Consider the following 55,390-nt stretch of genomic DNA (forward strand, 5'->3'; position numbering starts at 1 on the left):
GCAAGATCCGTTCCCGGCGCGGGCGCGAGGTGCAATGCGGCGCGCTCGGCTGTCGGAGTGCGACGCGGGTCGATGACGATCAGTTCCGCGCTGTCGAGGTGCTGCATGAAGGGCGGCATCGTCTCGGCCGGGTTCGCTCCGGCGAGCAGGACGACGTCCGCGCCCGCAAGATCGGTGACAGGGAAAGGAAGTCCGCGGTCTACGCCGAACGCGCGGATCCCGGCTGCGGCGGCGGAGGACATGCAGAATCGGCCGTTGTAGTCGATTTGCGACGTTCCGAGCGCAATTCGGGCGAATTTCCCGAGCAGGTAAGCCTTTTCGTTGGTGAGGCCGCCTCCGCCGAACACTGCGACCGAGTCCGCGCCGTGGATCTGTCGCGAGGATCGCAGGCGAGCCGCGACGAAATCCAGTGCCTCGTCCCAGGAAACCGGCTGCAGTTCGCCGTCTCGGCGGAGCAGCGGCGAGGTCAGTCGGGCACCGGATTCCAGCAGCGAACCGGCGGTCCAGCCTTTCTGACACAGGCCGCCCGCGTTGACCGGGAAATCCCTTGGGGTGACCCGGGTCTCAGCCAGGCGCATCCCGCACTGCAAGGCGCAGTACGGGCAATGTGTGTCGACGTGCGGCACAGGCGCTCCTCGGGTCGGCGATGACCCGACGGTAAGGACGCCGTGTTACCCCGATGTGCCGGAATGTTTCGGGGAGTTGACATTGCCCGCCGTCACGGCGGGGGCGCGCAGTGAGTCAGAGGATCGCGCTGACCTCGCGGGCGGCTGCGCGCAGGCCGTCCAGGGCGGCGTTGGTGGAGCGGGGGTCCAGTGCGTGCGAGGCCAGGCGGAAGAGCATGGCGCGCAGGAGGAGCTGAGGCCATTCGGGGAGGTGTGCCCAGCGTTCGAGCAGGGCTCCGGTGGCTCCGCCCCAGATCAAGGAGTCGACTGCTGCGATCGCCGCGCCCCATTCGCCTGGGCGGTAGTACGGGACGAAGTCGACCACTCCGGGGGCCGCGTCGCCGTCGAAGAGGAGGCCGGCGAGGAGTTCGCCGTGGGCTACCTGGTGCGGGAGTTTGATCGGGCGGCGGGCCGGGGCGAGGATTTCGAACCAGCGGCCGCCTTTTTCCTCGGGGAGGGGACGGTCTTGTTCTTCCCAGGCGATTCGGTCGGCGATGGCGTCCCGGTCGTCGCGGGAGGAGAGGAAGTCCGGGCGGGGGAGGTCTGCGGTGGCTCGGTGCAGTTTGACTGCGGCCAGGATGGATTCTTCGCAGCGGTGTTCGGTGGTGCCTGGGAGGTATCGCCAGGCTGACCAGTCGCCGACTATCCAGCGGCCGTCTCTCGAGCGGACTGGTTTCGCGATCCGTAGGCCCGGGTCGTCGGCGAAGTCGAGGGCTCGGGCGGTCCAGAGGGCTTGGGAGCGGTCTTGGACGCGTTTGAAGACCACGTCGGCGCATTGCCAGGATTCGGAATCCGGGAGGAGGGTGATGGCGTCGGCGTCGCTGCCGAACGCGGAGCAGACGCGTTCGGAGGGACGTTCGAGGGTTGACCGCACAAAGGGGGAGGTTACCCCGGTGTCCGTGCGGATCCTGGGGAGACTCGCTGGTCGTGGGGGCTTCTTGGTTCGGCTCGTCGCCTGGCGGCGACATTGCGGCCGAGTGGGGGCCACCACCCCGAAGCTTGATTGTCCTGACGGTTCGGGGGTGCTTGTCAAGGCGGGAAAGATGCCTTGACAAGCACCCCCGAACCGCAGAGAAGGCTTCGTATCGGGGTTGGGGGCGGGGTGGGTGGCTCCAGCGGTGGGTGCAGCGGCTGCGGTTCGTAGGTCGTGAGGGGAACCCTGAGGGACTCAGAGTCCGTGAAGGTGGCCCTCACGGACAATCGTCGCGCGCTCGAAAGCCGTGAAGGGCTCCTTGAGGGAATTAGATTCCCTCAAGGAGCCCTTCACGGACTCGTCTTTGCTCAGTAAGTCGGCAGGCTTGGGTCGATCTGTCGTGCCCAGGCCAGGACGCCGCCGCCTAGGTGGGTGGCGTCCTTGAAACCGGCTGCGTGCAGGGCGGCCAGGGCCTCTGCCGAGCGGGCGCCGGACTTGCAGTGCAGGACGATGGGCTTGTCCTGCGGCAGTTCCGCCAAGGCCTCGCCGGAAAGGATGCGGTCCTTCGGGATCAGCGTGGCGCCCTTGATGTTCACGATCTCGTACTCGTGCGGCTCGCGGACGTCGATCAGGGCGAAGTCCTCGCCCGCGTCGAACTTGGCCTTGAGTTCCGCGGGAGTCAGGGTGCTGCCGGAGGCGGCCGAGGCGGCCTCGTCCGACACGACGCCGCAGAAGGCTTCGTAGTCGATCAGTTCGGTGATCTTCGGGGTCTCCGGGTCCTTGCGGATCTTGACCTCGCGGTACTTCATCTCCAGCGCGTCATAGGAGATCAAGCGCCCGAGCAGGGGCTCTCCGATGCCGGTGATGAGCTTGATCGCCTCGGTCACCATGATCGAGCCGATCGACGCGCACAGCACGCCCAGCACGCCGCCTTCGGCGCACGACGGGACCATGCCGGGGGGCGGCGGCTCGGGGTAGAGATCCCGGTAGTTGAGACCCTTGCCGTTCGGGGCGTCCTCCCAGAAGACGCTCACCTGGCCTTCGAACCGGAAGATCGAACCCCACACGTACGGCTTGCCGAGCAGCACCGCCGCGTCGTTGACCAGGTAGCGGGTGGCGAAGTTGTCGGTGCCGTCGAGGATCAGGTCGTACTGCTCGAAGATCTCCAGCGCGTTCGCCGATTCGAGACGCTCCGTGTGCAGGTGCACCTTGACCAGCGGGTTGATCTCGGCGATCGACTCCTGCGCCGACGCGGCCTTGAGCTTGCCGACGTCGGACTGGCCGTGGATCACCTGGCGCTGCAGGTTGGATTCGTCGACGACGTCGAAGTCGATGATGCCGAGCGTGCCCACGCCGGCGGCCGCCAGGTACAGCAGCGCCGGGCTTCCGAGGCCGCCCGCACCGATGACCAGGACCTTCGCGTTCTTCAACCGCTTCTGCCCGACCACCCCGACGTCCGGGATGATCAGGTGACGGCTGTACCGGGCCACCTCTTCCTTGGTGAGCTCGGCTGCCGGCTCGACGAGCGGCGGCAGTGCCGTGTCTGACATCGGGTCCTCCATACTCGCGCGGGTCGCGTAGTCGATCCCAGTATCCCCAACGCGCGCTGGCAAGAGGGACTTCCCCGCTCCCAGATGGTGAGACTCTGTTACTGGCCCGGCGGGGTCGGGTTCGGCCACGCGTTCGGCTTGCACACGTGATGGTCCGCGGCGACCTTGCCCCGGTCGCCGCCGGGGATGTTGTTGAGCATCGCGACGTAGTCGTCGGCGACGCCGAACGACTGCTGCATCATCACCGGCGCGGGCTGGTCGTTTCCCGGACAGCCCACGTGGTTGTTGCCCAGCGCGTGCCCGACCTCGTGGTTGATGGCGTACTGCCGGTACCCCGTCATGTCCGAGCCGTAGACCTTCGCGCCGCGCACCCAACGGGACAGGTTGATCAGCACCCGGCCCATGGTGCGCCGGTAACACGAGGCCTCGAATTTGATCTGAAACCCGCACGCGTCCGCCCGGTGCGTCGTCTCCGGCGTGGTGAGGCTCACCCGGAAACTCGGGTTCGGATAGCTCGCGTCGACCCGCTGCAACCGGATCTCGCCGTTCCACGTCCAGCTGCGCGGATCGGACAAAATGCCCTGCACCGCGGTGCCGAAGCCGTCGTCTCCGGCGTAGCTCGCCGGATCGATGCCGTCCTCGACCTCGACCGTGTAGGTGTAGAGCTTCCCGGACTTGCCCACGACGTCGCCGGAGCCCTGCACGACGTGCCAGGTGCCCTTGCCTGCCTGCGTGAAATTGCCGCCGTTGGGCAGGTCAGCGGTGGGCACGTTGAGGTTCACCGGCTGCGCGGGGTTCTCCGGGATGCCGCCGCCACCGTCGATCGAGCCCGAGGAGGAATCGCCGGACGCGACCTCGCCGCTGCTGCCCGCCGTGCCGGCGTCGGACGGGCCGGAGGCGGTGTTGACCGCGACCAGCACGGTGATCACGGCCAGAATCGGCAGCGCGTACACGCGCCAGCCGTAGGTCTTCACGAACCGGCCGAACGGCGACCGCTGCTTCTTCTTCGGAGCCGGGCGCTTCTCCGCGTCGTCCTTGGGCTTCCAGGCGGCCGCGAGCGGCTCCGCGCTGGTCCGCCGTCCGCCCGGCCGGTATCGGTCCTCGCCCACGCGCTGGGCGGGCTTGCGCGCGGGCCGGTACTGGCCGACGCGCGGAGAGTCGGACTCCGGATCGCTCGAACCGGAAGACCCGGATGACACCGAAGACCCTGAACGCCGGGCCGACCCGGCGGTCGGGCCCCGCCGGTCTTTCGCTCGCGCGTCCTGCTTCAGCCGGTCCACCGATCCAGGGTGCCACACGGCGGCGACGTTCCCGGCAGCGACTGGCGGGCTCCCCGGCGATCCGCGGTCCCCCGTTCGAGCTACCAGGAGCCCCGGTCCGCGCCCTCCCACAGACCGAGCACGGCCCGCGCGACCACCTGCGGACGTTCCATCTGCGCAACGTGTCCGGTGCGCGGGAGCACCAGCATCCGGGCGTGCGGAATCGTCTGCGCGGTCCGCAGCGCGCGCTTGACCGAGATCACCCGGTCGTGGAGTCCCCAGACCACCAGCGTCGGCGCCTCGACCTGTTTGGCGACCGACCACAGCGACGCGGAGCCGAGCGCGGTCCAGCGCCGGAAGATGCCGAACGTGCTCCGCTCCATCGCGGCCAGCGCCCACGGGAAGCCGGCGCGCGCGGCGTGCTCCTCGACCAGTTCGTCCAGCCGGGCGTCCGGGAAGCGCGACGGATCGTGGAAACACAGCTTGATGACCTGCGCGGCGCGTTCGCGGGCGGTCATCCCGGCCATCCGGCGGCGCACCCGGGCGCCGACCACCGGGAGGTAGGCCAGCGCCATCAGCGGATCCGACAGCCGGCGCGGGTCCGGGCGGCGGTCCGGCATCGCCGGGGAGATCAGGGTGAGAGTTCTCACCAGCTCCGGGCGCCGCGCCGCGAGCAGCAGCGCGATCGCGCCGCCCATCGAGTTGCCGAGCAAGTGGACCGGCTTTCCGATCTGCTCCAGCCGGCCCGCGATGACCTCGGCGTGGTCGTCGAGGCCGTACGCGAATCCTTCCGCCGGTTCCGAATAGCCGAATCCGGGCAGGTCAACGGCCTGTCCGGGAGCGGTCGGGGCGAGCAGCGCGGCGAGGTCGGTCCAGTTCGTGGACGATCCGCCGAGCCCGTGCACGTACACCGCGGGCGTGCCGTCCGGGCCGGGCGTGTGCCGGATGTGCAGGCCGTCCTCGACCGTTCCCGGCCAGGCAGGCAGCGCCCCGTCGAGCGGCGGAAGGGGCGTAGTCGACAATGGCACCTGGGTCACCGGCGGGCGGACCGCCGCCGCGGCCGTGGGGCGGGAGGTCGTGGTCGTCACGAGTCCAGGATGCCTGACCCTTGGCATTTCGGGCGTACCCACGAGTAATGTCAGGTTCACTTCACGCGGTGGTGAACCCGCCCGGCGAAGGCTGCGGACGGAGGAAGAATGACGGAGATGGCGCGACTGCAACGAGGCGTCCGGTTGCCGAGGACTGAGCGCCGGGCCCAGTTGCTGACGGCCGCGCAGCGCGTCTTCGCCGAGCACGGCTACCACGCGGCGGCGATGGACGAGATCGCCGAGGAGGCCGGTGTCAGCAAGCCGGTGCTCTACCAGCACTTCCCCGGCAAGCTCGACCTGTACATCGCGCTGCTCGAAAGCCACGTCGACGACCTCGTCGGCCGCGTGCAGGGCGCGCTGAACTCCACCAGCGACAACCGCCAGCGCGTCCCGGCCACGGTCGGCGCGTTCTTCGACTTCGTGAACAACGACGCCGGCGCGTTCCGCATGGTCTTCGAGTCCGACCTGCGTGGCGAGCCCGCCGTGCAGGAAGCGGTGGACCGCGCGACGTCGGCCAGCGTCGAGGCCATCACCGAGACGATCACCTCCGACGCCGGTCTGGACGAGGAGAAGGCCCGGCTGCTGGCCGTCGGACTGGTCGGGATGAGCCAGGTCAGCGCGCGCTACTGGCTGCAGCACAACCAGTCGATGAGCCGCGAGGACGCCGTGGCGCTCACCGCGAACCTCGCGTGGCGCGGCATCGGCGGCGGGTTCCCGCTCAAGGACAACTGAGTCCGTGCCCGTCGTGGCGGTGCCGGGCACGCTCTGCAGCCCGCGAATCTACGCGCCGCTGGCGGCCGCCCTGTCCGACGAACTGGACGCGGTCGACTGGATGACCGCGCCAGGTCCGTGGCGGATCGAGGACATCGCGGCGCGGATCGCTTCCCGAATCGAGCAGCACGACGGCGGCCCGGTCACGCTGATCGGCCACTCGACCGGCGGCTGTATCGCGACGGTCGTCGCGGCCACCCGGCCGGATCTGGTGTCCGGGCTGCTGCTCGCGAACACCGGCGCGCACATGCGCGGCCACGGCGACGTCGACCGGATCCTCGCCGCGATCGCCTCCGCCTGGGGTCCTGACTTGCACGCGGGCGTGCTCGACCGGTCCTTCGCCGTCCCCTTGCCGCCGGATCTGCGGGCCGAACTGCTCGGCTACGCCGCCCGGATCCCGGCCGAGGCCGCGCTGGAAGTCCTGACGAGCCAACGGGATCTGGACCTCACGCCGCGGCTGGCGTCGATCCGCTGCCCGGTGACGGTGCTGCACGGAATCCACGACCGGGCCCGCACTCTCGCCGACGCCCAGCACCTCGTCGACCACCTGCCGGACAGCGAACTCGTCACCGTCGAGACCGGGCACTCCCCGATCTGGGAAGACGTCCCGGCCACCGTCGCCGCCCTCGAACGGCTCCGCTAGCTCACTCGCGCGGTTTTCGCTGCCGTGGCACCGATCTGGCCGCTCCGGGCAGTTCCACCAGCAACTGCTCGAGATGATCCGGCAGCGCGCCGCACGGATCGATCAGCCAGGCGTCGGATTTGCTTCGCCGGGACGGTTGTTCTCCGTCGGACAACAAAGCGACGTAACAGCCGTAGTCGATGGCGAACCCGTCGTAGAGCGTTCCCGGCCGCTTCCGGCTGACGATGCCGCGCCGCACCAGGTGCACGAGCCGGGCGTCGTACAGATCGCGCATCGCCGAATCGTGCGCGCCACCGGTGTGTTCGAGCAGGAAAGTGCGGGAACGCCGACGGCCCACCACCTCGTCGACGAGCCAGCGGAGCAGCGTCGACGCCGGTTCGTTCCCGGCGATGGCGGCGTATTTGTCGCGCAAGTACCAATCTTGCGCGGCCTGCCGGACGTGCCGGATCCCGATGGTCGCGGTGTTCGCGTGCTGTGCGGCCAGCGCGGCGATGTTGATCGCGTCCCGGGGCACGCCTTCGGCCGCGCGCACGAGTTCGGGAAAAGCGGTGCGGCTGAACGCGGTGGCCACGAATTCCGCGGGATCGTCGGTCACCGGCATCCGCGGTCGGACGTGATTGAGGAAGAGCTCGGCGAAAAACTGTCTCGACTGGCTTCGGCCGTGGTCGAAGAGGAGCACGTCGTCGAAGCTGACCGCGGAGGCAGCGTCCGCGCCGACCTCGATGCCGACGTAATCGCCTTCGCGGCCTGGTTCGCGGAACCGGGAGCGGCGTTCCATCGCTGCGATCTTGACTGTCGCCCCGCGGGTCGGCAGCACGCTGCGGCGCAGCAAATCCGCCAGCAATGGTTGCAGCTCAAGGGGAATCGAACTCCACTCGTCCAACAGCAGCCACAGCCGCGCCGGCGCCAACGCGGCCGTGATCCGCGCCAGCGCCCGGCTGAGCGGCCCGAAGATGACCTGATGATGCTCGATCCCGGTGCGCCGCAACCGATCCGACGCCGTAACCGAATGACGGCTGCTGCCCGACATCGTCACCTGACCGCGCGGACCGCCCGGCCCCCAGGACGCGGAAGCGCCCGCGCCGGTCGACTTCTCCGCAGCACCGCCGACGGTCGTCTCCCGCTCGACATTGCCGACGACCTCGACCGTCGTCGCCGCCTCGGTCAGCTCGTCCAAGCCCTGCAACAGGTCTTCCTGGTCGGAAACCCGGGTCTCGATCGCCGTGGTCAGCAGCTGTTCGTGCACCGCTTCCAGCGTGTCGACCAGCAGCTGAGTACCCCGCAGCGGCACCGGAAGCTGCTGATTCGCGTACAGGCCGCTAGTGGAACCGATCGTGCGCAAATCCAGGTATACGGCGACATCGTGGGTCTCTTCGACCAGATCGGCCAGGTACAGCAGGGCGTGCGTCTTGCCGGTGCCGCGGCGGCCGTACAGGATTTGGTGGTCTGCCGAATGCAGCATCGCCGAAAACGACCCGGCCACCACGTAGGTTTTGGCCAGCGTATGCCGGTCCACGCTCTCCGCTCGCCGGGAAATAGCCATCAGGCTCCGGTTGACGTGCGCGCTCAGCGGCTGGCCCATGCCCGTCCTGTTCTGTCGGCGACATCCCAGCCACCCAGCGTGACATCGCCGGGCGGCCGGGAACAGCCGACAGTCAGGTACGAGCGCGAAAGAGGCGAACGCGCACGGTTACGAATGTGTGGCTCTCGTGAGTGTTTATGCCGGTTCTAACCGGCGTAAACACTCACGAGACGCGCAGCAACGCCCCGATTCGCGTCGCGACCTCGCCCGCCCGCTCCTGCGGCAGCATGTGCCCCGCCCCGGGGAACCGGACAAACTCCGCGTCCGGCAGCTCGTCCGCGATCACTTTCGCGTGCGGAAGCGGACAAAGCCGGTCTTTCTCCCCTGCCAGCACTACGGACGGGGTACCCCGCAAGGTCGCGAGCGCGACCCGGCAGTCATGCGTCGAAATCGCGTCCTGGAACGCGCCGAGGCTCGCCGGATGCGCGCACAACAGCTGGTCCGCCACGAGCCGAAGGTCCGCGCGGCGCGGGTGGTCGCCGAAAACGAGGAACCGCGCGCCCGAACGCACCATCGCCGGGCTCAGCGGCAGCCGCTCGCCCTTGCGGTGCGACAACGCTTTCGCCAGCCGGCGCTCGAACCGCGCGGAGAACTGGCCCGCCATTCCGGGCAGCCCCAACGTGATCCGGTCCATCTGCCCGGACGACGTCGCCACGAACGCCGTCCCGACGACCCGGTCGCGGACCAGTTCGGGATGCCGCTCGGCCAGCGCCATGATGGTCATGCCGCCCATCGAATGCCCGGCGAGCACCAGCGGACCCGACGGCACGCGAGCGGTGATCAGCTCGGCCAGATCGTCGGCCAGCCGCGGAATCGTCCCGGTTTCCTTGGTCGCGGGCGCGGAACCGCCGTGCCCGCGCAGGTCGTAGCGCAGCGTCCGGACGCCCGGGCCGAGGTGGTCCATGACGCCGTCCCACGTGCGGTGGTCCTGCGTCCAGCCGTGCACCAGCACCAGAGTCACCGCGGCATCGGCCGGACCGCTCGCTTCGACGTGCAGCGCACAGCCGTCGCTGGTCACAAACCGATGCTCCCGCGCCGGATTGCGGAGCCGCTCAACGGTAGTCATTTGCCCTCCGGCAACAGAAAAGACTTGCGCCAGAACGGTTTCCCTGGCAACCCGACCAGACCGGACTCCTGCAGGAACGGCATGATCTTCTCCCCCGCCCACGCGATCGTCGCGCGCCAGTGCGGGTTGTTCAACGCCGTCTCGACGCCCTCGCGCGGCCGGATCCCGACCGCCTTGTAGACGTTCGGGTTGATGAACGCCCGAGTCACGAAGTACGAGATCAACGCGATGCTGAACTGCTGGTAGGCGACCTCCGCGCGACCCAGCTTCGCCATCCCGCGAGTGACTTCCTCCCGCGCGAAAGTGACGTGCCGCGCCTCCTCCAGCACGTGGATCCGGTTCACCATCCGGACCAGCGGCTGGATCTCCTCGTCGTTCATCTGCTCGCGCTGCAGCCGGTCGAGCACCTCCTCGGCGACCAGGATCGCGCCGTAGCGCGCCGGGCCGTAGGAAATGGTCGGCATCAGCTTCGCGAACTGCCGCAGCACCGGCACCGGACCGTAGGTCGGGCAGCCGATCCGCGCGGACATCCTCGCGAACATCGTGGAGTGCCGGCATTCGTCGGCGATCTCGGTGAGCGCGAACTGCGCGTGCGCCGTCGTCGGGTCCTGTTCGTAGACCTCCTTGAGCAGCATCTGCATCAAGAGGATTTCGAACCACAGCCCGGTGGTCGCGATGCTGGCCATCTCGTGTTTGCCCAGCTCGATCCGCTGCTCCGGGCTCAGCCGGTCCCACAGCGGAGTGCCGTAAAGCGACGAGCGCTCCGGCAGGATGTACCGCTTGCCCTCGACCAGCGGCGCGTCCCAGTCGATGTCGACGTCCGGGTCGTAGAACTTGTTCGCCGCCGACTTCAGCAACCGCTGTGCCGTCGCCTCCCGGTCGGTCACCTTGAGCGTCCGCGTCATCATCAGCCCCTTCCAGCGCCTGACTCGCCGTTGAATCGAGAAGCCGCGTCCCGCCTGTCGCCGCAGAACATGTAACCTGCGGTAACAGTTACCTCTGGTAGCATGACCTTCGTGATCGAACGTGTCAAGCGCTCCAGCAAGCAGTCCGGCAAGCAGGCAGCCGACACCGAACCGAGCACCGGCAGTACTGGTGATGCCCGCCGCGATCGCTGGCGCAAGCACCGCATCGCCCGCCGCGCGGAGTTCGTCGAAGCGGCTCTGCGCGCGCTCGACGCGCACGGTCCAGACCTCGGCATGGAGGACGTCGCCGCGGAAGCAGGCGTCACGAAACCCGTGCTGTACCGGCATTTCGAGGACAAGGCCGACCTGTACGTCGCACTCGGCCAGCGCGGCACGGAGATCCTTTTCGAACGGCTGATCCCGGCGATCAACGCGGAACTCGCGCCGGTGCCGCGGATCCGGATGGCGCTCGACTCGTTCTTCGGCGTCATCGAGGAACACCCGAACCTGTACCGCTTGCTGGCACACGGCGGACTGCCGGGCAAAACCACCGATTCGGACGTCGTCGCGGAGGACAAGGAGGTCATCGCGACCGCGCTGACCGCGCTGCTCGGCGACTACATGCGGATGTTCAACATGGACTCCGGCGCGGCCGAACCGTGGGCGCACGGGATCGTCGGCATGGTCCAGAGCACCGGCGAATGGTGGCTGGACCGGCGCTCGATGGGCCGCGATTCGGTGGTCGAGTACCTCACCCAGATCATCTGGGCGGCGATCGACGGGCTCACCCGCCAGCAGGGCGTGGTGATCGACCCGAACCTGCCGCTCGAGGAGAACAAGGTCGTCCAGCTCGGACGCACCGAAGAAGACGCGGACACCGACGCAGGCTGACGAGAGGACCCCGGATGAGCGACGAAGACGGTTACACGGGCGCGGCGACCCTGGTCGTCGACGGCACGGAGATCACCGCGGACGTCGATCTGCGCGGCTATTTCCAGCCGATCGACGGGTATTACCACTGGTACGGCCGCGTCGCCGCGGACCCGAAGCTGGCCGAGACGGTCGGCGGGCGCAAGAAGGCGTGCGAGGTGCGGATCGGCGAGCACACCGCCGAGGGCGAGCTGTCCGATCCGGACCCGTGGGGCCGCTACCGGCTCACCGGCACGTCCACGCCGCCGTTCGCGGTCCCGAAGACGCTGGCCGAGGTCGAGGAAGCCACCGCCTGACCGGTCCCCGAAAAGCCGTGAAGGGCCCCTTGAGGGAATCAGATTCCCTCAAGGGCCCTTCACGGACCGTTGAAGCTCGGCTGGCTCAGTCGCCGACGCCGAAGCCGACCTTGCGGACGTCGGACGGGGCGATCTCGACGTACGCGATGCGGTCGGACGGGACCAGGTACTTGCGGCCCTTCTCGTCGTTGAGGCGGAAGAGCCCGTCACCGGCCGTCAGGGCCTCGGCGACCAGCTTCTCCACCTCTTCGGGAGTCTGGCCACTGGACACCACCAGCTCGCGCGGCGTGTCCTTGATGCCGATCTTGACCTCCACGTGGGACCTCCGCTGAAAACTCGTTGTGACTACGCCCGGCAAGGCTAACCGAAGCGGGCCGCCCCGGTGGCGTGCGACCAGCAGGTGATTCGCGACCACTCGCTCAGCCCAGCCCCAGCGCCTGCATGCGCTTGGTGTGCCCCTGCTGCAACCGGCGGAACAGCGCGCCGATTCCCGCGAGATCGCCGGAGCCCGCGACGATCAGTTCGGCCAGGCCATCGCGCTCGGCCACCACGTATTGCGCCTGGGTGAGCGCCTCGCCGAGCAGCCGCCGCCCCCACAGCGCGAGCTTGTCGCGGGCCTTCGGATCGGCCTTGATGCCGGCCGCGACTTCGCGTTCGGCGAACGCCGAATGCCCGGTGTCGGCGAGCACGGTCAGCACCAGGTCTTTGGTCTCCGGGTCGAGCCAGCTCGCGATCTCGCGGTAGAGATCGGCCGCGAGCCCGTCCCCGACGTACGCCTTGACCAGCGATTCCAGCCACGACTTCGGCCGGGTGGAGCCGTGCCACGCGTCCACTTGCGACACGAACGGCGCCATCGCGTCCTCGACCGCGACGCCGTTCGCGGCCAGATGCTTCGTCAGCAGATCGAGGTGCCCGATCTCGGCGGCGGCCATCGAGGCGAGCGCGGCGCGGCCGGCGAGCGTCGGCGCGCTGCGGGCGTCCTCGGCCATCCGGTCGAACGCGGACAGCTCCAGGTAGGCGATCACGCCGAGCAGGTCGACGACGCCTTCGCTGATCGCAGATGAAGAAGAGGCGGGCGCTGGGGTTTCTGCAGGCCTGGCTTCAGCGGGGTCGGTCACGGCGACGAGGGTATCGCCGAACCGCAGGCCCGCGCCGCGAAGAGACCGATCCCACGCCGCGCCGCCGCTCCCGGTATTCCCCGGAAAACAGCTGACCAGGTACACTGCGGACGGATAAACAGAGCTTCGCCGCGCCGGACCGCGTTTTTCCCAGCGGTCCCGGGAGCGGCGGGAACCAGGCGAACGGCTGGCGCCACCAGAGCGACCGGAGTTCACCGCAAGTGTGCGTGCACGCCTCCTAGCGGCATTCCCGGGAGGGCGGCTCCGGCACCACTGGCCTCCAGCAGACGAGGCCGCAGGTGCGAGTCAGGCCCCCGGTCGAGTGTCGAGTGACAACCGGCCTGTGCGCGCTGGTCACGAGAGAGGCGATCACCCTGACCGCAGAACAGTCCACAACCGAACAGACCGAAACCGCGCAGGCCACCGCCGCTGTCGCCCTCGAGCACAGCGAAAACGGACCGGCCGCGCTGGACACGTCGCACCCGCTGCAGGCCGGTGCCCCGGTGACCGAGGAGTCGCCGACGTTCGCGTCGTTCGGTGTGAAACCCGAAATTGTCAAAGCGCTCGGCGAAGCCGGCATCGAGCGCACCTTCGCCATCCAGGCGCTGACCCTGCCGCTCGCGATGGCGGGCGACGACCTCATCGGCCAGGCCCGCACCGGCATGGGCAAGACGCTGGGCTTCGGCGTCCCGCTGCTGCACCGCGTCGAGGTGCCCGGCGACGGCACCCCGCAGGTGCTGGTCGTGGTGCCCACGCGCGAGCTGTGCATCCAGGTCGCGAACGACCTGAAGGGCGCCGGGAAGCACCTCGGCATCCGCACGCTGGCGATTTACGGCGGACGGCCGTACGAGCCGCAGATCGAGGCGCTGCGCAAGGGCGTCGACGTCGTCATCGGCACGCCCGGCCGGCTCCTGGACCTCGCCGAACAGCAGCACCTGGTGCTCGGCAAGATCCGCGGGCTCGTCCTCGACGAGGCCGACGAGATGCTGGACCTCGGCTTCCTGCCGGACATCGAGCGGATCCTCCGGATGGTCCCGGACGAGCGGCAGACCATGCTGTTCTCCGCCACGATGCCGGGCCCGATCATCACGCTCGCGCGCACGTTCCTGAACCAGCCCACGCACATCCGGGCCGAGGAGAACGACGCCGGGGCGATCCACGAGCGCACCTCGCAGTTCGTCTACCGGGCGCACTCGATGGACAAGACGGAGCTGATCGCGCGGGCGCTGCAGGCCGAGGGCCGCGGGCTCACGATGATCTTCAGCCGCACCAAGCGCACCGCCCAGAAGGTGGCCGACGACCTGGTCGAACGCGGTTTCGCCGCGGCCGCCGTGCACGGCGACCTCGGCCAGGGCGCGCGCGAGCAGGCGCTGCGCGCGTTCCGCTCGGGCAAGGTGGACGTCCTGGTGGCGACGGACGTCGCGGCGCGAGGCATCGACATCGACGACGTCACGCACGTGATCAACTACCAGTGCCCCGAGGACGAGAAGACCTACGTGCACCGCATCGGCCGGACCGGCCGCGCGGGCCGCACGGGCGTCGCGGTCACTCTTGTCGACTGGGACGAGGAAGCGCGCTGGAAGCTGATCTCGGACACGCTGAGCCTGGACCTGGCGGAGCCGGTGGAGACGTACTCGTCGTCGCCGCACCTGTTCAGCGACCTGGGCATCCCCGAGGGCACGAAGGGCCGCTTGCCGCTGTCGAAGCGCACGCGAGCCGGCCTGTCCGCGGAGAAGGAAGAGGACCTGGGCGGCAAGCGCCGAGGCCGTCGTGGGTCTTCCGGGCCTGCTTCGCCTTCTGCTTCGGAGGACGAGGCTCCGCGCAAGCGCAACCGTGCCCCGCGCAAGCGGACCCGCGGTGGCGCCCGCTCGGCCGCGGCTATCGAAGCCGCGGACGCCGCCGCTCCCGCCTCGTCGGGTTCGTCGGGTCCGGACCAGCAGGAAGACCGCCCCCGGACCCCGCGCCGCCGCACCCGCTCGGGAGCGGACGCGACCGGCCCGGCGACGTCCACCGGCAACGCCACCCCCGCGACGACGTCCGACTCCGGCGAAACCGGAGACCGCCCGGCACGCCGACGCCGTCGCCGCCGTCCGTCCGCATCTGATACACCTGCGTCGGCAGACTGAGCGACACACCGGGGAGTCAGTTACGTGAACGACCACGGGAACGGCGAAACACCCCCCGAACCTGGATCGAACGTAGCGGGCACTCCCGCGAATCCCGACGAACGCCCCCGGCCGGACCTTCCGGCCGGGGCGCACGTCTCGGATGAGGATGCTGGTTCGGGTGCTGGGGCGGGTTCGGACGAGTCGGCCTCTGCTGCTCCGTCGGCTGGGGACACCGGTCTGCAGGCTTCCAGCGGCACGGGCGAGAAGGCTTCCGCCGAACTGACTTCACCGGGCGCCAATCCGGCCTCGGCAGCCTCGGGTAGCCGCTCTGACGCGACCTCCTCCGAACCAACCGAGGCCGCTGCAGGCTCCGCCGCGCCAGCCTTGGCCGAACCCCCTGCTCCAGCAGCTGTTCCCGGCTCGCACGCAACGGGCCCAGTCACGCCAGGCACCGAAAAGGCCTCTGGCGAACCAGACGATGCCGCGGCAAGCTCCACCACACCAGCCTCGGCCGAACCCGCTGCCCCAGCCGTTCCCGGCTCCCACGCAACGGACCCAGTCACGCCGGCCGACGCCGCTGCAAGCTCCGCCGCGCCAGTCTCCGGCGACGCTGCCGGAAACACCTCCGCGCCCGGCTCGCAGGTCGCAGGCCCCGTCGCGCCAACTGTCGAAGATGCTTCCGCCGAACCGCCCACGTCGGCTCCCCGGCACGCAGCTGCCCACGCGGCGATCCCGCCGGTCACCCCCGAGGAACAAACCGGCCCGATCGCGCGCGTCACCGACGCCGGGGTCACCAGCACCCCCGCCTACGGTTCCGAAAACCTCCTCCCCCGATCATCCGCCGCGGATCCCGTTGCGCCGCCGGGGAAAGCCCGCCGCTCGCCGTGGAACCGAGGCCGGGACCGGGTGATCGCGGGGGCGATCGTCGTCGTGGTCGCGGTGGTCGCCGCGATCGTCGCCGGCACCAGCGACAACCTGCACACCAGCCGCGCCCTGGCCGATCCGCCGCACGCCCTCCCCTCGCCGCCGACGGCGGTCCCCGGGTCGATGACGCAGCTGTGGCAGGCCCCGAGCTCGGCGACGCCCATCCCGATCGGACAGTCCGACACCGTCACCACCGCGGACGGCAGCGAGGTCGCCGGACGCGATCCGCTCACCGGGCAGGTCCGCTGGCACTACACCCGCGAAAACCTGCAACTGTGCACTGTGGACGCCGCCTGGGGCCGGGTGAACGCCGTGTACCACAAGGCAATGGGCTGCAGCGAGGTCACTCAGCTCGACCCCGCCACCGGCCGCATCACCGCCCAGCGCAACGGCGACGCCGAACTGGGCACCCGCCTCGTCAGCGACGGCAGCCACGTCACGACCACCGGCAAACATCTCCTCGACACGTGGCGCGACGATCTCGTGAAGAGCATGGAGTACGGCAAAGTCCCGTTCCTGCAAAATGCGAACAAGCAACCGCGCCCCAACTGCACCTACGGAACTGTAGCAATGGCCGCCGACAAAATCGGCGTCATCGAACGCTGCCCCGGCGACCGCACGGATCGCCTGACGATTTACAAGGCGACCGCCGAGCACGAGGACGAACCGAAGGTCACCTACACCGCCCTGCTGGCCGGCAAGCGGGCCCGAGTGATCGCGATGTCGGGCGACCTCACCGGTGTCCTGCTGCCGGATCAGAAGCTGTACGTCGTCTACGGCGCGGACGGTTCGCAAAAAGCCGCGTACCCCATGGATCTCCCCGCCTCGGACGTAGCGAACGACCCGGTCGGCGGCACCGAAGCGACGACCCGTACCGCGGCCGGGATTTACTGGTACACCGGCTCAAAAACCGTCGCGCTGTCCCGAGACGACCTTTCGCCCCGCTGGACCCTGGACGGCACGCTCGGCCCAGGAATCACCTTCGCGACCCAGTTGGTAGTCCCGATCCGCGGCGGCCTGGCCGTACTGAACGAAACGAACGGCGCAACGCTACGCACAGTCGGCGTCGACCGCGGCGCCTACACGGGACCGATCCGCCTCACCGCACTAGGCCCAGTACTGCTGGAACAACGCGGCCCGACTGTCGCCGCCCTGCGCTGACCGCCTCAGAACCACCACAACACGCAGAACGCCGCCCCCGCGACGGCCACGACGCCAACCCCCGCCACCGCCGCCACTTTCCCGGCCCGACGGTCGGCGATTCGTTGCAGCGCAAGCACAATCACCGCGGCGAGGGGATGTCCGACCAGCTTGAGCACGCCGGGTCCGGACGCTCCTTTGACTAGGCACAACACGCCGACGACCAGCACCCCGATGGCCAGGACTGCCATCCCCGCGGCGACGGACCCGGTGAACCCTCGCCACCACCGCCCGCGAGCCTTCGGCCTTCCGGAGTGCCCGGGGTGCGCGGGTGCCGCTTCGACTGACGCTTCATCGCCGCCGGTTGTGCTGCGTTGGTCGGTTGTTTCGTGGCTAAGCGCAGCCGCGGGTCTTACGTCGGCGCTGTTGGTCGACGTTGAGTCATGGATAACCCCAGCCGCGTAGCCCTCCGCAGCGTTGTCATCCCGCGCTGAACTCCGCGATTCCGCTGCCGTGTGCTTCTCCGCCGCCGAATCAGCTCCTGCACGGTCCTCGACCGCATGACCGTGCGATGATGCACCGCCATCGTTCAACGTCGCGTCGCCCGCGCCATCGCTGTCCGCGCGGTCGTTCCCCGCATGGGCGCTGGCGTCCTCGGCACGGCGTCCGTCACGAACCCCGCCGTGTCCGGGGGCAAGATCCGTTGCCACAGCGGCAAAATCCTTCCTCGCTATCCCGCGAACCCCCAGCCTGTCAACCGCGGTGCCGCGACTCCGGCTAGCACCACTCGCCTCGTCACCGGCACGAGCCCCGGCCGAGCCGGCACCAGCACCTGCACCAGCACCTGCGCCAGGCTCAGAACCGGTCCCAGACTCACGCCGGCCCGCTTTCTCGATCTCCGGTGACGCCACGATCCTCGGGTCCCATCCACGTCTCGGGAAATCCCCTACGGCGCAAGCAAATCCCACGGTTGCGCGGCAGGAGCGGTCTGCTGTCCCGCCACGCAGCTCGGGCGGAAGTCGCACCATGCGCAGCGGCGGTCGGGGCGGGCGGGGAACAACGTGTCTCCGTCACCGCCTGCCTCAAGGGTATCTGCTGCCAACCGCACATCCCCGGCGGTCTCCTCGGCGCGTTCCAGGTGCCGCTTCAGGGTTTCCGGGGTGTGTTCCGCCGCGGCGATCGTGCCGGACGGCAAATGGTGCAACTCGACCTTCGTGCACGGCATGCGCAAAGTGCGCGTCGAGGCTACGGCGTACATCGCCAACGCCTGCGAAGCCCTCGCCTCGTGTTCGTCCGGCGCGCGGCGGCCGGTTTTGTAGTCCACGATCACCAGTTCGCCGCCGCGTTGGTCGATGCGGTCGGCCCTGCCCTCGATGATCATCGTCGGGCGGCCGCCGGTGGTGCTGACCGGCGCGGAGACCCAGCGTTCCAATCCCACCGGATCGTCGCTGACGTCGTTGTCCTCCACGTACTCCGCGACCCAGCCTTTCGCTCGCGCTCGGTAGCGCGCGGCCTGGTCATCGTCGGCGAAACCGGCGTCCTTCCAGTGCTCGGACACCAGCGCGATCCCGCGCTGCGGCGTCCGTTTCGCCACTGGCAGGTCGAAAAGCGCCCGCAACGCGTTGTGCACCACCGCGCCCAGCGTGCTGTGCGCCCACGGCCCGGTGCGCTGCGGCGTCGGCCGGTCGAGATAAGCCAGCCGGTACCGGCGCGGGCAATCGTCAAAGGTGCTCAGCCGCGCCGGCGACACCTTGGTGAGCCGTTGCGGTTGCTCGACGCCGAAGTCGAACCCCATCTGTTCTTTCACGCCGCCCCCTTCCATCGACGCCCACGCTACGCACCCCCACCGACACTTTCCGGCGTGGGCTAGCCGCCCGCGATGAAGCCCTGCACCGAATTCGCGACCAGCTCGACCGCGATCGCGGCGAGCAGCAGGCCGGCGATCTTCGCCAGGAGCGTGATGCCGCTTTCCTTGATCAGCCGGATGACCACGCCGGAGAACCGCATGCAGGTGTACAGCACGAAATGCACGGTCACGATCGCCAGCGCGAGCGCGATGTACGCGCCAAGATGACCGTCGGCCTGGCGGACGAACACGATGGTCGCCGCGATCGCGCCAGGACCGGCCAGCAGCGGCGTGCCAAGGGGAACGAGGGCGACGTTGACGTCCTCGGCCGCCTCGGGCTCATTACTCCCCGCATTGCCCATAAGCAGCTGCAACGCGATCAGCAACAGCAGCAGGCCACCGGCACCCTGAAGCGCTGGAATCCCAATCCCCAGATACGCCAGGATCGCCTGCCCGGCCACCGCGAACAGCGAGATGACCAGCAGCGACACCAGCACCGCCTGCCGGGCCGCTTTCACCCGCGTGGCCATCGGCTTGCGGCCGACCAGGCTCAGGAACACCGGCACCGTGCCCGGCGGGTCCATGATCACGACGAGAGTGATCGTCGCGCTCATGAAGAGCTTCGCGTCGAAGAAATCCGAGACGGCCATCTCAGCCCTTCACCACTTGGAAGCCGGTCGCCCGCCCCACCAATTCCTCCAGCTGATCCGGCTCGGTCGTCTCCTGGCCGAGCCCGATGGTCTTGTTCGTGCCGTGGTAGTCGCTGGACCCGGTGCGGATCAGGCCCAGCTCGTCGGCCAGCTCGCGGGTGCGCGCCCGGGTCGCCGGATCGTGGTTGGGATGGTTGACCTCGACGCCGGTCAGTCCGCGAGCCGTCAGATCGCGCAGGGTGTCCTCGCTGATCGTCGCGCCGCGGCTGAAGGCGAAGGGGTGCGCGATCACGGTAACCCCGCCGGCCGCGGTGACCATGTCAATCGCTTCCTCGACCGGAGTGTCGCGGCGCGCGACGTAGTAGCCGCGGCGGCTGTGCAGGTAGTCGGCGAAAGCCTCGTCGACGGAGCTGACCAGACCCGCGCGGACGAGCGCCTGCGCGAGATGCGGCCGTCCCGCGGGCGAGTCCTCGGGCAGCAGGCTCAGGATTTCGTCGGCGTCGACCGGGAGGCCGTCGGCGGCCATCCGCTCGGCCATCCGCCGCAACCGGGTGCGCCGTTCGACGCGCAGCCGCGTCTGCTCCGCGACGATCGCGGGCGCGGTCGGGTCGAAGAGATATGCGAGCAGGTGCACGCTGATCTCGTAGCCGGTGTCCGGGTCGATCGAGACCGTCGACAGCTCGGCGCCCGGCACGAGCGTCATCCCGGCGGGCAGGGCCGCGGCGGCCGGTTCCCAGCCCGCGGTGGTGTCGTGGTCGGTGATCGCGACGACGTCGAGACCGGCACGCGCGGCAGCGCCGACGAGCTCGGCAGGGCTGTCGGTACCGTCGGAGGCCGTGGAGTGGGCGTGCAGGTCGATGCGCATCGGACCTATTCTCGACGATGCGCTGCGTCACCTCGACGCCGGGACCAGTGCCGACGCGCCCGGGGTCAGCCGACCGGCTTCTTGCCCCGCGCCGCGCGCTGTGCCTTGATCATCGAGAACCGTTCGGCCTGCTTCTGCTTGTCGCCGAACACGAGCTCGGAGATCGTGTCGTAGAACTCCTCGGGCCGCGGCAGGTAGTCGATCCGGTTCAGCGCCTGGATCTGGCCCGCCGACTCGACGACCATCGTGCCGTAGCCGAGCATCCGGCCCCAGGCCGAACGCTGGTAGGTGAGGTCGGTGACCTTGCTGATCGGCATCATCAGCACCTTGGTGGTGAAGACGCCGGTGGTCATCACGAACCGTTTGTCGGTGACGACCAGCCGTTCGACCCACCATTCGATGATCACGTAGGCGAACCGCAGCACCACCGCCAGCGCGACGTACCAGAGGATGTTCTGCACCACCCACATCGAGGGCGGCAGCAGATACGACACCAGCACGCACACGATCAGCAGCGCGGCCGCCTCGAACGTGTCCCAGAGGAGCACCGCCCAGTGGCGGCGGATCCGGATGACCCGCCGCTCGGTGTCGAGGAGGTACTCGTCAGGGTCGCGTGGCGCGAACATAGTCCGAGGGTATCCCCTGTCGTCAGTGGAAGATGTTGCTGACGAACGTGATCACCGATTCGGCCGAGCTGCGGAGGAAGTCCACAATGTTGCTGACAAGACCAGCAGCATGGCCCGGCTGAGCGATCACGAAGAACAGCACCAACGCGATACCCACGAGTCCCGCAAGCTTCTTCGCGTTCACAGCGATCAATCCCGTCTCTTCCATGACACCCGGAAAACTGACTTTCTACGTTGTACCGCACTGACCACTCACGCGGGAGGAAAGTCCCGCGCATGGGTCAGCCAGGCGCTCGAAGTGTACCGTACGGCTACTCTCCGTGTACAGGTTCCCGGACGCTAGGGGGTGCGGCCGGGGTCGGCTACGTTCGCGGGATGGCTCATCTCGAACGCTGCGTCGGCGGCATTGTGTTCGACGACCAGGGCAGACTCCTGCTCATCCGGCGCGCGAACGATCCGGGGAAAGGCCAGTGGTCACTGCCCGGCGGGCGCGTGGAACCGGGCGAAACGGACCACGAAGCGGTGGTCCGGGAGCTCCGCGAAGAGACCGGACTGGACGTGAGACCGCACACATTGGCCGGGTCCGTCGTCCGCGGCGCCTACGACATCCACGACTACGAATGCACGTGGACCGGCGGAATCCTCACCGCGGGCGACGACGCCTCCGACGCACAGTGGGTCAACTCGGCCGAACTGGTCAATTTAGACGAAGCGGGCCACCTGGTGGACCAGCTCCTGATAACCCTGCGTGACTGGAATCAGGTGCCGACCGCGTAACTCAGAGCGGTTATTTACGCATTGCCCCGCGCCGCGTCCGCGATTCGGAACGGATTGCGGAGTTGTCGGAAAGTTTCCCCATCGTTCAAGCATCCGCGATGAGCACGGAAAATGCGCGGAACGCTTATTCGATATCGCCGGACGCGCATCGGTTCGGGCATCCAAGCCGCCGCGGAGCACTGTGACTGATGGGGTGAATGTGACACAGGTTACGCAGGGCGCCGGGGGCCGTCGTGAGTGGCGATCCCGGTGAGAACCGCGATCGCCACTCACAAGACAGCTCAGGGCAGCCAGGTCATCCGCTGGCCGTGCGGCGCCGTCCGGGCCAGCGCGCGGGCCTCGGGTTTCCCGTCGATCCAGGTCGTCAGGCCCAGCACCGCCATCGCGGGCTCGCTCTCGGCCGAGTCGCCCGAGTAGAGGTCGTCGCGTCCGGGCAGGACCGTTTCCAGCCCGGCCTTGTAGAACTCCTGGCTGACCCACCACACCGGCCGGGTCGAGGACAGCCGCGCCAGCTCGGCCACGAAGTCCGCCCGCCGGTCCCAGACGTACGCCAGCGCGTGGCTCGTCAGCACCACCAGCGGCAGTTCCTCCGGCAACCGCGCGGCCGCCGAAGCCAGGTCGTCGACCGCGTCCCCGGCGATCAGCTCCGGCGTGTGCTTCCGCTGTTCCGCGGCAGCCGTGCGCAGCAGCCGGATCCGGTCGACCTGATCGGCCCAGACGCACGCCTCCAGCCACGCCAGCTCGTCCTCGTCCGAGAGGTCCACCGGAGCCCGGTCCAGACCCGCTCGGGCCGCGACAGCCACCTTTTTGGGCAGCTTGGGCAACTTCGCGCCGGCCGCGACGTCGATCGCGCAGTGCAGCCCGACCGCGGCCTTAGCCGGACCAGCCGTGAGCTGCTCGCCGCCGTCGCATTGATAGCGGTAGCCGAACCGGTCGAGCCCCAGCAGCAATCCCGCGCTGCAGCCGACCTCGAGCAGTGCGATCTTGCCGCCCGCTTCCTTCGCCGCCGCAGCGACCGCCGGGTACAGCAGCGCGGCGCGGCGCACCTCGTTCGTCTGCGTGTAGCGGGTCGAGATGATCTCGCGGGCCTGGTCCGCGCGCTCCAGCAGGAACGAACGGAACAACGGCCACGTCTCGCTGTCGACGCCGTCGAAACCGCCGACCGACGGGTAGTACCGCGACAGCGGATGGATCGGGTCCGCCTGCACCAGCCGGTGCGCGGCGGCGAACAGCAACGTCCCGCGCGCTTCGCCGCCACGAGCGTCGGTCAGGAGCGCGGCGACGTCGTCGTCCTCGGCCGCGTGCGTGGCGAGGTGGTCGTACAGCGGCGAAACCCCGCGCGCCTCCGTCTCGGCGAACCTGCGCAGCGTCTGCTTGATCTTCTCCAGGGCGATGGCCACCCGTGCTCCTCTTCGCGGCGGATCGATCACTCGTGCGGCGTCGGGCGGCCAGGCTGCTCGCCGCCGCGGGTGTCGCCGTAGGACCGTTTCGGCACCATCACTTTGCGCCGGAAAATGCACACGATGGTGCCGTCCTGTTTGTACCCTCGCGTCTCGACGTACACCACTCCCCGGTCGTCCTTGGACTTCGACGGGGTCTTGTCGAGCACCTCGGTCTCGCCGTAGATCGTGTCGCCGTGGAACGTCGGCTTCACGTGCTTGAGCGATTCGACCTCGAGGTTCGCGATGGCTTTCCCGGACACGTCGGGCACCGACATGCCGAGCAGCAGCGAGTAGATGTAGTTGCCGACCACGACATTCTTGCCGAAATCGGTCGTCTCGCCCGCGTAGTGCGCGTCCAGGTGCAGCGGGTGGTGGTTCATCGTGATCAGGCAGAACAGATGGTCGTCGTATTCGGTGACGGTCTTGCCGGGCCAGTGCTTGTAGACCGCGCCGACCTCGAACTCCTCGTAATACCGGCCGAATTGCACGCTTGCGCCTCCTGTCCGGGTAACACCTGCCGAACCAGGTGCGACACGTATCCGTGGTGAGGAGTACCCTCGACCATCGGTGATCGCGCGTCAACGCGACCCCTGCCACTTCGCACGCCCTGGCGTGCCCCGGCCGAAAGGAGGTGAGGAACCGCCCATGAGCAGTGGTGATAGTCCGCTCCCTAGTAGTACGTGCGTTCCCGCCCCGCCGGCCGGCCTTTTCCGCTCCTGGTAGGCCCGCGTCCGGGAACTCACGGTGCCGCCGGACGGACCCAGTCCGCCTGGCCGTCGTCTTCGTGTTCCACGAACGTCTGCCCAGGAGAACCCATGCCTGCCATTCCCTCGCTAGGCGGCCTTCGCGGCCGCGGCAACAGCCGGGCCAAGGCCAGCCTCGAGCGGCCGATCCCGGTGCCGCTGTCGGCCTACGTCGTCGATTGCGCGGTGTATGTCGACGGCAAGCGGCTGCCCGGGCGCTGGACGCACGCCGAGGCGATCCGCGAGGTGCGCAAGCGGCACGCGGGGTTCGTCTGGATCGGCTTGCACGAGCCCGATTCCGACCAGATCCAGGGCATCGCGGACACCTTCGGCCTGCACGAGCTGGCCGTCGAGGACGCGCTGGAGGCGCATCAGCGGCCGAAGCTGGAGCGCTACGACGACACGCTGTTCCTGGTGCTGAAGACAGTCCGTTACGTCGAGCACCAGTCGCCGACCACGGCGAACGAGATCGTGGAAACCGGCGAGCTGATGGTGTTCCTCGGCCGCGATTTCGTGATCACCGTCCGGCACGGCAACCACTCCGGCCTCGCCCGGCTGCGCCGTGACCTCGACGACGACCCGGAGCGGCTCGCCCTCGGCGCGGCGGCGGTCGTGCACGCGATCGCCGACCACGTGGTCGACCACTACCTGGAGGTCACCAGCCGGATCGAGGCGGACATCGACGAGATCGAGGCGCAGGTGTTCGCGCCGCGTTCGTCGGTGAGCGCCGAGCAGATCTACCTGATGAAGCGGGAAGTGCTCGAACTGCGGCGCGCGGTGGTCCCGCTCGCCACGCCGGTGTCGCGGCTCGCCGAGGGCTACACGCGGCTGGTGCCGGACGAGGTCCGCTCGTATTTCCGCGACGTCGCCGACCACCTCGCGACGGTGTCCGAACGCGTCGCGGCGTTCGACGAACTGCTCAGCACCCTGGTCGACGCGACGGTCGCGAAGATCTCGCTGCAGCAGAACACCGACATGCGCAAGATCACCGCGTGGGCGGCGATCATCACGGTGCCCACGATGGTCGCGGGCATCTACGGCATGAACTTCGACTACATGCCCGAGCTGCACTGGCAGTTCGGCTATCCGATCGTGGTCACGATCATTCTCGCGATCTGTCTGCTGCTGTACCGAATATTCCGGAAGAACGGCTGGCTGTAGCCGCCCTCGCGGTCCCCCTTTCTTCCCCCGGTTGCAGGAGGTTGTCTCGTCATGTCCCGGTTGCTGTCCAACCTCAAGTTCTGGGCTCTGGCCCTCTGCCTCATGTGGATCGTCGGCATCGTCGCGATGATCGCGCTCAACCCCGGGTTCGCGCACGGCATGAAGTGACGCCGCGTGCGCCGTAACCTTGGCGCATGCCGAAAGCGCTGGTGGTGGCCGACGAGGCCGACGAGCGGCTGTGGACCCCGGCGGTCCGCTCGCTGCGGGTCGACCTCGTCGTCGCCGCTGGCGATCTGCCGTTCTCTTATCTCGAGCACCTCGCCGGCATGCTCGACGTGCCGTGCGTGTTCGTTCCGGGCAATCACGATCCGGACCTGAGCGGCTTCACCCGTTACGGCGGACTGTCCATGAAGGACGGTTTCCCGACCGAATGGCCCGGCCCCGCAGGCGGAATCAACGCCGACGGCCGGATCGTCGACGTCGCCGGGCTGCGCATCGCCGGGCTCGGCGGTTCGATCCGCTACCGCGACGGCCCGAATCAATGGACGCAACGTCAGCAGGCGCGCCGGGCCCGGCGGCTGGAACGGCGTTTCCGGTGGCGGAAATGGCGGGACGGCAACGGAATCGACATTCTGCTGACGCATTCGCCGCCGCGGAATCTCGGCGACCGCGAAGACCCGCCGCACCAAGGTTTCTCCTGTCTGCACCGCACGATCGAAACCCTGCGGCCGCAGTGGCTGCTGCACGGACACATCCACCCGCACGGCGAACCGGTGCCCGACCGCGTGGCCGGCCGCACCCGGATCCGCAATGTGGTGGGCTATCAGGTGATGGAGTTTTCGCGATGACCCGACCGACCGGTTTCCCGCGTGCCGACGCCGAAAACGACTTCCTGCGAGCCCGGCGGCGGCAGGTGCTGTCGCGGCTTTCCACGTGGCTGCGCCGGGAACCCGACGACGTCAACATCATGCTGCCATTCCACGAAGTGGTGCAGGCGCTCGGTTACGTCAGCGAAGCGCGGATCGGGACGCGAGTGATCACTTTGGACTCGATCGTCGGCACCGTCGACCGAAGCCGCGACTTCGACCGCCGCTTCCGCCCGACGTCCGCCCGCGTCCGGCAACGCTGGGAGCGGCTCGCGCTGGCCGCCCGCCGAGGCGAGGCGATCCCGCCGATCGAGGTGTACCGCATCGGCGAACTGCACTTCATTATCGATGGCCACCACCGGGTTTCGGTCGCGCTGGCGCAGGGACTGTCCACAATAGAAGCATCGGTGATCGCCGTGCGCACCAAACTGAACCCGAGCGGCATCCGGTATCGCGGCGACCTGATCGTGAAGGACTACCGGCGGCTGTTCCTGGAACGAGTGCCGCTGTCCGGCCATGCCCGCGCTTCGGTGCTGGTGACGGATCCGTGGAACTACGCGCAACTCGGCGAACACGTCGAGGCGTGGGGTTTCCGGCTCATGCAAGACGAAGGCCGGTTCACCGACCGCGCGACCGTCGCGCAACGCTGGTTCGACGAGGAATTCACGCCGGTGGTGGCGATGTTGCGGCAAGCCGACCTGATCGGCGACCGCACCGAGGCCGAGGCGTACCTGTGGGTCGCCTGCGAGCGGTACCGGCTGATCCGGACGCACCGCTGGGACGAGGAGGTCATCGAAACGCTGCGCGCCCAGCAGTGACTTGTCAGGCTGCCCCTGACGTGTCAGGCTGTCCCTGACACTGGGAGGTTGTGATGTCTTCGTACTGCTCGTTCTGCCTGAAACCAGCCGACGAGGTGGCCAAACTGATCGCCGGCTCCGGCGTCTACATCTGCGACGGCTGTGTCGGGCTGTGCGGCCAGATCCTGGCCGGGGAACACGAGCCCGGGACGCCCGAGGTGACGCTGTGGGAGCGGAAATCGGATGAGGAGATCCTGGAGAGCATCCCGCGGATGGCGAAGGTCAGCGCGCAGACGGACGCGCGGATCCAGGAGCAGGTGGATTTGCTGCGCACGCGCGGAGTGGCGTGGGCGAGGATCGGCGAGGCGCTCGGCGTGACGCGGCAATCGGCCTGGGAGCGGTTTTCCGCCGAGCGGAAATGAGACTGGCCCCCTCCCGTTTGGTGGCGGAAGAGGGCCGATCGATCTCAATGGCTTTTGCGGGCTTTGCGGCGGCCCGGCCTGGGCCGATCAGTCGTCGCGTGCGGCCGCCCCCTCAGACGGCGCGCCCGGCGGGTCAGTCGCTGGGGATGATGGCCCACAGGATCAGGTATCCGATGAACTGCGGCCCCGGCAGCAAGCACGAGACCAGCGCGAGCACCCGGATCTTGCCCGGCGTGGTCCCGAAGCGACGAGCCAGCCCAGCGCAGACGCCGCCGATCATGCGCCCCTCCCGCGGCCGGCTCAGCCGATGGGTGACAGGTGCGGTCATCGTGTTCCCCTCCCGTTTGGGTTCGTACCTCTATGTCACCACGTGCGAGGCCGGGGCACATCGCTCCGCGGGACGATCCGGACCCCTAAGGGGATGGGGTCCGGGAGCGGGGAGGAATCGGGGTCGGGGTGGGAACTCGCAGCTCAGCGCACTTCTTGGGGCGGGATTCGAGGGCGGGTCGGGTGCGGCAGCCGACGCCCCAACGCCACATTGGGTGCGTCAGATGCACCCAATGTGGCGTTCGGTGCGTCGCATGCACCCAATGCCACATTGGGGCGCGGCGGACACCGCCCGAGCAAAGCCGCGCGGCGTGGAATCCGCGTATCGCCCGGTCAGCCGACCGCAGCCCGGTCACTCGCCACCGACCGGCAGGTGCAACCCACTCGCCGGATCGGCCCAGGTGCCCGCTGGCAGCCCACCCGCCGACCGAATGCTTGCCAACAACCCCACGAACCCGCCTCACCCAGGTGCCGCCAACAACCCACGAGCCAGACGGCCGAGCCTGTCCGCCGAAACCCGCTCCCCCATTTGCCCACCCAGAACTCCCCCACCAGCGGTGATGACACAGCGAAGTGTGGGATTTCCCGGCGGGGGCTGGATTTTTCGCCACTCACGGTGATACTGCACCCCGTGCGTAACCCACTCGGAGTCCTCGCGGTCGGCTGTTCGGTGCTTCTCGCCGCGTGTGTCGGATGTTCCGCGGAGTCTGCCCCGGCGGAGCAGGCGCAGTCGCAGTCCACGCCGGTGCCGCTCAGCGCGATCGCGGCGCTCGGGGACTTCGCCACGCTCGATTACTGCAGTCTCCTCGACCCGAAGCGGCTCAAGAACGCCACCGCGGACACGCCCGATTCCTCGTTCACCGCTTGCCAGGCGGACTTCGTCCAGGCCGGGCGACCGAGGACCATCACTGTCGGGCCGCTCGCGGCTGATCGCGATCCCACCATCAAGGCTTACGACTACGCGGGCAAGGTGCCGGACGGCGTTTCCGTGCAGCAGGCCGGTTTCGTGCCCGACCGGACGTGCGGGCGGGCGATCACGTTCGCTGACGGGGTTCGGCTGGCCGTTTCCATCACCGACCGGGACGATCGCGGCAGTGCCGAGGAGCGGTGCGCCGCGGCGGACGACGTGGTCGGCGGGGTGCTCGACGCGGTGAGCGGCAATCGGGTGCGGCATCCGCAGTTGCCGGATCGGTCCTGGGGCCGGGTGGATTCCTGCGCGATTCTCAGCGGGTCCGGCGCGCAGGGCGGCGACGCGACGGCGGGGATCGCCGGGCATTCCTGCATTCTCGACAAGGTGAGCCTGGAGTTCGCGGTGGTGCGCCAAGCTCCGGCGGGGCCGTCGGAAACGCTCGGCAACCGGATGGCCCGCGTGGCCGCCGACGGGGCGTTCTGCCGGGTCCGGACGGTGCAGCCCTCCCCTGCTACCCCGGGACGCGCGGAGCAGGCGACCGTAAGCGTGGTCGACACCAGCGGTGCGGGCGGGGACGCGGCTTGTCCGGCCGCGCGCGCCGCTGCCGCGACGGTCTTCTCGCGAATCCCCTAAACGTCCGTGAAGGGCTCCTTGAAGGAATCTGATTCCCTCAAGGAGCCCTTCACGGACCGGTCAGCTCAGTCGGAGTAGGTGAGGTTTCGGCCGTTGGACGGGTCGAAGAGCTTCACCTTGTCCGCGTCGAACGAGATCTGCAGGTCCTGGTTCTCCGCGGCGGCCGATTCCGCCGACAGCCGGGCCACGATCAGCGATTCCGCGCCGGGGACGTCGGCCGAACCGCTGTCCGCGGCCAGTTCCGCCAGGTCGGCCGAGCTGGCGACGCCGCCGTCCACGGTGAAGTGCGCGAACTTCTCCGAACCCATCGACTCCAGGACGTCCACGTGCGCGGTGAACGTCGCGCCCTCCCGGCCCGGTTCGGCCAGGGCGGCGTCCTCGAAGTGCTCCGGGCGGATGCCCATGATCACCTCGCGCGGGGCGTTCGCCGCCTCGGCCATTCGGCGGATCCGGTCGGTGAGCGGGGTGGTGCCCAGCGAACTGCGCAGCTGGCCGTCTTCGAGCGTCGCGGGGACGAAGTTCATCGACGGCGAGCCGATGAACCCGGCCACGAACAGGTTCGCCGGGTTGTCGTAAAGGAACTGCGGCGAACCGATCTGCTGCACGTAGCCGGCCCGCAGCACCACGACGCGGTCGCCGAGGGTCATCGCCTCGGTCTGGTCGTGCGTGACGTACAGCGTGGTCGTGCCCAGCTGCTTCTGGATTTTCGACACCGACGTCCGCATCTGGCCGCGCAGTTTGGCGTCCAAGTTGGACAGTGGCTCGTCCATCAGGAACGCCTTGGGGTTGCGGACGATCGCCCGGCCCATCGCCACCCGCTGCCGCTGCCCGCCGGACAGGTTGGCGGGTTTCCGGTCCAGATGCTGGGTCAGGTCGAGGATCGTCGCCGCTTCCTCCACTTTGGACCGGACGATCTTGTCGTCCACTTTGGCCAGGCGCAGCGGGAACGCCATGTTCTCCCGCACGCTCATGTGCGGGTACAGCGCGTAGGACTGGAACACCATCGCGATGTCCCGGTCCTTCGGAGCCTTCTCGTTGACCCGCTTGCCGTCGATGCGCAGTTCGCCCGAGGAGATGTCCTCCAGCCCGGCGACCATGTTGAGCGTGGTCGACTTCCCGCAGCCGGACGGGCCGACCAGGATGATGAACTCGCCGTCGGCGATCGTGATGTCCACTTCGGACACCGCGAGCGCGCCGTCGGGATAACGCTTGGAAACTTTGTCGAGAACGATCTCAGCCATGGGTCAGCCCTTCACCGCACCGGACGTCAGCCCCGCCACGATGCGACGCTGGAAGAACAACACGAACAGGATGATCGGCACCGTGATCACGACCGCGGCCGCGCACACCTGGCCGGTCGGGTCCTCGAACTGCGAGGACCCGGTGAAGAACGACAACGCGGCCGGCACCGTGCGCGACGCCTCGGTGGACGTCAGCGAGATGGCGAACAGGAAGTCGTTCCAGCAGAGGATGAACACCAGGATCGCCGTGGTGAACACGCCCGGCGCGGCCAGCGGCGCGATCACCTTCCGGAATGCCTGGGCCGGCGTCGCGCCGTCCATTTTCGCCGCCTTTTCCAGCTCCCACGGGATTTCCCGGAAGAACGCGGACAGCGTGTAGATCGACAGCGGCAGCGCGAACGTGATGTAGGGCAGGATCAGCCCCGGCCAGGTGTCGAACAGCCCGAGCCCGCGTTCGATGTTGAACAGCGGGGTGACCAGCGAGACCTGCGGGAACATCGCGATCAGCAGGGAAAGCCCCACCAGCAGCTGTTTCCCGGGGAAATCCAGCCGGGCGATCGCGTAGGCCGCCATCGTGCCCAGCACCACCGCGATGACCGTGGAGATCACCGCGATGCCGATCGAGTTCACCAGCGCGCGCAGGAACTCCGTGGTCTGGAAAATGTCCGCGTAGTTCTTGAGCGTCCATTCCACCGGGATGAAATTGCCGTCGGTGAGCGTCGCTTTCGTCTTGAACGACAGCGAAAGCACCCACAGCACCGGGACGATCGCGAACACCAGCACCAGGATGTCCAGCAGGCCCCAGCCGACTTTGCGGCCCGTCGTGGCCGCACCTCCGATAGCCATCAGCGCTTCCCCCCGTCGTCCGTGCCGGGCGCGGCGGTGCCGAAGACCTTGATGAAGAGGAACGCGATGATCGCCACGGTGATGAAGATCAGCACCGCCATGGTGGAGCCGATCCCCAGGTTGAGCCCCTTGACCAGGTTGTCGTAGGTCTGCATGGACACCGATCCGGTGTCCTGCGCGCCGCCGGTGAGCACGTAAATGTTGTCGAAAATGCGGAACGCGTCGAGCGTGCGGAACAGCAGCGCGACGAGGATCGCCGGTTTCATCACCGGCAGCATCACCTTGGTGAACCGCTGCCACGCGGTCGCGCCGTCCATCGCCGCGGCCTTCAGCAGGTCGTCGGGCACCAGCGCCAACCCGGCCATCAGCAGCAGCGCCATGAACGGCGTCGTCTTCCACACCTCGGCGAGAATGATGATGAACAGCGACGGCCACTGGTCAGTCAGCGGCGCGACCCCTTCGCCCAGCACGTTCGCCAGGTACCCGGTTTTGGGCGTCCACGCGAAATACCACGAGAACGCGGCCACCACGGTCACGATGCCGTACGGGATCAGCGCCACGGTGCGCACCAGTCCGCGGCCGACGAGTGTGCGGTGCATGATCAGCGCGAGCCCCATGCCGAGCACGAATTCGATCGCCACCGACACGACGGTGAGGAACATCGTGGTGCCGAACGCGGTCCACCAGTAGGAATTGGTGAGCACCGCGGCGTAATTGGAGAAGCCGATGAACTCGTGCTGCGACGGGAATCGCAGGTCGTAGCGCTGCAGCGAAAGCCAGACCGAATAGATGATCGGGTATCCGGTCACCGCGATCATCACGATGAAGGCGGGCGCGCACAGCCAGAGCCCGAGCCGCCGTTCCGCTTTCTTGCCCTCGGAAAGCGCGGGCTTTCCCTTGCGGTGCGCCGCTTCCTGGGTGGTGGCGGCGGGATCCTGGACGGTCACGGGATCACTCCCTTCGACTGGAGCGCGTCATCGAGCTGTTCCCGCATTTTCTGCGCGGTCGCCTGCGGATCGATCGCCGACGGCGGGGAGATGATTTTCGACATCACCGTGGACAGGTTCTGGTACACCGGCGTAAGCGGCCGAACCGCGGCGGTCTTCAGCGCCGACAGAATGGCGTCGCGCATCGGGTACTTCTGGGCCATGTTCGGGTTGTCCGCCGACACCGGCTTGCCCGGGTCCACCGGCACGTCGTCGTGGTACACCGACTCGATCGTCGGCGGCACCCCGTCGTTGATCGCGGACACCTTCTGGTTTTCCTTGCTGCGCAAGCACAACGCGGCTTCGTACGCCTCGGGCTTGTGCTGCGAGTAGGAGCTCACCGCGAGGTCGAACCCGCCGATCGTGCTCTTCGACGGAATGCCCGCCTTCGCCTGCGGATACACCGCCCACTTGAAGTGCGACAGGTCCTGCGGCTTTTCCTCGGCGTAGGAGGCGTAAACGAACGGCCAGTTCAGCTCGAACGCGGCGCCGCCGCTCTGGAACGTCCGCCGGACGTCGTCCTCCTTCTGGTTCGTCAGCGACGGGTCGGTGATCCCCGACGACGTGACCTTCTTCAGCAGTTCCAGCGCCTGCACCGCGCCCTCGTCCATCACGACGGATTTCCCGTCGTCGGACAGGATGTGCCCGCCGAGCGATTCGACCAGCGTGTTGTAGATGACCACCAGGCCCTCGTACTGCGCGCCGGTGAACACGACGGAATACGGTTTGTGCTGGCTCTTGAGCTGCTGCGACATCTGCATCATCTCGTCCCACGTCTTCGGCGGGGTCGGGGTGATGCGGTCGTCGTACCAGAGCAATTGCACGTTGGTGTTCTTCGGCGCGGCGTAGAGTTTTCCTTGGTACGTCGCGGTTTCCAGCGGGCCTTGCAGCACGCCCTCGGACGCGGCCGTCTTGTTCTGCCCGGTCCACTCGTCGACCCAGCCCGCCTCGGCGAACTCCGAGACCCAGGTGACGTCGAGGCCGAGCACGTCCATCGACGTGTCTCCCGCCGCGAGCCGGCGTGCCATCTGGATCCGCTGGTCGTCCGAACCGCGCTGCAGCTTGTTGTAGACGATCCGGTACCGCCCGGCGGCGGCCTTGTTGCAGTTGTCGACGACCGTCTGGAAATGGTCCTCCGGGGAGTAGTAGACGTTGATCGTCGTCCCGGAAGCCGTTCCGCAGCCTGCCGCCAGGCCGCTGGTCAGCATGCCCGCGGCGAGCAGTGCCCCCGCGCGGGTAGGTCCTCGTTTCTTTCCGCTGGGCCGTTTCTTCCCCATCCAAGCCTCCTCGCCGTGTGCACACGGTGCCTTTCGACACCGCCCCCAGACAGCACGCCGCGACGAGGCGGACCCGAGCCAGCACCCCGACGTGCCAGTTGCCGGCAGGCCGCGCTGGAGGACACGACCGGCCAACCGGTGTCGGACAACCTATGCCCGGCGATCACCCGCCGCAAGCAGGGTCGGTAACGATTCAGCCAGGTGCGCGCGAACCATCGGAAGGACGGGTGAAATCCTCCCGCGGGTATTTACGCCGTGGCGGGCGGCGGGCGCAACGCCAGCTTGGCGAGCAGCTCGCGCCCCTGCTCGGCGCTGCGCGGCTGGCACAGCACGTCGTACCGGCCGGCGACGAGCTGGCTCGCCGACGAGAAATCCCTGCGCCCGCGCGACGTGCGGTACCCGATCGCCGAAAACGCCAGGCCGGACAGGACACCGAGCACCAGCCCGGTCAGCAGCTGCAGGGTGAACCCGCCCTGGTTGACGAACATCCCCAGCAGCAGCCCGGCGAACAGGCCGAACCACGCGCCCGACATCGCGCCCGCGGCGAGCACCCGGCCCCACGACAGCCGTCCGATGACGCGTTCGACCAGCATCAGGTCGACGCCGACGATCGTCACGTCGGTGACCGCGAACTCGCTTTCCGCCAGGAAATCGACCGCCTGCTGCGCCTCGCCGTAGGTCGTGTACGACCCGATCGGCCAGCCGGTGGGCGGGGTCGGGAGCCGCGGAAGCCCGGCCGCGCCCTGGCCGCCACCAAAGGGACTGCTCACCATCATCACCTGCGCACTCGTCCGGTCCGAGGGCTCTATCTTGTCAAGAACCGGCGGAGCGCGCGAACTCCGGCGAGACGCGGGTCAGGCTTTGTAGTCCCGCAGCAGGCCGCGGCTGATGATGGTTTTCTGGATTTCGCTGGTGCCCTCGCCGATCAGCAGGAACGGGGCCTCGCGCATGAGCCGCTCAATCTCGTATTCCTTGGAGTAGCCGTAACCGCCGTGGATCCGGAACGCTTCCTGGGTCACCTCGGCGCAGTACTCGCTGGCGATCAGCTTCGCCATCCCGGCCTCGACGTCGTTGCGGGCGCCGGAATCCTTGAGCCGGGCGGCGTTGACCATCATCAGGTGCGCGGCCTCGACCTTGGTCGCCATCTCCGCGAGCTTGAACGCGATCGCCTGGTGCTGCGCGATCGGCTTGCCGAAGGTGGTGCGCTGCTGGGCGTAAGCGATTGCCAGCTCGAACGACCGGATCGCGATCCCGCAGGCGCGCGCCGCGACGTTCACGCGGCCGACCTCGACACCGTCCATCATGTACGAGAAGCCCTTGCCCGGAGCCTCGCCCAGGACCTTGTCGGCGCCGATCTTGAAGCCGTCGAACACCGCTTCGGTGGTGTCGACGCCCTTGTAGCCCATTTTGTCGATCTTGCCCGGGATCGTCAGGCCCGGAAGCACCTCGCCGAACCCGGACGGCTTCTCGACCAGGAACGTCGTGAGGTTCTGGTGCGCCTTCTCCGCGCCCTCGTCAGTCTTCACCAGCAGCGCGATCAGGTTCGACGAACCGCCGTTGGTCAGCCACATCTTCGCGCCGTCGATGACGTAGTCGTCGCCCTCGCGCTTGGCGCGGGTCTTGATCGCCGCGACGTCCGAGCCAAGGTCCGGCTCCGACATGGAGAACGAGCCGCGGACCTCGCCGGTCGCCATCCGGGGCAGGAAGTGCTGCTTCTGCTCCGGGGTGCCGTGACGGGTGATCATGTGCGCGACGATGAAGTGCGTGTTGATCACGCCGGACACGCTCATCCAGCCGCGCGCGATCTCCTCGACCACCAGCGCGTAGGTGAGCAGCGATTCGCCGAGGCCGCCGTACTCCTCGGGGATGGTGAGCCCGAACAGGCCCATCTCCTTCATGCCCTCGACGATCTCCGCCGGGTACTCGTCGGCGTGCTCCAGCGCCTGCGCGTGCGGGATGATCTCCTTGTCCACGAACGACCGCACCGTGGACAGAATCTCCTGCTGCACATCGGTCAGGCCGGCGGTCCGGGCGAGACGGGCCATGAGCTCAGCTCCTCACTGCGGGCGACGCCGGCTCCCGGCGCTGGGGTTACCGGGGAGTATGACTGGTTCGCGCCCGAGCGGCTATGAGGGTGCTCACGCCGGGCCCCGGTTTCCCCCGTTAAGGTGCGGATAAGGTGCTGATCCACCCGAAACCGCGAAAAGGATCCCGATGAGCGAGGCCAGCGACGACCGGGACGAGCCCGCCGGCCGCGACGGCTACACGCACCCGTCGTACGAGCACCAGCCCTATCCCCCGCGAGGCCCGCAGCCGGGCGCGGGGCTCGCACTCGGCTCGCTGGTGTGCTCGATCGCCGGGTTCGTGGTGTGCGCGCCGTTGGCGATCGCCGGAATCGTGATGGGGCACATCGCGTTCTACCGGGCGCGGCGCGGCCGCGGCACCGGCGGCGCGCTGGCGGTCGCCGGGTTCGTGATCGGCTACGCCGCGCTGATCGTCTGGAGCATCGTGCTCCCGCTGGTCGTGCACGCGCTGGTCCAGTCCGGAGTTTTCGGCTGATGCCGCCGCGATTCCCGGTAGCGTCGTCCTTCGAACCCGGCACCTCGAGGGAGCCCCGATGACCACTCCGTCCGACCGCGAACCGGCGTCGTACGAACCGCCGCCGACCGCGGACCCCGCTCCGTACGAGCCGCCGGCCACCGCCGACCCCACGCCGTACGAGGCCCCGGCGGACGCCGTCTCGTCCACTTCGGAGGCCGACCCGCTGGTTCCCCCACCGGGCTGGACCGCGCCCGACCCCGGCCCGGTCGCGCAGCTGCCCGGGGACCAACCGGCTCCCGCGGCACAACCGCCCGCGTCGCCGTATCCCGTTGCGCCGCAACCGGATCCGTTCGCGCCGCCGCCCGCGTACCACGCCTTCCCGGCTCCGCCGCCGTACGGCGCGCCCTACCAGCCGTACGCGAACAACACCGACACCGGCCTCGCGACCGGCGCACTGGTGTGCTCGCTGCTCGGCCTGGCGACCTGCGTTCTCGCGGTCCCCGGGCTCGCGATGGGGCACGTCGCGCTGTCCAAGGCCAGCCGCAACGAAGCGGGCGGACGCACCATGGCGCTCTCAGCCGTCGTGCTCGGCTACGTCGCGGTCGCGCTGTGGGTCGGCTTCTTCGTGACGCTGGTGGTCCTCGGCATGAACGGCTACCTCGACCGCTGATCCGGGACGTCGCTCGCCTCGACCTCGGGCTCGGGTGGGGCGACCTGCCCGTTGCTGACCGGTTCCGGAGACTCCACTGACTCCGCCGACGCGCGCGGCTCCGGGGGTTTCGCGGCCGGTTTCGCCGGAGGATCGGTCCGCGCGTCCAGGAACCGCAGCAGTTCCACCGGGAACGGCAGCACCAGCGTCGAGTTCTTCTCCGCCGACACCTGCACCACCGTCTCCAGCAGCCGCAACTGCAGCGCCGCCGGGGTGTCCGCCATCGTCGCGGCGGCCTGGGCGAGCTTGTGCGAGGCCTGCAGTTCGCCGTCCGCGGAGATCACCCTGGCGCGGCGTTCGCGTTCGGCCTCGGCCTGGCGCGACATCGAGCGCTTCATCGACTCCGGCAGCGCGACGTCCTTGATCTCCACCCGGTCGATGTGGATGCCCCAGTCCAGCGCCGGGCTGTCGATCATCAGCTCGAGGCCCTCGTTGAGCCGTTCGCGGTTCGACAGCAGGTCGTCGAGGTCGCTCTTGCCGATGATGGACCGCAGCGACGTCTGCGCGACCTGGCCGATCGCCGACCGGTAGTCCTGCACGTGGACCGCCGCCAGCACCGGGTCGACCACCTTGAAGTACACGACCGCGTCCACCCGGACCGTGACGTTGTCGCGGGTGATGCCGTCTTGTGCGGGCACCGGCAGCGTCACGACCTGCATGTTCACCTTCTGCATGCGGTCGGCGATCGGCAGCAGCAGCGCGAGCCCGGGGTCGCGGACCTCCGAGCGCACCCGGCCGAAACGGAACACCAGCCCGCGTTCGTACTGCTTCACCACACGCACCGCGGAAGCGAGCCACACCCCGCCCGCGACGACCACCGCGCTGACAATCTCGACGATCATGGCAGCTCCCGGGTTCGCGAAACCCTTTGTCCACCCACTGTACGCGCGGAAGACGACCCCGGAAACGGCTTGCGCGGCCGACCAGGATGGGCGTTGTGACCGTTTTGGAAATCCCGCCCGCCTTCGCCGAACGCGCCCCCAAGGTGCTCGGCCCGGAAGCCGTCCCGTGGCTCGCGTCGCTGCCCTCGCTCGCGCAGCGGTACGCCCGGAAGTGGGAGCTGGAGTTCGAGGACACCGCGCGGCACGGCTACGTCGGCGTCGTCCAGCCCGCCCGGCGCGCGGACGGCTCCCGGGTGGTGCTCAAACTCGGCTGGGTGGAAGAGGAATCGCGCCACGAACCGCTCGCACTGTCCACATGGGCCGGTCGAGGATCGGTGCTGCTGCACGAGTCCGTGCCCGAGGACGGCGCGATGCTGCTGGAGCGGCTCGACGACAGCCGGACGCTGGATGACGAACCGCTGCTGCCCGCCGTCGAGATCATGAGCGAACTGGCCCGGCGGCTCGCCGTGCCCGCGCCCGCCGAACTGACCCGCACGCTGTCCGGCATCGCGGAGGAACTGCTCGAAGAACTGCCCAAATCGTGGCGGGAACTGGGCGAACCGCTCCCCCGCCGCGAACTGGACGCCGCGCTGGCGGTGTGCCGCGATCTCGGCCCGGAAGCGGGCAACGCGCTGGTGAACGAGGACCTGCATTACGAGAACGTGCTGTCCGGCACCCGCGAACCGTGGCTGGTGATCGACCCGAAGCCGCTCGCCGGCGACCTCGAATACGGCGCGCTTTCGTTGCTGTGGAACCGGTTCAGCGAATCCACACTGGACTCGAAGCTCGCCGCGAGCGGTCTGGACCGCGACCGCGCCAAGGCGTGGACGCTCGTGCGGGCAGTGCAGAACCGGCTGTGGCACGCCCAGGATCTGGTCGATTTCGGCGGTTTGGCCGAGGACGACGACGGCCCGTCCGCGCAGGAGCTGCCCGCGCTGACCCGATGGGCGCTGCTTAGCTGAGAATTCGCCGAGTCGCGGCACGAGCGCTCGCCGACGGCAGCCGATAGTGTCGGCGCCATGGCAGGCACAAACCGGGTTTACGCAGCACAGCTCGCCGGTCTGCCGGTATTCGGGCCCGACGGGGAATCGATCGGCAAGGTCCGCGACGTCGTCGCTGGCCTGCGGCTCGACCAGCAGCCGCCGCGGATCCTCGGCATGGTCGTGGAGCTGGCGACCCGGCGGCGGGTGTTCGTCCCCATGCTGCGGGTCACCTCGATCGAACCGAACGCCGTGACGCTCGCCACTGGTTCGGTCAACATGCGGCATTTCCACCAGCGGCCCAACGAGGTCCTGGTGTGCGGGCAGCTCCTCGACGCGCACGCGACGCTCACCGGCGCGGAAACCCGGGTGACGGTGGTCGACGCGGCGATGGAGCCGACCCGCACGCGGGACTGGGTGCTGGCCAAGCTCGCCGTCCGCGAGCGCTCGACGCGGCTGGCGCTCGGCCGCCGGCGCGCCGCGATGCAGGTGCTGCCGTGGAACGAGGTCGCCGGCCTCGGGCTCACCGACCTGGCCGGACAGCCCCAAGGCGCGGGCCAGCTGCTGATGCTGTTCGACACGATGCGCGCGGTCGACGTCGCCGCGACCCTGCGCGACCTGCCGATCAAGCGCCGCCACGAGGTCGCCGACGCGATGGACGACGAGCGGCTCGCGGACGTCATCGAGGAACTTCCCGAGGACGACCAGAAGGAACTGCTGGCCTACCTCGCCGAGGAACGCGCCGCGGACATCCTCGAGGCGATGAACCCGGACGACGCCGCCGACCTGCTCGCCGAACTCGCGCCCGCCGAGCAGAGCCGGCTGCTGGAACTGATGGAGCCGGAGGAATCCGCGCCGGTCAAACGGTTGCTGGCGTATTCGTCGGACACCGCGGGCGGCCTGATGACGCCGGAGCCGGTGGTGCTGACGCCGGACGCGACGATCGCCGAGGCGCTGGCGCACATCCGCAACGCCGAACTTCCCGCCGCGCTCGCCAGCATGGTGTTCGTGTGCCGTCCGCCGACCGAAACGCCGACCGGCCGGTTCGTCGGCGTCGTGCATTTCCAGCGGCTGCTGCGCGAACCGCCCGCGGAGCTGGTGGCGAGCGCGGTGGACACCGACCTCACCGCGCTGCGCCCGGAGGCGACGCTGTCCGAGGTCACCCGGTATTTCGCGGCGTACAACCTGGCGTGCGGCCCGGTCGTCGACGCCGAGGACCACCTGCTCGGCGCCGTCACCGTCGACGACGTGCTCGACCATCTGCTGCCCGACGACTGGCGCGAAACCGGGCTGCACGACGTCACCGATGGCGCCGACGGCGCCGATCTAGAGGAGGCCGAACGTGCCTGAACTCGGTTCCGGCCGCAGGCTCGACCAGCCGCGCGGCCAGGCCCGGCTGCGGCTGAACATCGACCCGGACACCTTCGGCCGGTTCACCGAGCGGATCGCGCGGTTCCTCGGCACCGGGAAGTACCTGTTCTGGCAGACGCTCATCGTGGTCGTCTGGATCGTGCTGAACCTGGTCGCGGTGTCGATGCAGTGGGACCCGTACCCGTTCATCCTGCTCAACCTGGCGTTCTCGACGCAGGCCGCGTACGCCGCGCCGCTGATCCTGCTCGCGCAAAACCGCCAGGACGACCGGGACCGCGTGTCGCTGGAGGAGGACCGCACGCGCGCCGCGCAGACCAAGGCGGACACCGAGTACCTCGCCCGCGAACTGGCGGCGCTGCGGCTGGCGGTCGGCGAGGTCGCGACCCGCGACTACCTGCGCGGCGAGCTCGACCGGCTCCGCGACGATCTCGACGTGGACTCCAAGCCGCGCAAGGCCAAGCAAAGCTGAACTGGGCAGTACGTACGATGGAAGCGTGACTGGTACACAGCAGCTCCCCAGCGTCGACGACGTCCGCACCGCGCTGAAGGACGTGTACGACCCGGAAATCAAGAAACCGATCACCGACCTCGGCATGGTCAAGGACGTGGCGGTCGGCGACGACGGGGTGGTCGACGTCGGGATCTACCTCACGGTGGCGGGCTGTCCGCTGAAGGCGACGCTGACCGCGGACACGAAGAAGGCCGTCTCGAAGCTCCCCGGCGTCGCCGACGTGCGGGTCGAGCTGGACGTGATGAGCGACGAGCAGCGCACTGAGCTGCGCAAATCGCTGCGCGGTGACGCGGCGGAGCCGGTGATCCCGTTCGCGCAGCCGGGTTCGATGACGCGGGTCTACTGCGTGGCTTCCGGCAAGGGCGGCGTCGGCAAGTCGTCGGTGACGGTGAACCTGGCCGTGGCGATGGCCGAGCGCGGGCTGTCGGTCGGCGTCGTGGACGCGGACATCTACGGCCACTCGGTGCCGCGCATGCTGGGCGCGCGCGAGAAGCCGACCAAGGTCGACACGATGATCATGCCGCCGCAGGCGCACGGCGTGAAGGTGATCTCGATCGGCATGTTCACGCCGGGCAACACCCCCGTCGTGTGGCGCGGCCCGATGCTGCACCGCGCGCTGCAGCAGTTCCTGGCCGACGTGTTCTGGGGCGACCTGGACATCCTGCTGCTGGACCTGCCGCCGGGCACCGGCGACATCGCGATTTCGGTGGCACAGCTGATCCCGAACGCGGAAATCCTCGTGGTGACCACGCCGCAGCAGGCCGCCGCCGAGGTGGCCGAGCGCGCGGGCGCGATCGCGATGCAGACGCGGCAGCGCGTCGCGGGCGTGATCGAGAACATGTCGTGGCTGGAAACCCCGGCCGGCGAACGCATCGAGGTCTTCGGCGCGGGCGGCGGCCAGACGGTGGCGGATTCGCTGTCGAAGTCGGTGGGCTCGACGGTGCCGCTGCTGGGCCAGGTCCCGCTGGACCCGCGCCTGCGCGAACAGGGCGACGAGGGCACCCCCATCGTGCTGTCCGACCCGGATGCCCCGGCGTCGCTGGTGCTGAAGGACGCGGCGAAGCAGCTGTCGGTCCGGGCGCGCGGTTTGGCCGGGATGATGCTGAACGTGAGCCCCGCCGGTCGCTGATTTTGGACAGCAAAAGAGGCGTGCACCCTTTCTCGAGTGCACGCCTCTTTTGTGGTGCTTAGGAGGCGTGCACGGTCACCAGGAGGGCGCCGGACTCGCGGAGCGTCACCTTGGTGTCGCCCGGCTTCGTCACCGTCCAGTCGATGTCCTCGGGCTTCTTCGCGGACACGTCGGCCGACTTGTCCGGCAGGTCCTGGACGTCGATGTTCTGCGACTGGTCGGACGTCACCTTGATCTTCACCTTGTTGCCGACCTTGACGTCGACGACCCCGGCCGGCGGCGTGACCTTCCCGCCCTGGTAGGCGATGGTGACCAGCACGTCGACGCCCGCCTCGCCGGTCTGCGCGCCGCGCTTGACGTTCGGCTGCTCACCGGTGGCACTGCCGTTCTCGCTCGCCGGGGCACTCGACGGAGCCACCGATCCGGACGGCATCGCCGGGGCGGGCACCGAGGTGTAGGTGGCGGGCGCTTTGGTGCTGGGCTCGTCGTCGGCACTGCACCCGGCGACGGCGAAGGCGGCCGCAGCGATCGTTCCGGCCAGCGCAGCCGCACGGCGTGACATATCGGGAACCTCCAGGGTCGGTTGAGCTGATGCCCTGAGGCTACCCAGCCTGATCAGCGCGTCGCGCGTCGGCTTGGCCAGTCGGTTTCGCACCGGGATTGCCGCGTACCAAGCGGCCTGCAGCGCGCACCGGTCGTGAGTGGCGATCACGGTTCGCACCGGGATTGCCGCGCACGAGGATCAGGTGGCGTCCGGATCCACCGGTGGACGCTCGCCGGGCTTCAACGGCTCCGGCTGCGGCAACGCGGTCTGCGGCTTGATCGTCGGAGCCCCGCTCGACCCGTTCCCGTTGCCGTTGCCGTTCAGCTCGTTCTTGAACCCGTTCAACCCCAGCGGATCCGAATCCCCGTCGAACAAATGCTGCGTCACAACCCGCTTCGGGTCGAGATTCCGCAGGCCGCGCAGGTCTTCGAGAGGTTTGCGCAACTGGTCGAACTCCGGGCCCATCTCCTCGCGCAGCTGCTCGCGCGCGCCGGTCGCGAAGTCGCGGGCCTTGCGGACGCTCTTCGCCATCCAGGCCGCCGCTTCGGGCAGCCGTTCGGGTCCGAGGATGAAAAGACCCGCGATGATGAGCACGAGGATCTCGCCCCAGCCGACACTGTCGAACACCCGTGAAACCTCCGCTCGGTGCTGCCCCGCCCAAGACTACCCGGGCCGTTTCGCGTCCCGGCAGGCCCGAACGTCGCACGGCAGCTACTGTGCCGATCGTTACTAACCCGACCACAGCCACGGCCGAATGGCTTCGCGGCGACGGTCACGTGCCGCGCGGGGGGTCGGCCTACTTTTGGCCGGATTAGTAAGAACGGGTGTCAGTCCGACCCGAGCGTGACGTCCACCACCAGCAGCGCGCCGTCGCGGGCCAGCTGCACCGGAACCACCTGGCCGGGGTCGTGGCTGCGCACCGCGACGGTCATCTCGGCGGAATCGCGCACGACGTGGTCGCCGATCTTGGTGATCACGTCGCCTTCCTTGATCCCCGCGCCCGCGGCCGGCCCGCCCGGGGCGACGTTGCGCACCTGCGCGCCCATCGTCGACGAACCGGCGACCGTCGAGGCCGAGTTGATCCCGATGTCGGCGTGCTTGACCTTGCCGTCCTTGATCAGCGCCTTGGCAATCTTGATGGCGTAGTCGCTGGGAATGGCGAACCCGATGCCGATGCTGCCGCCGTCGGAGCTGGACGAGCGGATCGCGGAGTTGATCCCGACCAGCGCGCCCCTCGAGTCGACGAGCGCCCCGCCCGAGTTGCCGTGGTTGATCGCGGCGTCGGTCTGGATGGCGGAGTAGGTGACCGGAGCCGCCCCGTTGTCGCCGCCCGCGGTGACCGGCCGGTCGAGCGCGCTGACGATGCCGGAGGTGATCGAGTTCTGCAGCGCCAGCGGCGACCCGACCGCGATCACCGCGTCCCCGACCTGCAGATCGGAGGACTTGCCGACCTGCATCACGACCGGGTTCGACACGTTGACCTTCACCACGGCGAGGTCGGTTTTCTGGTCCGCGCCCACGACCTTGGCCTCGGTGCGGGTCCCGTCGTTGAACACCGCGGTGACCTTCGTGGCCGCGTCGCCGACCGCGGTCGCGACCACGTGCTCGTTGGTGAGGATGTATCCCTGCGGGTCGATCACCACGCCGGAACCCTGCTCGCCGCTGTCCGCCCCGGGCTTGACCACCTCAAGCGAAACCACCGCAGGAGCCACCCGCCGCGCGATGTCCGCGAGCGACCCCGGAGGCCGCTCCTTGGCCGCCTCCGCCTCGGAAATCGTGGCACTGCCGGTCAGCGAGGACCCGGTGTCCGCGACCCACCAGCCGACCAGCCCGCCCACCGCGCCGATCACCAACGCGACCACGCCAAGCAACGCCAACGCCTTCGGCTGCACCCGCCGCCCGAACAACACCTCAGGCAAGCTCAACTGCGCACCGCTGGGCAGCTTCGGCTTCTCGCCCTCGTCCTCTTCCGGGACCACCGCGGGCCCGGCCAGCACGGCCCCAGCCGCCGGATCCCGCCAAGGATCGCTGGTATCAGTCCACAACGGATCTTCCGCGGCGCCGTTCTCCCCGGACGCCTCGAGCGGCCGCTGCAACCGCACACCCTCAGCCCCCGCAGGCCTGCTGAACGCCTCCGCGAGCGATTCGGGCGTCGGCGGCGCGAGACTGAGCTTCTGCTGCCCATTCCCGTTGGGCGGCGGGGTGTAAAGCTTGTCGAAGGCCCCCTCAACCCCGTGCGGACGCCCGAAGACAGCCGCCTGCTGCTGATCCACCGCAGGCCGCTCAAGCGGCCGAGGACCCAGCCGGTCCGTTCCCACGGCACCAGACTGGTCAGAATGAGCGTTCGGCTGGTCGGTCATCATTCCCCGGGAAGCGGTTCAGTAAGGCTTGTTGGACGATACCCAAGCCTAGGGAGAGTCTGCCCAGACCGCAGTGAAATGGCTGTTGCCTGCTCCCCTCGCGCACGCACTTCCCGCCCCCCGCCCTGCCGAACTTCCGTGAGGGGAACCCTCACGGACTCAGAGTCCCTCAGGGTTCCCCTCACGCCCGCCGCAGTCCGCGAGAGACCCCTCTTCACAGCCCACCCGCTCGCTCACCCACCGCCGCCATGCGCCCCAATGCCACATTGGGTGCGCCCCACGCACCCAATGCCACATTGGGTGCATCCCACGCACCCAACGCCACATTCGGCGCGCCCCACGCACCCAACGCCACACTCGGCTCGCCCCACGCACCCAATGCGGCATTCGGTGCGCCACATGCACCCAATGCCACATTGGGGGCGCAAGCCCCGCCCACTCACCAACCGCAGCCGATGCACCCAACCGTCAAGGCAGCCACACCCCCCGCACCCCGATACGAAGCCAAAAACACGGCGCGGGGGTGCTTGTCAAGGCATCTTTCCCGCCTTGACAAGCACCCCCGCGCCGTAGTCACACTCAGCTTCGGGGTGGTGGCCCCCACCCGATCGCAATGTCGCCGCCAGGCGACGAGCCGCCCGCGAGAGACCTACCGAGCCGCCACAGCAGCCCCAGCCCGAACCATCCCAGGCTCCGGCTCAACTTCCGGAGCCACCGACTCCGCCTCGCCCCCCGACCGAGGCACAGTCATCTGCGCCGGAAGCAAATTCGCATTAGGCACCCGAACCGGCCCGGTCCCCGTGGTCCCTTCCCCGCTATCCGCCGAAGTCCCGACGAGCGCGAGCGCGCTCAGCACGAGCCCGGACACGACGACCCCGGCCCCTTGCGCGGCCCGCTTCCGACTGAACGCGAACCGACCGCCGCCGAGCACGTTCGCTGACTGCCCGAGCGGCGCGGTTGTTCCCAACGGCGCGGCACCCCCGAGCACTCCCGCGTCACGCAACCCGGCCACCCGCTCCGGCCGCTGGATCGCCACCAGCTGGCCATCCGCGGTGACCGCGAGATTATCCGGCGTACCAGGCAAATCAGTGTGCTCCGGAATCGACCGAAGACTGGCCAGGAACCCAGCCGACATCGACGGCGCACCCGCGTCCTTCACCGCCGCGACAGCCTGCCGCTGCGAGGTCACCTCGGCCGCGCAGTCCGGGCAGCGCGCGAGGTGCGCGAGCGCCCGGTCGTGGGCGACCGGCGTCAGCTCGCCGTCGACCAGTGCGACTACCGCGTCGGGCATGAGGTGGGATTCGGCGAAACGCCAGCCGGTCATACGGACACCTTCGCAGATTCCTCCCGGGTCGCGCGACGGCGCTCGAGCGACGCGCGCAGCGCCGAGCGGCCGCGGTGGATGCGGCTGCGCACGGTGCCGAGCTTGACGCCCAGCGTCGCGCCGATCTCCTCGTACGACAGTCCTTCGACGTCGCACAGCACGACCGCGGCCCGGAACTCCGGGGGCAGCTCGTCGAGCGCCTCCTGCAGGTCTGGGTCCAGGTGGGTGTCGCTGTAGTGCTGCTCGGGGCTCGGGTCGTCGCCGACGATCCGGTCGGTGTCCTCGGGCAGTCCCTCCATGCGCACGCGCGAGCGGCGGCGCGCCATGTCGAGGAACAGGTTCGTGGTGATCCGGTGCAGCCAGCCCTCGAAAGTGCCCGGCTTGTACGACGCGAGCGACCGGAAGACGCGGATGAACGTCTCCTGGGTCAGGTCCTCGGCGTCGTGCGTGTTGCCGGTGAGGCGGTAGGCGAGCCGGTAGACGCGGTCGGCGTGTTCGCGCACGACCTCGTCCCACGAGGGCGGAGTCCAGGCCGCCTCGGCTGCGTCCACGGTCACCGGAGCGGCCTCCGGCAGTTCGGCGTTCTGCATCAGGGGAGCAGGCACCTCCATCTGGGTCAACTCCTCTTCACCTCTGCCAACGCGGGCCGGGCACACGGTGTTCCCGTGTGGTTGAGACTCAGTCTGTCCGGCTTCCTTATGGAACTCATGAGACCGATCTGAGAGCAGCCTGAGAAGTTGGCCTTTCCAGGGTTTTCGCGGGCTTTCCCGGGACCGGAGGGCGCTTACCAGGGAGCCTTCGCTGATTTATCGACAACCAGCGCTAACCTTCGCGCGTGAGTTCGGGGACAGAGGCGGCGGCCGAGACCGGGGCGGTCGGCGCCGAGCAGGTCGACGGGTACCTGCCCGACGACGACGTGCTGACCGCGGCGCGGCTGCGCGGGGCCGACCTCGGTTGCGCCCCGCTGGCCCCCGGAGCAGGCACGACGCTGCGTTTTCTCGCCGCGACGGTCGCCGCGCGGGCGGTCGTGGAGGTCGGCACCGGATCCGGCGTGAGCGGGCTGTACCTGCTGCGCGGGATGGCCGCCGACGGCGTGCTGACCTCGATCGACGTCGAACCGGAGTACCAGCGGGCAGCGCGCAAGACCTTCCTCGAAGCGGGCTACCCGCCGGGCCGGATGCGGCTCATCGTCGGCCGCGCGCTGGACGTGCTGCCGCGGCTCACCCCCGGCGGCTACGACCTGGTGTTCGTCGACGCCGCGCGGATCGAGTACCCCGGCTACTACGAGCAGGGCGTCGCGCTGCTGCGCCGCGGCGGGGTGATCGTGTTCCACCAGGTCCTGGCGGGCGGGCGGCTCACCGACCCGGCCCGGCGCGACCCGGAGACGATGGCGCTGCGCGAGGTCGCGCGGGCCGTGCGCGAGGACGACCGGCTGGTCCCGGCGCTGCTGCCGGTCGGCGGCGGACTACTGGTGGCCACGGCGTGCTCGTGAGTGTTCAAGCCGGTTAGAACCGGCATAGCCACTCACGACCCCACCAGCACCCGTTCCTCTCGCCGCGCCCTTGTGCCCACCTGCACCGCCACCACAGCCAGCCCCAGCCACACCACGACGGCCACGATCAACCAGTTCCACCCAGCCGCCCCGTAGACGACGCTGCCGACCCCGCCGCCGACGCTGCTGCCCAGGTAGTACATGAGCATGTACAGCCCGCCGACCTGGCCGCGCGCGTTCTCCGGGGCCTCGGCCGCGGCCCAACTGTTCGCGATCGAGTGCGCGGCGAAGAAGGCCGTCGTCAGCACCAGAAAACCGACGACGATCAGCGGCAGCGAATCCGGGATCGTCAGCAGCGCGCCGACCGCGGTCAGCAGCAGCACCCCGACCAGCGCCTGCCGACGCCCGATCCGCGCGGACAGCCGGTTGGCCGTGGCCGACGAGACCGAGCCCAGCGCGTACGACACGAACACCAGCGACGCGATCGCCGGCGACAGGTTCAGCGGCTCGCCGGTCAGCCGGAACCCGGCCGCGTTGTACAGCGCGACGAACGCGCCCATGGCCAGCAGCGCGACGGCGTACTGCGCGAGCAACACCGGCCGCCGCACCGCGGTAAGCAGGCCGACGCCGATGTCGCGCAGCCCTTGCCGCTCCCCCGTCTTGACCGGCGATGGCGGCAGCATCACCACTGTCACGACCGCGCAGACCAGCGAAATCCCGGCCACCACGTACAGCGCGCCGCGCCAGCCGAACGGACCGGCGGTGAATCCGGTGGCCAGCCGTCCGGTCATGCCGCCGATGGTGTTGCCCGCGATCATCGCCCCGACCGCGGCCGCGACGCCGGTCTTCCCGAGCCGTTCCACGAGGTAAGCCGTGGCCACGCCGGGGAATCCGGCGATCGCGACGCCCTGCACCGCGCGCAGCACCAACAGCAACGAGTAGTCCGGCACCAGCGGCAGCAGAAGCCCGAGCACCGAGGAGATCACGACGGACGCGATGATCACCGGCCGTCGGCCGACCACCTCGGACAAGGCGGCGATGGGCAGCACGGAAATCGCCAGCGCACCGGTCGCCACGCTGACCGCGAGCGCCGCGCCGCCGGGATCGAGGTGGTACTGCCCGGCGAGCTGCGGCAGGACCGCTTGCGGCGCGTAGAGCAGGGCGAACGACGTGAAGCCCGCGGCGGCGACCGCGACCTTGACCCGGCGGGCGGAGGAGAGCATGACCTTGAAAGTAAGCTTGGCTAATCAATACGTCTAATACGTTGATCTGCCATCATTCATACCGTGCCGAATGAGAGCCTCACCGCGCAGCTCGTCCCGCACCTGTCTCTGCTGGCCACGCTGCGGAGCACTGGAAACGTCACCCGCACGGCCGAAATCCTCGGAGTGCCGCAACCCACAGTCAGCAGGCGGCTGGCCGCGCTGGGACACGCCCTCGGCGCGCCGCTGACCGTGCCCGACGGCCGGGGCGTCCGGCTCACCCGCGCCGCCGAGCTGCTGGCCGACGCCGCGGAACGCGCGCTGCCGGTGGTCGACGCCGGAGTCCGCCTCGCCCGCGAGGAGATCGAACCGGCGAGCGGGCGCGTCGTGCTCGGCTTTCTGCACCTGCTCGGCCGGTCGCTGGTGCCGGAATTGCTGCGCGCGTATCGCGAACAGGCCCCGACCGCCCGGTTCTCCCTCGTGCAAGGTTCGCTGCAGGACATGGTCGACCGGCTCGTGTCCGGCGAACTCGATCTCGCCCTGCTCGCCCCGGTCGTCGAGGACGAACGGCTGGAGACGGTCGTGCTCGACCGGCAGCCGATCCACCTCTCGGTTCCCGCCGGACATCGACTGGCCGGACGACGCAGCGTGCGCGTGGCGGAGCTGGCTGACGAGCCGTTCGTTCTCCTGGAACCCGGCTACGGTCTGCGAAGGATCACCGACGACCTCTGCGCCGCCGCCGGTTTCACGCCGAAGGTCGCCTTCGAGGGTCAGGAATCCGACACTGTCCGCGGACTCGTCGGCGCAGGCCTGGGCGTCGCGCTCCTGCCGCGCTTCGAACCCGGCTCCCCGGCCGGCGTCGCGGAGGTCCCGCTGCACCCGCCGGTCCACCGGACGATCGGGCTCGCCTGGCGCGCCGGGGAGCCGCTTTCGCCCGCCGTCCAAGCATTCCGAGACCATGTGCTCGGCAGGACGGACTAACGGCCAGGGTGGTATTTGTATCCCGGTACCGTGCTAGCGTTTCCGGTATAGAAATACCGGAACCTGAGGACGCGAGGTAGTCGTGATCGAGCTGAAGACGCCTGCGGAGATCGACCGCATGCACGTGACCGGGCGGTTCATCGCCGAGGTGCTGACCGAGGTCGGCAAGCTCGCCGACGTCGGCGTGAACCTGATGGACCTGGAGCACCACGTGCGCGGCATGATCAAGCGGCGCGGAGCCGTCTCGTGCTACTGGGACTACGCGCCGTCGTTCGGCGAGGGCCCGTTCCGCAACGTCATCTGCCTGTCGGTGAACGACGCCGTCCTGCACGGCCTGCCGCACGATTACACCCTCCGCGACGGCGACGTGCTCACCGCGGACATCGCGGTCACCATCGACGGCTGGGCCGCGGACTCCGCGCGCACGGTCATCGTCGGCACGCCCGCCGAGGAGGACCAGCGGATCATCCGGGCCACCGAGGAAGCGCTCGAAGCCGCGATCAAGGCGTCGCGCGCGGGCAACCGGCTCGGCGACATCTCGGCCGCGATCGAGGAGGTCGCGACCGGCTACGGCTACCCGGTCAACACCGAGTTCGGCGGGCACGGCATCGGCCGCACCATGCACGGCGAACCGCACGTGTCCAACCGCGGCAAGGCAGGCCGGGGCATGAAACTCCGGCCGGGCCTGACGCTCGCGCTGGAACCGTGGCTGGCGCGCACGACGGACAAGATCGTTTACGACCCGGACGGCTGGACCATCCGCTCGGCCGACGGCTCGCGTACCGCGCATTCGGAGCACACGGTGGCGATCACCGACGGGGAGCCGATCGTGCTCACCCGCCGGGACGAAGAGCTGGCGGGCAGGAACTAGCCCTCGTAGGAGGCCGCGAACTCCACCAACGTCCGAGCCGCGAACCCCGACGCGCCCGGCACCACGTCGTCATACGGCTTGTCCGCGCGCGCCGGGCCCGCGATGTCCAGGTGTGCCCACGGCAGCCCCGCCGTGAACTCGCGCAGGAACAGCGCCGCCATGATCCCGCCGGGGCCGCCGGGGGCCTGCCGGACGTCGCCCAGCTCGCCTTCGATGCCGGTCGCGTAGTCCTCGACCAGCGGCATCCGCCACCACGCCTCACCGGCGCGGGCACCAGCCTCGATCACCCGCGCGGCGAGGTCGTCGTCGGTCGCGAAGACGCCGCCGGTGCGCACGCCCAGCGACACCTTCATCGCGCCGGTCAGCGTGGCCGCGTCGACGATCAGGTCCGGCTTGAACTGGGCGATGCCGTACGCGAGCGCGTCCGCCATCACCATCCGGCCCTCGGCGTCGGTGTTGCCGACCTCGGTGGTCTGGCCGCCGTAGTGCCGCACGATGTCGCCCGGCCGGTACGAGCCGCCGGAGACGTGGTTTTCCGCGGCGGGCACCAGCGCGGTGACGCGTACCGGCAGCTTCAGCTCGGCGATCGCGCGCATCGCGGCGATCACGGCCGCGCCGCCCGCCATGTCGGTGCGCATCAGGTGCATGCCGTCGGCCGGCTTCAGCGAAATGCCGCCGGTGTCGAAGGTGATCCCCTTGCCGACGAACAGCAGGTGCTTCGTCGCGCCGCGCGGGCGGTACGCCATTTCGATCAGGCGCGGCGGCGAAACCGAACCGCCGCCGACCGCCAGGACTCCGCCGAACCCCTTGTCGGCGAGCCACTTCTCGTCTCGCACGGTCACGTCGACGGTGCCGCCCAGCACCTTCGCCGCGGTGTTCGCCAGCCATGCCGGGTTCTTGATGTTGGACGGCGTGTTCGCGAGATCGCGCGTAAAGGCAGCAGCCGCCGCGAGAACGCGTACGCGCGCGACTGCCTCTGCGTACGCGGGCACGGCGCGCTCGTGCGCGACAACGAGGCGTACGGCGGGTACCGGCGGCTTCGGCTCTGTCGTGGTGACCACAAACCGGTAACCGCCCAACGACAGTCCAACCGCGAATTCGGCGGCGTGCTCCGCTGTCGCGTCTTCGGGCAGTACGACCTGGACTGTCCGGATCGGACGGTTCTCGGCCGCTTCGCGCATCGCGCGCGCCAACGCGGCACCGGTCCGGCGAAAGTCCTTCGGCGCGCCTTCGCCGATACCGGCGACCCAGCGCGGGCCGTCGCCGTCTTCGGGCACTTCGCGCACTTCGGCGGTGCGTCCGCTCGACCCGTACGCTGCGCCTTCCTCCGCCTCGGCCGGCGCGACCAGCACTGCTCGCGGGATTCCGCGGCGCGTCGCGGCGACGACCTCGATTTCGGGCAGCTTCGTGGGAACGGGTGGTAGCGAGTTACGCACAGCGAGCAACCTTAGGGCGCAGACGAACCGACCCCGGCCTCCAAGAGGAGACCGGGGTGCACAGTGGACAGAGCGGGGAGAGCGCAGGTCAGCCAGTGACCTCCTGCAGCGCAGCGCCGAGGTCCTTCGCTTCCTCCGCGGAGAGCTCGACGACCAGCCGGCCGCCACCCTCCAGTGGCACCCGCATGACGAGGCCCCGCCCCTCCTTGGTCACTTCGAGGGGACCATCTCCGGTCCGGGGCTTCATGGCCGCCATAGCGTGCTCCCTCCGTCTCAACCGGCGCGCCCGGGTCGCGCACTCCCATGCCAGCCGGGTCTCGTCCCCCATTGTCCCTCATCAGCGCCCGGGCGCGAACGCGGACCGATCATTTGCCGCCGCATCGGTGCTGGTATGCCGCCCGCCGAGGGTGCGAGACTCAGTCCCGAGAACCCGAGCCGCCGCTTCAGAGGAGCATTTCGTGACCACATCCGACGTCCTGTTGACCGCCGACGCCGACGGCGTGCGCACCCTGACCCTGAACCGGCCGGAGGCGTACAACTCGCTGACCGTCGAGCTCAAGGAGCGCCTGCTCGCCGAGCTGCGCGCGGCCGCCGAGGACCCGGACGTCCGCGCCGTCGTGCTCACCGGGACCGGCAAGGCGTTCTGCGCCGGACAGGACCTCAAGGAGCACGTCGGCCTGCTGCAGGCGAACGACCCGGCCCCGCTGCACACGGTCAGCGACCACTACAACCCGATCGTCAAGGCCATCACCGGGATGCCGAAGCCGGTCATCGCGGCGGTGAACGGCACTGCGGCCGGCGCTGGGGCGGCCTTCGCTTACGCGAGTGATCTGCGGATCGCGGCGGAGTCGTCTTCGTTTTTGATGGCGTTCGCGAATGTCGGGCTGGGGCCGGACTCGGGGGCGTCTTGGACGTTGCAGCGGTTGATCGGGTACGGGCGGGCTGCCGAGTTGATGCTGATGGCTCGGACGGTGGACTCGGCTGAGGCCTTGCGGATCGGGCTTGTCGGGGAGGTTGTGCCGGACGAGGAGCTGGCGGCTCGGGCGCAGAAGGTGGCTGCGAAGTTGGCTGGGGGGCCGACGGTGGCTTACGCGAAGATCAAGGGGGTGTTGGCGGTGGCGGCTGAGTCTTCGTTGGAGGAGGCGTTGGCGGCTGAGGATGCGGCGCAGACTGCGTTGGGGGCTACTGCTGATCATTCGGAGGCGGTGGAGGCGTTTGTGGGGAAGCGTCGGCCTAACTTTCAGGGGAAGTGAGGCTTAGAGAGGAGCGGCGGAGCCGCTGAAAAGAGCGGCTTCGCCGCGGAAAAGAAGGGTGCGGTGGGGCACCCCGAAGCTTGATTGTGCTGACGGTCTGGGGTGGCTTGTCAAGGCGGGAAAGATGCCTTGACAAGCCACCCCAGACCGCAGAGAGGCTTCGTATCGGGGTGCGGGGGAGGGGCTGGGTGCACCGATTGTTGGGTGCATCGGCTGCGGTTTAGGGCTGTGAGGGGAACCCTGAGGGACTCTGAGTCCCTGAAGGTGGCCCTCACGGACCTCACGTTGCGCGGAAGCAGCCTTTTACGTGGTCGTCGACCATGCCGGTGGCTTGCATCAGGGCGTAGCAGGTGGTGGGGCCTAGGAAGGCGAAGCCGCGTTTTTTCAGGTCTTTGGCCATTGCCTTCGACTCGTCGGTGATCGCTGGTACATCCGCCATGGTGCGGGGGCGGCGGTGTTTTGCGGGGGCGAAGGACCACAGGAGCTCGTCTAGCGGGATGTCCAGGTCTGCTACGGCGCGGGCGTTCTTCACCGCTGCCTCTATTTTCGCGCGGTTGCGGACGATGCCTGCGTCCTGCATCAGGCGTTCGACGTCCTTCTCCTTGAAGCGCGCGACCTTCTCGGGGGCGAAGCCGCGGAAGGCTTTTCGGAAGTTCTCGCGTTTGCGCAGGATGGTGATCCAGGACAGTCCGGACTGGAACGACTCTAGGCACAGGCGTTCGTACAGCTCGGCCTCACCATGAAGCGGGACGCCCCACTCCTCGTCGTGGTACGCCGCGTAGTCGGGGGTCGAGTTGCCCCAGCTGCAGCGGGCGATTCCGTCTTCGCCCAGCAGGTCCGTCATTGTTCCCCCATTGAATAGTTCTCCGCGAAGCTCGCGAACTGGCGCAGCGAGTGGCGCACTCCTAGTGCGAACGCGGGACGCGCCAGGGGCCAGCCTGCGCGGCCTAGCAGGCCGAACGGCAGTTTGAGGTGTTCGGCCCAGACGAAGGTGCAATGGCTGGCGCCCTTGGCCAGTACCTGGAAGACCCCGGTTCCCTGCACGAGGCTGCCCAGGTGGCGCACTGTGCAGCGCAGGGGCGGTTCCCAGGTGGTGATCTCCATGGCGTCGGTGAAGCCGATGCCGCCGAAGCCGGTGAAGGCCGACAGCTTCGAGCCGACGCTGCGGCCGTTGCCTTCGATGACCCGCACCTGCGTGCCGAGCATCCACTCGCCTTGGCGGGCCCAGTCGGTGAGCGCTAGCCAGGTCGTTCCAGCCGGTGCCGCGACGTCTACCGACAGCACCAGGTCACTCACCTGCCGGCCTCCGGTGCGCCGCTTCGCGCGGTTGCTGCGCGGCTTCCAGGCGGGCGACTCGTTCGCGCAGTTCGTCCAGTTCAACACCGGTCCTGCGCAGCACCCAGTCTACTTCGGACATCTTGTACCCGCGGAACACCAGCTGGAAGCGCACCTGGCGGACGTCCTCGCCGGTGATGTCCTCGGCGGGCAGGCGGGTGGGCGAGCTGCCGGGCGGCAGCGGCGCCAGTTCCTCGCCCCGGCCGAACACCACAGCGGCCAGGAGGAACACCACGGCGGCCACCAGCAGCATGACTACGAGGTAGATCAGCGCGGTCGTCACGCGACGATCGTGGCACACCGTCCCCAGGAACGTCGCGCTAGCACGACAAGTCGGAACGACAGGACCACCCACGAGACCATCAGCAAGCCGCACGGGCCGCTGAGGAACAGGCGCGCCGCGTCGACTATCCCGGTCGCTCCGATCAGCAGCAGGATCGAGAACAGGTTGAGGCCCACCGCGATCGCGCCCAGCACTCGGCAGATGCCGGCCGTGCGGACGCCGTCGAATCGGCGGCTCAGCAACCGCGTGCTCAGCAGGGCGAGAAGGCCGAGCACGGGCACGGCGTAGAGCGCGGTGTGGGTGAGCTGCGTGACGTACGGGTACCAGCCGGGGTTCGGCGTGGTCAGCCGCGACCAGGAGCCGTACGTGAAGATGCGCGCCAGCTCCCACGACGCCTGCATCGCGGGCACGCCGAGGACGAGCAGCCACAACGTCCGTACGCCGTTGTGCATGCTCAGTTCCGCTTGGTAGTCACCGGCGACCTCGCGGACGTGGCCGAAATCCGCTACCGCGCGGCGTTGCGCTTCCGCCTCGCTCCAGCCGCCCTCGCGGTACGCCTCGGCCGCGTCCCGCAAACCGTCGCGGGCTTCGGCGAGCAGATCCGCCTTCGCGCCGCGGCGGCCGACCAGCGCTCGGTCCAGCTCGGCCAGGTAGCCGTCGATCGGGCTGGTCGCGGCCCGGCTTGTCGTGGTCATGGTTCCAGCACCCCGCCGATCACCGTGGTGAACTCCCGCCACTGCGACCGTTCCGCGGCCAGCGCCTGCTGTCCGGCGCGCGTGAGCCGGTAGGTGCGCCGTTTGCGGCCGGACACCAC

General features: G+C 69.0%; 61 protein-coding genes (2 of these 61 cut by a window edge). 22 read left to right on the forward strand and 39 right to left on the reverse strand.

The window, feature by feature from the left end:
* The 5 genes from ABD156_RS46850 to ABD156_RS46870 form a co-directional block, all read right to left on the reverse strand.
* A protein-coding gene (locus ABD156_RS46850) for a molybdopterin oxidoreductase family protein (protein WP_344288551.1) crosses the window boundary here: on the reverse strand, window positions 1-626 show its start. 1,411 nt of this gene lie to the left of the window's left edge; 626 of the gene's 2,037 nt are visible here — the first part of the coding sequence; the start codon lies at window positions 624-626; its stop codon lies beyond the left edge, outside the window.
* Between the two features lie 115 nt (window positions 627-741).
* The gene (locus tag ABD156_RS46855) at window positions 742-1,539 is read right to left on the reverse strand and encodes a TIGR02569 family protein (RefSeq protein WP_344288553.1); all 798 of its coding nucleotides are present in this window, start codon (window positions 1,537-1,539) and stop codon (window positions 742-744) included.
* A gap of 407 nt (window positions 1,540-1,946) precedes the next feature.
* Complete coding sequence (moeZ, locus tag ABD156_RS46860) at window positions 1,947-3,128, reverse strand: adenylyltransferase/sulfurtransferase MoeZ (protein WP_182894351.1); 1,182 nt, start codon at window positions 3,126-3,128, stop codon at window positions 1,947-1,949.
* Window positions 3,129-3,226: 98 nt separating this feature from the next.
* Window positions 3,227-4,408 (reverse strand): DUF3152 domain-containing protein, encoded by a 1,182-nt coding sequence (locus ABD156_RS46865; RefSeq protein WP_344288557.1) that lies wholly within the window; start codon window positions 4,406-4,408, stop codon window positions 3,227-3,229.
* 80 nt (window positions 4,409-4,488) lie between these two features.
* Window positions 4,489-5,475 (reverse strand): alpha/beta hydrolase, encoded by a 987-nt coding sequence (locus ABD156_RS46870; RefSeq protein WP_344288560.1) that lies wholly within the window; start codon window positions 5,473-5,475, stop codon window positions 4,489-4,491.
* Between the two features lie 108 nt (window positions 5,476-5,583).
* Between ABD156_RS46870 and ABD156_RS46875 the strand changes: the two genes are divergently transcribed.
* Together ABD156_RS46875 and ABD156_RS46880 are read left to right on the forward strand one after the other, a co-directional pair.
* Window positions 5,584-6,207: a TetR/AcrR family transcriptional regulator gene (locus ABD156_RS46875; protein WP_067585865.1), complete on the forward strand. Its 624-nt coding sequence runs from the start codon at window positions 5,584-5,586 to the stop codon at window positions 6,205-6,207.
* A gap of 4 nt (window positions 6,208-6,211) precedes the next feature.
* Window positions 6,212-6,889, forward strand: coding sequence for an alpha/beta fold hydrolase (locus ABD156_RS46880; protein WP_344288564.1), 678 nt, complete (start codon window positions 6,212-6,214; stop codon window positions 6,887-6,889).
* A gap of 1 nt (window position 6,890) precedes the next feature.
* Here the strand turns inward: ABD156_RS46880 and ABD156_RS46885 are convergent, their stop codons facing one another.
* The 3 genes from ABD156_RS46885 to ABD156_RS46895 form a co-directional block, all read right to left on the reverse strand.
* Complete coding sequence (locus ABD156_RS46885) at window positions 6,891-8,471, reverse strand: ATP-binding protein (protein ID WP_344288566.1); 1,581 nt, start codon at window positions 8,469-8,471, stop codon at window positions 6,891-6,893.
* 163 nt (window positions 8,472-8,634) lie between these two features.
* Entirely contained in the window at window positions 8,635-9,537 is a 903-nt protein-coding gene (locus ABD156_RS46890) for an alpha/beta fold hydrolase (RefSeq protein WP_344288569.1), read from the reverse strand.
* Complete coding sequence (locus ABD156_RS46895) at window positions 9,534-10,442, reverse strand: AurF N-oxygenase family protein (protein ID WP_067586114.1); 909 nt, start codon at window positions 10,440-10,442, stop codon at window positions 9,534-9,536. Before ABD156_RS46895 ends, ABD156_RS46890 begins: the two co-directional genes overlap by 4 nt.
* Window positions 10,443-10,544: 102 nt before the next feature.
* On the opposite strand from ABD156_RS46895, the gene ABD156_RS46900 reads away from it, so the two are divergent.
* Window positions 10,545-11,333: a TetR/AcrR family transcriptional regulator gene (locus ABD156_RS46900; RefSeq protein ID WP_344288572.1), complete on the forward strand. Its 789-nt coding sequence runs from the start codon at window positions 10,545-10,547 to the stop codon at window positions 11,331-11,333.
* Between the two features lie 14 nt (window positions 11,334-11,347).
* Window positions 11,348-11,668: a DUF4873 domain-containing protein gene (locus ABD156_RS46905; protein WP_344288573.1), complete on the forward strand. Its 321-nt coding sequence runs from the start codon at window positions 11,348-11,350 to the stop codon at window positions 11,666-11,668.
* A gap of 85 nt (window positions 11,669-11,753) precedes the next feature.
* Here ABD156_RS46905 and ABD156_RS46910 read toward each other — a convergent pair whose 3' ends face one another.
* Window positions 11,754-11,984 (reverse strand): DUF3107 domain-containing protein, encoded by a 231-nt coding sequence (locus ABD156_RS46910; protein ID WP_009072973.1) that lies wholly within the window; start codon window positions 11,982-11,984, stop codon window positions 11,754-11,756.
* A gap of 103 nt (window positions 11,985-12,087) precedes the next feature.
* Complete coding sequence (locus ABD156_RS46915; RefSeq protein WP_344288901.1) at window positions 12,088-12,723, reverse strand: ferritin-like fold-containing protein; 636 nt, start codon at window positions 12,721-12,723, stop codon at window positions 12,088-12,090.
* A 566-nt stretch (window positions 12,724-13,289) separates the two neighbouring features.
* Between ABD156_RS46915 and ABD156_RS46920 the strand changes: the two genes are divergently transcribed.
* Both ABD156_RS46920 and ABD156_RS46925 read left to right on the forward strand, forming a co-directional pair.
* On the forward strand, window positions 13,290-14,912 hold the full coding sequence (locus ABD156_RS46920) for a DEAD/DEAH box helicase (protein ID WP_344288903.1): 1,623 nt from the start codon (window positions 13,290-13,292) through the stop codon (window positions 14,910-14,912).
* 747 nt (window positions 14,913-15,659) lie between these two features.
* A complete protein-coding gene (locus ABD156_RS46925) occupies window positions 15,660-16,979 on the forward strand; it encodes an Rv3212 family protein (protein WP_344288905.1) in 1,320 nt (439 codons plus the stop codon).
* Between the two features lie 5 nt (window positions 16,980-16,984).
* On the opposite strand, the gene ABD156_RS46930 is transcribed toward ABD156_RS46925, so the two are convergent.
* The 6 genes from ABD156_RS46930 to ABD156_RS46955 form a co-directional block, all read right to left on the reverse strand.
* Window positions 16,985-17,209, reverse strand: a complete 225-nt coding sequence (locus ABD156_RS46930) for a hypothetical protein (RefSeq protein WP_344288574.1) — start codon at window positions 17,207-17,209, stop codon at window positions 16,985-16,987.
* A gap of 695 nt (window positions 17,210-17,904) precedes the next feature.
* On the reverse strand, window positions 17,905-18,753 hold the full coding sequence (locus tag ABD156_RS46935) for a RecB family exonuclease (RefSeq protein WP_344288907.1): 849 nt from the start codon (window positions 18,751-18,753) through the stop codon (window positions 17,905-17,907).
* Between the two features lie 71 nt (window positions 18,754-18,824).
* On the reverse strand, window positions 18,825-19,454 hold the full coding sequence (locus tag ABD156_RS46940) for a MarC family protein (RefSeq protein ID WP_344288575.1): 630 nt from the start codon (window positions 19,452-19,454) through the stop codon (window positions 18,825-18,827).
* A gap of 1 nt (window position 19,455) precedes the next feature.
* Entirely contained in the window at window positions 19,456-20,319 is an 864-nt protein-coding gene (locus ABD156_RS46945; RefSeq protein ID WP_344288577.1) for a PHP domain-containing protein, read from the reverse strand.
* Window positions 20,320-20,384: 65 nt separating this feature from the next.
* A complete protein-coding gene (locus ABD156_RS46950) occupies window positions 20,385-20,945 on the reverse strand; it encodes a PH domain-containing protein (protein WP_009072960.1) in 561 nt (186 codons plus the stop codon).
* A gap of 22 nt (window positions 20,946-20,967) precedes the next feature.
* On the reverse strand, window positions 20,968-21,153 hold the full coding sequence (locus tag ABD156_RS46955) for a hypothetical protein (RefSeq protein WP_037815868.1): 186 nt from the start codon (window positions 21,151-21,153) through the stop codon (window positions 20,968-20,970).
* Between the two features lie 167 nt (window positions 21,154-21,320).
* Here ABD156_RS46955 and ABD156_RS46960 point away from each other — a divergent pair, with 167 nt between their 5' ends.
* Window positions 21,321-21,722 carry an NUDIX hydrolase gene (locus ABD156_RS46960; RefSeq protein WP_344288579.1) on the forward strand — a complete coding sequence of 134 codons (402 nt, stop codon included), beginning with the start codon at window positions 21,321-21,323 and terminating at the stop codon, window positions 21,720-21,722.
* A 281-nt stretch (window positions 21,723-22,003) separates the two neighbouring features.
* Here ABD156_RS46960 and ABD156_RS46965 read toward each other — a convergent pair whose 3' ends face one another.
* Both ABD156_RS46965 and ABD156_RS46970 read right to left on the reverse strand, forming a co-directional pair.
* Entirely contained in the window at window positions 22,004-23,116 is a 1,113-nt protein-coding gene (locus ABD156_RS46965; RefSeq protein ID WP_377926009.1) for a DUF2332 domain-containing protein, read from the reverse strand.
* 32 nt (window positions 23,117-23,148) lie between these two features.
* A complete protein-coding gene (locus tag ABD156_RS46970; RefSeq protein WP_037815874.1) occupies window positions 23,149-23,652 on the reverse strand; it encodes a MaoC family dehydratase in 504 nt (167 codons plus the stop codon).
* Between the two features lie 327 nt (window positions 23,653-23,979).
* Between ABD156_RS46970 and corA the strand changes: the two genes are divergently transcribed.
* From corA to ABD156_RS47965, 4 genes are all read left to right on the forward strand, one after another.
* Entirely contained in the window at window positions 23,980-25,068 is a 1,089-nt protein-coding gene (gene corA, locus ABD156_RS46975) for a magnesium/cobalt transporter CorA (RefSeq protein ID WP_344288584.1), read from the forward strand.
* Between the two features lie 194 nt (window positions 25,069-25,262).
* On the forward strand, window positions 25,263-25,916 hold the full coding sequence (locus ABD156_RS46980) for a metallophosphoesterase family protein (protein WP_344288585.1): 654 nt from the start codon (window positions 25,263-25,265) through the stop codon (window positions 25,914-25,916).
* On the forward strand, window positions 25,913-26,752 hold the full coding sequence (locus ABD156_RS46985) for a chromosome partitioning protein ParB (RefSeq protein ID WP_344288587.1): 840 nt from the start codon (window positions 25,913-25,915) through the stop codon (window positions 26,750-26,752). Before ABD156_RS46980 ends, ABD156_RS46985 begins: the two co-directional genes overlap by 4 nt.
* Before the next feature lie 53 nt (window positions 26,753-26,805).
* A complete protein-coding gene (locus ABD156_RS47965) occupies window positions 26,806-27,153 on the forward strand; it encodes a ClpX C4-type zinc finger protein (RefSeq protein WP_377926007.1) in 348 nt (115 codons plus the stop codon).
* A gap of 133 nt (window positions 27,154-27,286) precedes the next feature.
* Here ABD156_RS47965 and ABD156_RS46995 read toward each other — a convergent pair whose 3' ends face one another.
* Window positions 27,287-27,481 carry a PspC domain-containing protein gene (locus ABD156_RS46995; RefSeq protein ID WP_344288589.1) on the reverse strand — a complete coding sequence of 65 codons (195 nt, stop codon included), beginning with the start codon at window positions 27,479-27,481 and terminating at the stop codon, window positions 27,287-27,289.
* A gap of 630 nt (window positions 27,482-28,111) precedes the next feature.
* Between ABD156_RS46995 and ABD156_RS47000 the strand changes: the two genes are divergently transcribed.
* Window positions 28,112-29,023, forward strand: a complete 912-nt coding sequence (locus ABD156_RS47000) for a hypothetical protein (RefSeq protein ID WP_344288591.1) — start codon at window positions 28,112-28,114, stop codon at window positions 29,021-29,023.
* 65 nt (window positions 29,024-29,088) lie between these two features.
* Here ABD156_RS47000 and ABD156_RS47005 read toward each other — a convergent pair whose 3' ends face one another.
* From ABD156_RS47005 to ABD156_RS47030, 6 genes are all read right to left on the reverse strand, one after another.
* Complete coding sequence (locus ABD156_RS47005; protein ID WP_344288593.1) at window positions 29,089-30,264, reverse strand: ABC transporter ATP-binding protein; 1,176 nt, start codon at window positions 30,262-30,264, stop codon at window positions 29,089-29,091.
* A 3-nt stretch (window positions 30,265-30,267) separates the two neighbouring features.
* A complete protein-coding gene (locus ABD156_RS47010; protein WP_344288595.1) occupies window positions 30,268-31,110 on the reverse strand; it encodes a carbohydrate ABC transporter permease in 843 nt (280 codons plus the stop codon).
* Window positions 31,110-32,057 carry a carbohydrate ABC transporter permease gene (locus tag ABD156_RS47015; protein WP_344288596.1) on the reverse strand — a complete coding sequence of 316 codons (948 nt, stop codon included), beginning with the start codon at window positions 32,055-32,057 and terminating at the stop codon, window positions 31,110-31,112. The genes ABD156_RS47010 and ABD156_RS47015 overlap by 1 nt, the downstream gene beginning before the upstream one ends.
* Entirely contained in the window at window positions 32,054-33,373 is a 1,320-nt protein-coding gene (locus ABD156_RS47020; protein WP_344288598.1) for an ABC transporter substrate-binding protein, read from the reverse strand. Before ABD156_RS47020 ends, ABD156_RS47015 begins: the two co-directional genes overlap by 4 nt.
* Window positions 33,374-33,621: 248 nt before the next feature.
* Entirely contained in the window at window positions 33,622-34,149 is a 528-nt protein-coding gene (locus ABD156_RS47025) for a YflT domain-containing protein (RefSeq protein ID WP_344288909.1), read from the reverse strand.
* Window positions 34,150-34,227: 78 nt separating this feature from the next.
* Window positions 34,228-35,418, reverse strand: a complete 1,191-nt coding sequence (locus ABD156_RS47030) for an acyl-CoA dehydrogenase family protein (protein WP_344288600.1) — start codon at window positions 35,416-35,418, stop codon at window positions 34,228-34,230.
* A 169-nt stretch (window positions 35,419-35,587) separates the two neighbouring features.
* Here ABD156_RS47030 and ABD156_RS47035 point away from each other — a divergent pair, with 169 nt between their 5' ends.
* Window positions 35,588-35,932: a DUF4190 domain-containing protein gene (locus tag ABD156_RS47035; RefSeq protein WP_344288603.1), complete on the forward strand. Its 345-nt coding sequence runs from the start codon at window positions 35,588-35,590 to the stop codon at window positions 35,930-35,932.
* Window positions 35,933-35,990: 58 nt separating this feature from the next.
* Window positions 35,991-36,584, forward strand: coding sequence for a DUF4190 domain-containing protein (locus ABD156_RS47040; protein ID WP_344288604.1), 594 nt, complete (start codon window positions 35,991-35,993; stop codon window positions 36,582-36,584).
* Here ABD156_RS47040 and ABD156_RS47045 read toward each other — a convergent pair.
* A complete protein-coding gene (locus ABD156_RS47045) occupies window positions 36,569-37,465 on the reverse strand; it encodes a slipin family protein (RefSeq protein WP_344288605.1) in 897 nt (298 codons plus the stop codon). The two genes, ABD156_RS47040 and ABD156_RS47045, sit on opposite strands and share 16 nt — an antisense overlap.
* 95 nt (window positions 37,466-37,560) lie before the next feature.
* Here ABD156_RS47045 and ABD156_RS47050 point away from each other — a divergent pair, with 95 nt between their 5' ends.
* From ABD156_RS47050 to ABD156_RS47065, 4 genes are read left to right on the forward strand one after another with little or no spacing between them, the layout of a single operon-like run.
* Window positions 37,561-38,466, forward strand: a complete 906-nt coding sequence (locus ABD156_RS47050; protein WP_344288606.1) for an aminoglycoside phosphotransferase family protein — start codon at window positions 37,561-37,563, stop codon at window positions 38,464-38,466.
* Window positions 38,467-38,523: 57 nt separating this feature from the next.
* Window positions 38,524-39,834, forward strand: a complete 1,311-nt coding sequence (locus tag ABD156_RS47055; protein WP_344288608.1) for a magnesium transporter MgtE N-terminal domain-containing protein — start codon at window positions 38,524-38,526, stop codon at window positions 39,832-39,834.
* Entirely contained in the window at window positions 39,827-40,324 is a 498-nt protein-coding gene (locus ABD156_RS47060; protein WP_344288610.1) for a DUF1003 domain-containing protein, read from the forward strand. The genes ABD156_RS47055 and ABD156_RS47060 overlap by 8 nt, the downstream gene beginning before the upstream one ends.
* A 25-nt stretch (window positions 40,325-40,349) precedes the next feature.
* Window positions 40,350-41,495: an Mrp/NBP35 family ATP-binding protein gene (locus ABD156_RS47065; protein ID WP_344288612.1), complete on the forward strand. Its 1,146-nt coding sequence runs from the start codon at window positions 40,350-40,352 to the stop codon at window positions 41,493-41,495.
* Between the two features lie 58 nt (window positions 41,496-41,553).
* On the opposite strand, the gene ABD156_RS47070 is transcribed toward ABD156_RS47065, so the two are convergent.
* The 5 genes from ABD156_RS47070 to sigE form a co-directional block, all read right to left on the reverse strand.
* Complete coding sequence (locus ABD156_RS47070; protein ID WP_344288614.1) at window positions 41,554-42,057, reverse strand: hypothetical protein; 504 nt, start codon at window positions 42,055-42,057, stop codon at window positions 41,554-41,556.
* A gap of 180 nt (window positions 42,058-42,237) precedes the next feature.
* Complete coding sequence (gene tatB, locus ABD156_RS47075) at window positions 42,238-42,666, reverse strand: Sec-independent protein translocase protein TatB (protein WP_344288616.1); 429 nt, start codon at window positions 42,664-42,666, stop codon at window positions 42,238-42,240.
* Window positions 42,667-42,866: 200 nt separating this feature from the next.
* On the reverse strand, window positions 42,867-44,399 hold the full coding sequence (locus ABD156_RS47080) for a trypsin-like peptidase domain-containing protein (RefSeq protein ID WP_344288618.1): 1,533 nt from the start codon (window positions 44,397-44,399) through the stop codon (window positions 42,867-42,869).
* A 649-nt stretch (window positions 44,400-45,048) separates the two neighbouring features.
* Window positions 45,049-45,723: an anti-sigma factor family protein gene (locus ABD156_RS47085; protein WP_344288620.1), complete on the reverse strand. Its 675-nt coding sequence runs from the start codon at window positions 45,721-45,723 to the stop codon at window positions 45,049-45,051.
* Window positions 45,720-46,334, reverse strand: coding sequence for an RNA polymerase sigma factor SigE (gene sigE / locus ABD156_RS47090; RefSeq protein WP_037353366.1), 615 nt, complete (start codon window positions 46,332-46,334; stop codon window positions 45,720-45,722). The genes ABD156_RS47085 and sigE overlap by 4 nt, the downstream gene beginning before the upstream one ends.
* A gap of 224 nt (window positions 46,335-46,558) precedes the next feature.
* Here sigE and ABD156_RS47095 point away from each other — a divergent pair, with 224 nt between their 5' ends.
* A complete protein-coding gene (locus ABD156_RS47095; RefSeq protein ID WP_344288622.1) occupies window positions 46,559-47,215 on the forward strand; it encodes an O-methyltransferase in 657 nt (218 codons plus the stop codon).
* A 32-nt stretch (window positions 47,216-47,247) separates the two neighbouring features.
* Here ABD156_RS47095 and ABD156_RS47100 read toward each other — a convergent pair whose 3' ends face one another.
* Window positions 47,248-48,438: an MFS transporter gene (locus ABD156_RS47100; RefSeq protein ID WP_344288625.1), complete on the reverse strand. Its 1,191-nt coding sequence runs from the start codon at window positions 48,436-48,438 to the stop codon at window positions 47,248-47,250.
* Between the two features lie 63 nt (window positions 48,439-48,501).
* On the opposite strand from ABD156_RS47100, the gene ABD156_RS47105 reads away from it, so the two are divergent.
* Together ABD156_RS47105 and map are read left to right on the forward strand one after the other, a co-directional pair.
* Window positions 48,502-49,398 carry a LysR family transcriptional regulator gene (locus tag ABD156_RS47105; protein ID WP_344288627.1) on the forward strand — a complete coding sequence of 299 codons (897 nt, stop codon included), beginning with the start codon at window positions 48,502-48,504 and terminating at the stop codon, window positions 49,396-49,398.
* Window positions 49,399-49,480: 82 nt separating this feature from the next.
* Window positions 49,481-50,269, forward strand: a complete 789-nt coding sequence (gene map / locus ABD156_RS47110) for a type I methionyl aminopeptidase (protein ID WP_344288629.1) — start codon at window positions 49,481-49,483, stop codon at window positions 50,267-50,269.
* On the opposite strand, the gene ABD156_RS47115 is transcribed toward map, so the two are convergent.
* Both ABD156_RS47115 and ABD156_RS47120 read right to left on the reverse strand, forming a co-directional pair.
* Window positions 50,266-51,705, reverse strand: a complete 1,440-nt coding sequence (locus ABD156_RS47115) for a leucyl aminopeptidase family protein (protein ID WP_344288631.1) — start codon at window positions 51,703-51,705, stop codon at window positions 50,266-50,268. The genes map and ABD156_RS47115 overlap by 4 nt on opposite strands.
* An 88-nt stretch (window positions 51,706-51,793) precedes the next feature.
* The gene (locus ABD156_RS47120) at window positions 51,794-51,961 is read right to left on the reverse strand and encodes a DUF3117 domain-containing protein (RefSeq protein ID WP_005155393.1); all 168 of its coding nucleotides are present in this window, start codon (window positions 51,959-51,961) and stop codon (window positions 51,794-51,796) included.
* Window positions 51,962-52,163: 202 nt separating this feature from the next.
* Here ABD156_RS47120 and ABD156_RS47125 point away from each other — a divergent pair, with 202 nt between their 5' ends.
* On the forward strand, window positions 52,164-52,958 hold the full coding sequence (locus tag ABD156_RS47125) for an enoyl-CoA hydratase-related protein (protein WP_344288651.1): 795 nt from the start codon (window positions 52,164-52,166) through the stop codon (window positions 52,956-52,958).
* A 280-nt stretch (window positions 52,959-53,238) separates the two neighbouring features.
* Here ABD156_RS47125 and ABD156_RS47130 read toward each other — a convergent pair whose 3' ends face one another.
* The 5 genes in view from ABD156_RS47130 to ABD156_RS47150 are tightly spaced (each overlapping or abutting the next) and all read right to left on the reverse strand, a layout consistent with a single transcriptional unit that may run on beyond the window.
* The gene (locus tag ABD156_RS47130; RefSeq protein WP_344288653.1) at window positions 53,239-53,802 is read right to left on the reverse strand and encodes a DNA-3-methyladenine glycosylase I; all 564 of its coding nucleotides are present in this window, start codon (window positions 53,800-53,802) and stop codon (window positions 53,239-53,241) included.
* The gene (locus ABD156_RS47135; RefSeq protein ID WP_344288655.1) at window positions 53,799-54,254 is read right to left on the reverse strand and encodes an SRPBCC family protein; all 456 of its coding nucleotides are present in this window, start codon (window positions 54,252-54,254) and stop codon (window positions 53,799-53,801) included. Before ABD156_RS47135 ends, ABD156_RS47130 begins: the two co-directional genes overlap by 4 nt.
* The gene (locus ABD156_RS47140) at window positions 54,247-54,576 is read right to left on the reverse strand and encodes a DivIVA domain-containing protein (protein WP_182894391.1); all 330 of its coding nucleotides are present in this window, start codon (window positions 54,574-54,576) and stop codon (window positions 54,247-54,249) included. Before ABD156_RS47140 ends, ABD156_RS47135 begins: the two co-directional genes overlap by 8 nt.
* Entirely contained in the window at window positions 54,573-55,271 is a 699-nt protein-coding gene (locus tag ABD156_RS47145) for a permease prefix domain 1-containing protein (protein WP_344288657.1), read from the reverse strand. The genes ABD156_RS47140 and ABD156_RS47145 overlap by 4 nt, the downstream gene beginning before the upstream one ends.
* Window positions 55,268-55,390 carry the end of a helix-turn-helix transcriptional regulator gene (locus ABD156_RS47150; protein WP_344288659.1) on the reverse strand. Its footprint extends 195 nt past the window's final position, so 123 of the gene's 318 nt are visible here — the last part of the coding sequence; its start codon lies beyond the right edge, outside the window; its stop codon occupies window positions 55,268-55,270. Before ABD156_RS47150 ends, ABD156_RS47145 begins: the two co-directional genes overlap by 4 nt.

Origin of the sequence: Amycolatopsis albidoflavus, from assembly GCF_039525725.1 — a bacterium.
Classification (GTDB): Bacteria; Actinomycetota; Actinomycetes; order Mycobacteriales; family Pseudonocardiaceae; genus Amycolatopsis; species Amycolatopsis albidoflava.

Coding starts and splice junctions, on each gene's coding strand:
- moeZ (WP_182894351.1), bottom strand. CDS start 3,128: ATGTCAGACACGGCACTGCCGCCGCTCGTCGAGCCGGCAGCCGAGCTC.
- ABD156_RS46875 (WP_067585865.1), top strand. CDS start 5,584: ATGACGGAGATGGCGCGACTGCAACGAGGCGTCCGGTTGCCGAGGACT.
- ABD156_RS46885 (WP_344288566.1), bottom strand. CDS start 8,471: ATGGGCCAGCCGCTGAGCGCGCACGTCAACCGGAGCCTGATGGCTATT.
- ABD156_RS46890 (WP_344288569.1), bottom strand. CDS start 9,537: ATGACTACCGTTGAGCGGCTCCGCAATCCGGCGCGGGAGCATCGGTTT.
- ABD156_RS46895 (WP_067586114.1), bottom strand. CDS start 10,442: ATGACGCGGACGCTCAAGGTGACCGACCGGGAGGCGACGGCACAGCGG.
- ABD156_RS46900 (WP_344288572.1), top strand. CDS start 10,545: ATGACCTTCGTGATCGAACGTGTCAAGCGCTCCAGCAAGCAGTCCGGC.
- ABD156_RS46905 (WP_344288573.1), top strand. CDS start 11,348: ATGAGCGACGAAGACGGTTACACGGGCGCGGCGACCCTGGTCGTCGAC.
- ABD156_RS46930 (WP_344288574.1), bottom strand. CDS start 17,209: ATGGCAGTCCTGGCCATCGGGGTGCTGGTCGTCGGCGTGTTGTGCCTA.
- ABD156_RS46935 (WP_344288907.1), bottom strand. CDS start 18,753: ATGGGGTTCGACTTCGGCGTCGAGCAACCGCAACGGCTCACCAAGGTG.
- ABD156_RS46940 (WP_344288575.1), bottom strand. CDS start 19,454: ATGGCCGTCTCGGATTTCTTCGACGCGAAGCTCTTCATGAGCGCGACG.
- ABD156_RS46945 (WP_344288577.1), bottom strand. CDS start 20,319: ATGCGCATCGACCTGCACGCCCACTCCACGGCCTCCGACGGTACCGAC.
- ABD156_RS46950 (WP_009072960.1), bottom strand. CDS start 20,945: ATGTTCGCGCCACGCGACCCTGACGAGTACCTCCTCGACACCGAGCGG.
- ABD156_RS46955 (WP_037815868.1), bottom strand. CDS start 21,153: ATGGAAGAGACGGGATTGATCGCTGTGAACGCGAAGAAGCTTGCGGGA.
- ABD156_RS46960 (WP_344288579.1), top strand. CDS start 21,321: ATGGCTCATCTCGAACGCTGCGTCGGCGGCATTGTGTTCGACGACCAG.
- corA (WP_344288584.1), top strand. CDS start 23,980: ATGCCTGCCATTCCCTCGCTAGGCGGCCTTCGCGGCCGCGGCAACAGC.
- ABD156_RS46980 (WP_344288585.1), top strand. CDS start 25,263: ATGCCGAAAGCGCTGGTGGTGGCCGACGAGGCCGACGAGCGGCTGTGG.
- ABD156_RS46985 (WP_344288587.1), top strand. CDS start 25,913: ATGACCCGACCGACCGGTTTCCCGCGTGCCGACGCCGAAAACGACTTC.
- ABD156_RS47965 (WP_377926007.1), top strand. CDS start 26,806: ATGTCTTCGTACTGCTCGTTCTGCCTGAAACCAGCCGACGAGGTGGCC.
- ABD156_RS46995 (WP_344288589.1), bottom strand. CDS start 27,481: ATGACCGCACCTGTCACCCATCGGCTGAGCCGGCCGCGGGAGGGGCGC.
- ABD156_RS47005 (WP_344288593.1), bottom strand. CDS start 30,264: ATGGCTGAGATCGTTCTCGACAAAGTTTCCAAGCGTTATCCCGACGGC.
- ABD156_RS47010 (WP_344288595.1), bottom strand. CDS start 31,110: ATGGCTATCGGAGGTGCGGCCACGACGGGCCGCAAAGTCGGCTGGGGC.
- ABD156_RS47020 (WP_344288598.1), bottom strand. CDS start 33,373: ATGGGGAAGAAACGGCCCAGCGGAAAGAAACGAGGACCTACCCGCGCG.
- ABD156_RS47025 (WP_344288909.1), bottom strand. CDS start 34,149: ATGATGGTGAGCAGTCCCTTTGGTGGCGGCCAGGGCGCGGCCGGGCTT.
- ABD156_RS47030 (WP_344288600.1), bottom strand. CDS start 35,418: ATGGCCCGTCTCGCCCGGACCGCCGGCCTGACCGATGTGCAGCAGGAG.
- ABD156_RS47035 (WP_344288603.1), top strand. CDS start 35,588: ATGAGCGAGGCCAGCGACGACCGGGACGAGCCCGCCGGCCGCGACGGC.
- ABD156_RS47040 (WP_344288604.1), top strand. CDS start 35,991: ATGACCACTCCGTCCGACCGCGAACCGGCGTCGTACGAACCGCCGCCG.
- ABD156_RS47045 (WP_344288605.1), bottom strand. CDS start 37,465: ATGATCGTCGAGATTGTCAGCGCGGTGGTCGTCGCGGGCGGGGTGTGG.
- ABD156_RS47055 (WP_344288608.1), top strand. CDS start 38,524: ATGGCAGGCACAAACCGGGTTTACGCAGCACAGCTCGCCGGTCTGCCG.
- ABD156_RS47070 (WP_344288614.1), bottom strand. CDS start 42,057: ATGTCACGCCGTGCGGCTGCGCTGGCCGGAACGATCGCTGCGGCCGCC.
- ABD156_RS47080 (WP_344288618.1), bottom strand. CDS start 44,399: ATGACCGACCAGCCGAACGCTCATTCTGACCAGTCTGGTGCCGTGGGA.
- ABD156_RS47085 (WP_344288620.1), bottom strand. CDS start 45,723: ATGACCGGCTGGCGTTTCGCCGAATCCCACCTCATGCCCGACGCGGTA.
- sigE (WP_037353366.1), bottom strand. CDS start 46,334: ATGGAGGTGCCTGCTCCCCTGATGCAGAACGCCGAACTGCCGGAGGCC.
- ABD156_RS47100 (WP_344288625.1), bottom strand. CDS start 48,438: ATGCTCTCCTCCGCCCGCCGGGTCAAGGTCGCGGTCGCCGCCGCGGGC.
- ABD156_RS47120 (WP_005155393.1), bottom strand. CDS start 51,961: ATGGCGGCCATGAAGCCCCGGACCGGAGATGGTCCCCTCGAAGTGACC.
- ABD156_RS47130 (WP_344288653.1), bottom strand. CDS start 53,802: ATGACGGACCTGCTGGGCGAAGACGGAATCGCCCGCTGCAGCTGGGGC.
- ABD156_RS47145 (WP_344288657.1), bottom strand. CDS start 55,271: ATGACCACGACAAGCCGGGCCGCGACCAGCCCGATCGACGGCTACCTG.